We start from the raw sequence: 57,671 nt of genomic DNA on the forward strand, positions 1-57,671 counted from the left end.
TATGTGGGCCATGCCGGTGATGGCATTCAGCGGGGTGCGGATCTCGTGGCTCATGTTGGCCAGGAAGGCGCTCTTGGCGATGTTGGCGGCTTCGGCGGCTTCCTTGGCCAAGGCCAGTTCGGCCGTGCGCGAGACGACCAATTCCTCAAGGTGCTGGCGATAGTGTTCGAGTTCCGCTTCCGCGGCCTTGCGTTGGGTGATGTCTTGAATGACACCAAAGACTATTCCCTTTTCCCGGTCGTATTGGGCAACGGAATGTATATCCTTCATCTCGCCGGTATCTACTGCCTTTATTTTAAATTCGACATCGTAAGGCTCATTATTTTCAATCAGATTCTTCAGAGCAGAATCAAGCAATGGGCGATATTCCGGAAGTGGAATACGCTGAATGCTTGTCAGGTCGAATTCAAGTTTGTCAATACCATAAATTTTGCGGGCGCCTTCTGAACAAAGTCCGTCCCCAATCTCCATGTGGAATTCCCAGTTGCCGGACCTGGATGCAAGTTCAGCGCGAGCGAGACGGGCTTCACTGAATCGGATGGTTTCTTCTGACCGCTTGCGCTCGGTAATGTCTATACCTACTCCGATCAGATAGGCTTCGCCGTCGAGCACCATGCGCATGCCGCTGAAGAGATAGGGTCTCCCTCGCCCGTTCCGATCCTGGAACAAGGCCTCGATGCTGGCCTTGCCATTGCGGAAAACTTCATCCATGGCGGCGACAATCCGTTCCCGATCCCCTCCGGAAAAGAAATCCGGCCCATGCATCGTCGCAAGTTCGTTGTCGCTGTAGCCGGTAACTTCCTTGAAGTGCTGGTTCCAGCGCAGAAATCGGCCGCTGGAATCAAACATGTAAAAGATGCCAGGCAGCGCGTTGATGGTCTCGGTGGAAAAGAGGCGCTCTTTAGCCAGGGCAAGTTCAACTTGCTTGCGCGCATCGATATTGACCGTATATCCAGCCCCCAGCAGCGGGCGGCCTGTCGCATCGCGATGCACGACCCGTCCCACCGTCTGCAGCCAGAGGTAGCCGTCATGAGGGCTCCGGAAGCGGTATTCATAATCGAACCCCCGTTCAGTCCCCGGCTGTAGCGCCTGCTCCACCAACGCCATGAAGCGCGGGCAATCTTCGGGATGCACACGCGCCAGCCAGCCTTCCATAGTCTGCGGGGCATCCGATGCATCCAGGCCCAAGTCAGCAAGGGTGCTGCCGTCATAGCCCAGCTTGCCGGCGGTGAAATCCAGTTCCCATGTCAGGAGCTTGGCCGCTTCCATGGCCATGGCGAGACGTCTTTCTTCCCGCTTCTGCTCGGTAATGTCGTCATACACCCCGAGCACACCGGCGATCTCGCCCTGACCGTCGTACAAAGGCACCTTGGAGGTGCGCAACCAGATCGTCTTGCCGTCCGGTGTGGCCTGGGGTTCTTCAAAATTGAGCCGAGCCTGGCCGGTTTGCATGACGGCCAGGTCGTCGGCGCGATACAGATCGGCCTGCTCCGCCCAGCCCATGGCGTAGTCGTCCAGCCCGATCAATTCGGCGGGCGCGCTCTTGCCGGCATCCCGCGCGAAGGCCGGATTGCAGCCCAGGTAGCGGGAGTCGCGATCTTTCCAGAACACCCGGATCGGCGCGGTGTCGATGATCTGTTGCAGCAAGTCGCGCGATTGGGCGAGTGCTGCTGAAATTTTGGCTAGAGCCAGCGCGGCCTCACGGCGCTCGGTAATGTCGCGGGCGAAGCCGACGGTGCCCACTACTTCGCCCGTATCGTCGAAGACCGGCGCCTTGTAGGTCTCGAACCATTTCCGCGTTCCGTCGGCATCGACGATTTCCTCTTCCACGCTCTTCTGTTTCCCGGAAGCAAGGACAGCCCGATCGTCGGCCCGATAGCCTTCGGCCAAATCGACTGGCGCGATATCGAAGTCGTTCTTGCCGACCAGATCGTCGGTGCCGCGCTGGCCGAACAACTGCACGAAGCCCTGGTTGACGGCGAGGAAACGGCTCTCGGTATCCTTGAGCCAGACGGCGAAGGGGAAGTTGTCGAGCAGGGCCCGCTGGTACTGCTCGCGCTGCTGCAGTTCGCGCTCATTGCGCTTCCGCTCGGTAATGTCTTCTCCGGCTGACAAGCCACCGATGATGTGGCCGTCCTTGTCGCGGATGGCGCTGTTGTGCCAGGCGATCAGGCGCTCCTCGCCATCGCGGGTGCGTACCGGGTTTTCGTGGTATTCCGAACCGGCGAGGTTGCCCGTCAAGGCCATTTTGAACACTTCGCGGATCGTGTTGACATCGATGCCGCGCGGCAGGCAGGTGGCAAACCAGTCCTGGCCGATCAACTCGTCTTCACGGTAACCCAGAATCTCGCAACCCTTGCGGTTGACCAGCGTGATCCGTCCCTGGGGATCAAGGGCGACGATCATGGCCTCCACCGTGGCCAGGATGTTGCGGGTGCTGTCCCGTTCCAGGCGCAGCGCCTGTTCCTGTTTGATTTCCTCGGTGATGTCCAGGCTCAATCCAACCAGCGCCACCGGGCGCTGGTCGGCATCCCGCTTGACCGCCTTGATGACGCGCAAATCATGGATTTGACCATCGACGAAGGGCAGGCGCTGATGCGTGACGCTGACCCCGGCACTCGCCAGCGCCTTGGCATCCGAGGCAAGACATTGCGGCCGGAATTCATCCGGTATCAGCTCGATGTAATGGTCAACCGACAGAAATTGTTCTTCCGGAATGCCCGTTGCCTGACAAAACGCCTTGTTGACGAAAGCGATCCTGCCACTGCCATCCTGCAGCCAGATCCCGATCGGCGCATAGTCAAGAATAAATTGCAGGGTTTCACGCTCCTGCCGCAACGCCTGTTCCGCCAGCACCCGATCAGTGACCACACGGGCTACGCCAAACAAGCCAAGGATCTCGCCCTGATCGTTCCGGATCGGGAATTTACGGTTATCCACCCAACCCTTCCGACCATCCTTGGTCTCATATTCCTGGATCTCCTGCGCAACCGGAATGCCGGCGAACACCTGCTGCTCCAGGCGGTAATAGACATCGGCATATTCCTCGGGGAATACATCGTAATCCGTCTTTCCGATCAGATCAGTCCAGTGTTCCGATGGCTGGGTAACGCTGACCAGGGTTTGGCTGGCACCGGTAAAAACGTGATGACGATCCTTGAAGAACATGAAATCGTCGGTGTTTTCCATCATTGCCCGCATCATCGGATCGGTGGCAGCGTCTGCCAGTGTGCGAGGAAGACTGGCGGCATCCTGCAGGGTCAGATCGTGGAAGAAATCTCCTTGCAAGGATTCCCGCCGACATGACACCCAGACGCAGCGGATGCGGCCGTTGGCCTGACGGACGCGCAGGTTGTCCGAACGCGGGCCTGCCTCAGTCCCGACCTCGAAAAAACCCTTGAAGCGCTCGCGATCCTCGGCATGAATACGGGCTACCAGATCGACCATTCCCGTGAGGAACGCTTGCGCGTCGAATCCCAGCAGTAGCAACGGATTCCCCGATACCGAATCAATGCACACTTCATCGCCGATACGGTAACGGAAACTTGCCTCGAGAGGCGCGGAAGGGATCGGTGTCATAACCTGCGTATCAAAGCGACTCTAGTGTTTCTGGCTGACGCACTGCGGCTAGCTCTCAAGTAAACGAAGGGCCGCCCCGAGTTTACTTGACCCCCTCGGGGGGCGGGCTGGGCGCAGCCCGGCCCTGGGGGCGCTCAGAGAAAGTAGCAATAGGGGTTAGCCATATGGGCCAGACATCGGTTTCACTCATACCTCAAATGCCATCAACTCCAACCCCTGCACGACTCTGAAATGCTTCACGTTGGCCGATGCCAGGGTAAGACCCTGCGCGATGGCGGTGGCGGCGATGAGGGCATCGGCGAGCAACAGGTCGTCACCCAAGGCATGCGCTTCACCAGTGCCGCCGCCCGGTTCGAGATCCCCTCCGACACCGGCAGGATGCGCGCTTTTCGGCGACCCAAGTCCTTCGTCAGCCGTTCCAGTTCCTTCCGATTGCGGCAACCCTGCACCAATTCCATGTAGGTCACCACCGACAGCGTCAGCTCCGGCAGCCCCTCCAGAAAGCGCGCTGCCCCCCTCGTGGCCACGCAGGTACCAGATCAGCACATCGGTGTCGACCAGCATCGCCATGCTCAATCGCGGGTAAAACGCGGCGCACGCAGGCTGCGCACATAACCCGCCACATCGGCCAGGTCCTGCCGGTCACTCCACATCCCGAAGGCTGACTCCGTTTCCACGCCTGCCTCCTCCTCGATGCGCACTGTCACCCATGCATTGCCGGCGTTAGCGAGCTTGGTGCGCCAGGGCTCGGGCAAATCGCTGCCTTTCACATGCTCGAATACGACTTCATTCATGGGTTGCTCCTCTCAAGAAGACGATGGGCCACCCCGAGCCTTGCCGTTCCTCGAAATGGCGTGTTGCGCCATTTTCTTGACCCCCACGGGGGGCGGACCGGGCCCGGCCCTGGGGGCGCTCAAGGATGACTGCAAGGGCTCACACGCCCGGTCCATCAACTCGCGCATGTAGCCCATGTCGGACTCCCATTCGCTTGGCTTCGCGACCAGCTTAGCGCTTGCCCATTCGTGTGTATAGCCAGCGCATTGGGACCGGCTAATCCCCCCGATGCCTTAACTTCAGCACCAGCACCGAGCCCGCCAGGGCCAGGGTCATGGCGTTGGCCAGGATGATGGGCCAGCTTTCCAGGGCGATGCCGTAGAGCATCCACAGCCCCACCCCCAGGGTAAACAGGCTGTACATGGACAGGGAGATGCCGGACAGGTCCCGGGTGGACCAGGAATGCACGGCCTGGGGGATGAAGGACAGGGTGGTGAGGCCGGCGGCGGCGTAGCCCACCAGTTCCATCAAAGGGGAAGGCATTGCCTCAACCCCCGCCGAAGGCCACCAGTTCCGCCAGCTTGGCCCGGGCGGCGCCGGAGGCGATGGCTTCCCGGGCCTTGTCCACCCCTTCCGCCAGGCTGTCGGTCACGCCGGCGGCATAGACGGCGGCGCCGGCGTTGAGGGTGACGATGTCCCGCTCGGGGCCGGGCTGGTTGTCCAGCACCTTCAGCACCCGGGCCCTGGATTCCTCCACGTCGTTCACCCGCAGGGCGGCGATGTCGTGGGTGGCCATGCCGAACTGGGAGGGGTGCAGGGTGTATTCCGTCACCTGGCCGTCCCGCAGCTCCCCCACCAGGGTCTCGCCGGAGATGGAGATTTCGTCCAGGCCTTCCCGGCCGTGGACCGTGAGGGCCCGGTGGGCGCCCAGGCGCTGCAAGACCCGCACCTGGATGCCCACCAGGTCCGGGTGGAACACGCCCATGACCTGGTTGGGGGCCCCGGCGGGGTTGGTGAGGGGGCCCAGGATGTTGAAGATCGTGCGGATGCCCAGTTCCCGGCGCACCGGGGCGGCGTGCTTCATGGCGCCGTGGAAGTTGGGGGCGAACATGAAGCCCAGGCCCACCTGCTCGATGCAGCGGGCCACGTCCTCGGGGGGCAGGTTGATGTTCACCCCCAGGGCCTCCAGCACGTCGGCGCTGCCGGACTTGGAGGACACGGAGCGGCCGCCGTGCTTGGCCACCCGGGCCCCGGCGGCGGCGGCCACGAAGGCGGCGGCGGTGGAGATGTTGAAGGTGTGGCTGGTGTCGCCGCCGGTGCCGCAGGTGTCCACCAGGCGGGCGGTGTCGGCCAGGGGCACCTGGGTGGCGAATTCCCGCATCACCGTGGCTGCGGCGGCGATCTCGCCGATCGTTTCCTTCTTCACCCGCAGGCCGGTGATGAGGGCGGCCATGAGCACCGGGCTCATCTCGCCGGACATGATCTGGCGCATGAGGGACAGCATCTCGTCGTGGAAGATTTCCCGGTGCTCGATGATGCGGGCCAGGGCGTCTTGGGGCTTCATTTGCGTGCTCACTTGCGTGCTCAGTTGCGTGTCTCGTCCAGGAAGTTCTTCAGCAGCTGGTGGCCGTGCTCCGTCAGCACGGATTCCGGATGGAACTGGACGCCCTCCACCGCCAGGGTCTTGTGGCGCACCCCCATGATCTCGCCGTCCTCGGTCCAGGCGGTGATCTCCAGGCAGTCGGGCAGGGTCTCCCGCTCGATGACCAGGGAGTGGTAGCGGGTGGCGGTGAAGGGGTTGGGGAGATTCCGGAACACCCCCACATCGGCGTGGAAGATGGGCGAGGTCTTGCCGTGCATGAGCTGCTTGGCATGCACGATTTTTCCGCCGAAGGCCTGGCCGATGCTCTGGTGGCCCAGGCACACGCCCAAGAGGGGTATCTTGCCGGCGAAGGCCTTGATCACGGGCACGGACACCCCCGCCTCGTTGGGGGTGCAGGGGCCGGGGGAGAGGACGATCTGGTCCGGCTTCATGGCCCCGATCTCCTCCACGGTGATCTCGTCGTTGCGATGCACCCGCACGTCCTCGCCCAGCTCGCCGAAGTACTGCACCAGGTTGTAGGTGAAGGAGTCGTAGTTGTCGATCATCAGGAGCATATAGCGGCTATCCTTTTGTTCTGTAAGGCTACTGTCCCAGATATTCAGCCTTGATACCCGCTTAGATACCCGCTATTTCTTTTGATACCCCCGCGCCGATGGTCTGGAACCGAATGCACGAAAGCCACCATTTTCCCCTATATCGGTCTTGTCTCAAACACTGCCATACATGCGCGCGTCAGTTGCATGATTTTGAGGCGCTTTCACTGGCTGACTCCCGATACACACACCCGAAACCACTGCCATGGCTCAAGAAACTCCGAGGGCGGAAGTCTGCTTCTTTCAGGTTCCCCTTCTTCATCAACCCAACCACAGCAAGGACAAGAACCGCGCTCTCGTTTATGTTGATGAATTGCAGGCGCCGGAGGCTATTACCGGAAGGCTGAACCCTGAAAACGCAAATCCCGCCTTTGCGGGGCGGGATTTCGTGTCGGCCCAGGGAGAGATCAACGCCGTAGAGCCTAGTGCTGTTCTGGCTACTTCTCCGAACTCCGACAAGCCAAGTATAGGCAAATACGGCACACCGGCCAACATCAACGCGGCGGCCCTCAACTATGCAAGACGGGGGAGATGATCCAGGTGGCCGCAAGGCGGGGAGAGCCACCAATGCGCCTACGCACACCGCCGCTTCGCGCACCCGCGACGGAATGGGTGCTGGATCGTTGGCTCCCCGATGCGATTGTCCCATCGCTGGATCAGGCTACGCGCCGGGACTCTACGGAGAGAGGCAGCCCAGCGGGAGCGGGAAGAACCTCAATGGTGCCAGAAAATGCGACGCCAGAATGAATTTACAAGATAGGCGCAAGTCATTATTGGATGAAACCGATACGGTGCTTTGATGGCCCCCTGTTGGTAACCCAGTTCGACAAGTCCTCGGCCCTGATCCGGGTTAGATCGGCTTCGTTCGCAGTTGACATACCAGAGCGCGATACCCGCAGGTTCTGATTTTTTACCGACTTCAGGACCAGCTTCCGCACGTCACGCGCATTCCCGGAATAGCGATCCCGAGATTTCACGTAGCGATCAAAGTAATCCGTCAGTATTCGCTCAGCATTCTCGTCAGGACAAAGACCTTCCTCGGAGAAGAGGCGCTCGGCGATCGAGTGCAGTTCCGTGCTGCTGTAGTCCTCGAAGGTGATGAAGGTATCAAAGCGCGACTTCAGTCCTGGATTGGAGGCGAGGAACTCGTCCATCTCATCGGGATAGCCCGCAACGACCACGACGAAGCGGCCGCGCTCGTCCTCCATCCGCTTGAGCAGTACCTGAACGGCTTCCGGTCCAAAGTCATTTTGCGAACCAGCGGCCAAAGAATAGGCTTCGTCAATGAAGAGCACGCCCCCGATGGCTTGATCAATGAGGGCGCCGGTCTTCACCGCCGTCTGCCCAATGTACTCCGCGACAAGCGCCTGTCGATCGCACTCGACCAGATGTCCACGTTCGAGAAGTCCCAGGGCACGAAGTATCCGCGCAAGAATCCTTGCCACGGTCGTCTTCCCTGTTCCTGGGTTGCCAGTGAAAACGAAGTGAGAAGTCAGAAACCGGGAGGGGTCCTTGCCGACGACTCGATAGTAACGGACCAGATCGACAAGCTCCGTGATCTCCTGCTTCACTGCTGGAATGCCCACTAGGGCGTCCAGTTGCTGCAACGCCTTGCCAAGGGCGTCCTCATCAATGGAAACCGCCAGTTTGCTGGCAGGTTTTGTTTGAAAGACAGCCTCGACATCGGCAAGACTGACCCTCACCAAGTCCTCGTAGCTCGCCTCATGTTTGAGGCCTCTTACCCTCTGCGCCATTGCAGCCTTGATGTCATGGACGAGGCCCTTCACATACCGCGCATTCCCGAAGGCGGCGTCTCTGTCACGGTAGGCAACTTCCAGTTTCTTACCCAAATACTGGAGCGCGTCGACCGCAATCGTGAGTTGCATCCTTTCAATCGTTTCCTTGGCAATGGCCAGAAGTTGGGCCGGCGTGAAGTCTTCAAAGGTCACTTCACGGCCACGAAAACGCGAGCGCAAGCCCGGGTTACTGGCAAGAAACTGTTCCATTGGTTTTGGGTACCCGGCCACGATGACGCCGAAATCCCTAGGCATGTCGCTCATGGCTTTCAGAAGGACTTCCACCGCCTCAATGCCGAAGTCATTGTGGCCCTTACCTGCCAGCGCATAGGCTTCGTCAATGAACAGAAAGCCCCCCTGCGCCCGGGTGATGGCATCCCGCGTTTTCTTCTCCGTGGCGCCAATCACATCGCCCACCAGGTCGGCTCGACTGACCTCAACGACATGGCCTTGCGACAGCAAGCCGAGGTTCTTGTAGATGGCGCCAAGCAGGCGGGCGACTTTGGTCTTGCCGGTTCCCGGATTTCCTTTCAGGACCAGCGAAACGGGAAGATCCTGTGGGGTATCAATGCCAACCTTGCGCAACCGTTGGTTGTGAAGCACCACCCCGATGTCAGCTTCTACGAGTTGCTTCAGTTCATCCAAGCCCGTCAGAGCAAGCAATTTCTGGTAGTGAGACTCGGCCGCCAATCTATCCAGTATCGCGCCTGCGCCGACTCGTGATTCAGTAGCAGCCTGTTCCAGTTCGCCCACAACGCGGTCCAACTCGGCAGCAAGAAGATGAGGCCCCGTTTCCCTGAGGACATTCGCGATCGAGCGGTAGTACCAGAGCGTTCCATCTTTCTTCCCACTGAACCTGTCCCATACTTCGTCCCCGTCTTTGCGCAGTTCAGCCAGGATGCAGCGGGCGTTGTGAAGCTTGTCCGCTGCGATCACCAAGCGGGCACTATCCGAGACGCGGGGTAAGGAACTGACAAAAGCCTTTTTCCGTTCCTGCCACGGCGGCTTGGGTCTTTCCAGGGTATCGGTGCAGGACAACACAATGTCGGCAATCCGTGGCGAGAATTTGGTGCTGATCTCGTCTAACGCCGCCCAACCATCCCCATTGTCGACGGCATCGTGGAGCAGTGCCGCAATGGCTTCGTCCTCGTTCCCACCGTATTCCTGGACGATAGCGGTGACGGCGAGAACGTGAGAGATGTAGGGGATGGTGCCGCCTTTCCGCGTTTGCTCGCGGTGGAAGTTCAACGCGGCCGTTACAGCACGGCGGAACCGCAACGATGCTTGATACTCACCGACCTTTTCTTCTCGCAGCACGTTCAAAGGAACAAGCGCCGAAAACAGGTCTTGCTGTCCACTTGTACTGGAACGCTCGTAATAGATGCCGGTGAATGCATTGCTAGTGAAGGCCGTGAGATGGGGCTTGTACTCCTGCAAGATGCGTGAAGTCGCGTGGTTCAGGCTGATGCATTCCTCGTCCGCTGGAAGTCGGACGGTGCACTTGCATTGCTTGAGTTCAACCCGGTTGGGTTTCCTGATGGCCAGATACAGATCTTCCTTAAGCAATATGGGCACGAAATAGTCCCTATGGTTAGGCCCGCCACCCAACGTTTGGCGCCTTAATGCATCCGGGACCGATCTCGCCGTCTGGACCAAGGCAAAGAGTGTGGTTCCAGAGGGAAAAAGCAGAATGTCATCGGTACCGCTAGTTTTTTCCGTCGCACCAGAAGTCATGGCGCTTCCTCCTGATTGACCTGAACACGCAGTTCGCTCACGGTGGAGGCGAAGCAATCGAGTATTGGGTGACTCCAGCTACATGACAGTGCCTTAAGACACTTTTCGTAATACCAGACCTGCTTGTCGGCGGCGCCGTTCTTGGTCTTGGCCATGCGTGCCTTCCAGGTATCGACACCCTCGATTTGAATGTCCCGGAGGGTGTTACTGAGGTTGTGCAACTTGTCTGCACATGCCACTAATTTGGCCTCGCCCGGCTTGACTGCCATTGCCTTGAGATAGGCCTTCTTGCGCGGCCGCCATTCGGACTTTTCGCCCACTCCAAAGGAATCGGTGCAGGCCGCCACGATGTCTGCGACGGCATCGCCGAACATGACTCGCACAGTTTCTAGCATTGGGCGCCCACCACAATCTTCGGCCGAGTCGTGCAGCAGGGCAGCAATGGCCTGGGTCTCGTTCCCGCCAAATTCCAGGACAAGAGCAGAAACCGCCATCAAGTGGCTGATGTAGGGCGCGCCTAAGCCCTTACGCGCCTGGGTACTGTGGATCTCATTGGCAAACTGGAGTGCGAGTGCGAATTTGGGGGACAGCAGGGGTACGGTGTTTTTTTCAGGCATAGGAGCCTCCATCGTCGAGACGACCAGGCATCGCCAACGAACGACCGTATCCCCTGGCCATGGACCGGCCGGCGGACTTCGGGAATTTCCAACAGAAGGGGTGAGGGCTATGTGAGGCGCGGACGGCCTGAGAACTCAGACCAGATACCGCAACAGCCAAATAAATTATCGGCCAGGTATCGCAAATCCACCACTGAACAGGTTGCATATCGTTATTTCTCCCCGTTTGAGCCGCGATGTACGCAACACCTATGACCTGCTGCACCCGCGTTCAATATTCCCACTATTGTGGGAAGACCAAATCATAGCTATCCGCCGAAATTCCTCCAATCGTGGGAGAACGACGGTTGGACGAGGCGGTCGCATTCGGGAAGGTGCTGCGCAGACTGCGCAAGGAAGCGGGGATGACCCAGGAACAATTGGGCCTGGAGGCAGACCTGCGGCGTACCTATGTCAGCATCCTCGAACTGGGGCAGCAGCAACCGTCCCTAGGAACGATCCTCAAGTTGGCGCGTGCTATGGGCCTACCAGCATCGTCAGTAATTGCAGCGGTCGAAAACGAATTAGGTGCCGCAAAGTCCGCTGACCACCTCAACTGATGCCCAGAATCCATCCTTCCAGGGCGGCAGTCTGTCGCTCCGCCAAGGTCAATGGGGGATTCAGGTAATGATTAAGCGCGTTCTTGCGAACCGTCTCCTCCATCCATCGGGCCACGGCATAGGCGTCTTGCTGGTCCGCCGTTCTCCCCTCTTTGGGGTAGCGATTGCGGAAGATGGAGGGATATATCTCGACGATAACGGACCGCCCCTCTGCTGGTTGCCATCCGTCGAAGGGCCAGAAGAAGAGTTTCTCCCCGGCCTGCTGCCTGAGGACGCGTAACCACGGGATGCCGGTGTGGGTGGATTTCGCGACGGAGCCTTGGACATCAAACAGGAAGACACTCTTAGCCGATGAAGTCCATTGCTCGCAGAGCCGAAACCAGGATGTCTCGCCGGTTCGTTCTCCAGGGGGCTTCGGATGTCTGTCCCACCAGCTCCCTTCCCGGATGAAATCGGCGTAGCAATGGGGTTGGTCCGTGGGCCAGTAACGGCAGAAGTCGTCCAGGAACTGGGGCCAGCTCGTGAGCCCATAGCGCCGGAAATAGGTCTCTGGGAACGAGAAGCCATGGTCGAGGCCGATGAGCAAGCGCTCGCCGGTCTGTAGGCGTTCCAGAAGCCAATGGGCAATGTCCTGACGGCTCCAGTAACGGACTGGCCCTGTCTCCGACTTCGGGCATGCCACCTCTACCGGAAGTTGTCCTGGCGTGGCCGAATAGACACGAAGCCCCTTAAGCCTTGCCTCCGGGGTTTGCGCCCCGGAATAGTCGATGCCGATGAACCGGTCAAAGTCGTAGCCAGGCATCTAAGCCCCCATCCACTCTTCCGACAATGCCTCGGCCTGCTTGAGCACCAACTCGATAGCTCGTGCCTCCAAGTCGGGGGGGTACTTGTGCCGTTTGAGTATCAGCTTGATTTGGGCACGCATCTTGGCGCGCACGGTCTCGCGCACCGACCAATCCACGGACAGGTTCTTGCGCAGGTAGTCGGTGAGCTGGCGGGCAATTTCCTTGAGGGCCGCGTCGCCTAGCTGCCTGACTGATGCCTCGTTGGTTTCTAGGGCATCGTAGAAGGCCAGTTCCTCGGGCGTGAGCCCCAGGCTTTCCCCGCGCCTGGCCGCCTCGTTGAACGACTTGGCCATGGCGATGAGCTCTTCGATGACCTGGGCGGTCTCGATGGCCCGGTTGCGGTAGCGGGTCAGGGAGGCTTGCAGCAGGTCGGAGAACTTGGCGCTTTGCACCACATTGGTGGCGAAGCGGCTCTTGATATCGTCCTTGAGCAGGCGCTCCAGCAGCTCCACCGCCAGGTTGCGGTGTTCCATGTGCTTCACGTCGTCCAGGAACTCCTCGGTGAGGATTCCGATGTTGGGCTTGTTGAGGCCCGCCGTGGCGAAGATGTCGATGACCTCATCGGACACCAGCGCCCCGGAGATGATTTGCCGCAGGGCGTGTTCCTTGGCCTCGTCGGAGAGTTTCTTGTCCTGGATACCGTGCTTGGTCAGGGCCGACTTGATGGCCTGGAAGAAGGCCAGCTCGTCGCGGAACTCCAATGCCGCGTCCAGGGTGCAGCAGAGGGCGAAGGCCTTGCTGGCGGCCAGCACCTGGTCGGCGAAGCGCTTCTTGCCGTCGTCCTGGCCGAGGATGTGGTTGCAGGCTCCGGCCAGCAGCACCAGGGCCTTGGTGCGGAACTGGCCGTAGTCGAAGCCGTGCAGCATGGCGCGCAGGATGCCGACCTTCTCCTCCAGGATTTCCAGGGCCTCTTCCGCCTGGATGGTGGGGCGGCCCTTGCCCTTGGAGTTGGTGTACTCCACCAGGGCATGCTTCAGCTCGGTAGCGATGCCGATGTAGTCCACCACCAGGCCACCCGGCTTGTCCTTGAAGACCCGGTTCACGCGGGCGATGGCCTGCATCAGGTTGTGGCCACGCATGGGCTTGTCCACATACATGGTGTGGGCGCAGGGGGCGTCGAAGCCGGTGAGCCACATATCCCGCACAATGACCAGCTTCAACGGGTCGGCGGGGTCCTTGAACCGTTTCTCCAGACGCTTCTTGGTGTCGCCGCTGTAGATGTGGGGCTTGAGCAGGGCCTTGTCTGAGGCAGAGCCGGTCATCACAACCTTGATGGCGCCCTTCTCCGGGTCTTCGTCGTGCCACTCGGGGCGCAGTGCCACGAGGGCGTTGTAGAGGTGGACGCAAATCTCCCGGCTCATGGCCACCACCATGGCCTTGCCGTCCATGGCCGCGAGGCGGTTCTCGAAGTGGGCCACCAGGTCCTTGGCCACCATCTGGATGCGCGGCGGTGCGCCGACCACCTTCTCCAGAGCCGCCCAGCGGCGCAGGGTCAGGGCCTTGGCGGATTCCTCCTCGTCCTCGGTGAGCTCGTCCACTTCCTCGTCGATGTGGGGCGTCTCTTCGTCCTTGAGCTCCAGCTTGGCGAGCCGGCTTTCGTAGTAGATAGGCACCGTGGCCCCATCTTTCACCGCCTGCTCGATGTCGTAGATGTGGACGTATTCGCCGAACACGGCGCGGGTGTCCTTGTCCTCACTGGAAATCGGCGTGCCGGTGAAGGCCACGAAGGTGGCGTTGGGCAGGGCCTCGCGAAGGTAGTGGGCGTAGCCGTAGCGCACGCCGGTCTTGAGCACTGTGCTCATCATGCCGGCCGCGTCCTCCAGGCCCGGCAGGCGGGCACTGAAGCCGTATTGGGAGCGGTGGGCCTCGTCGCAGATGACGACGATGTTCTCCCGGTCGGAGAGCAGCGGGTAGCCGTCTTCATCTTCAAACGGCGCGAACTTCTGGATGGTGGTGAAGACGATGCCGCCCGAGGGCCGGTTGGCCAGCTTGGCCCGCAGGTCGGGGCGGGTCCCGGCACGGGCCGGGGTTTCCCGCAGCAGTTCAGCGGCCCCGGCAAAGGTCTCAAACAACTGGTTATCCAGGTCGTTGCGGTCGGTCACGACCACGATGGTCGGGTTGTTCATCTCTGGCGCGGTCATCAGATGCCCGGCCAGGCAGGTCATCTCGATGCTCTTGCCGGAACCCTGGGTGTGCCAAACCACCCCGCCCTTTCGATTCCCTCCGGGGCGGCTTGCCTGGATGACGCTCTGCACCACGGCGCGCACGGCGTGGAACTGGTGATAGCCGGCGATTTTCTTGACGTTGCCGTCGTCCTCGAACAGGACGAAGTAGCGCAGGTAGTCGAGGAAGAAATCCTTGCGGAAGAAGCCCCGGATGAGGGTCTCAAGCTGTTGCAACTCGCCCAGGGGGTCCAGGTGCTCGCCGTCGATGGTGCGCCAGGTGGAAAATCGCTCCTGGTCGGCGGAGAGGGAGCCCACGCGGGCCAGGGTGTAGTCGGAAATCGCCAGGACCTCGTTGAACACGAACAGGTCAGCGATGTCCTCCTTGTAGGTCTGCAACTGGTTAAACGCGGCCCAGATGTCGGCGCTCTCGTCGGCCGGGTTCTTCAGTTCGATGACGCCTAGGGGCAGGCCATTCACGAACACCACAACGTCCGGGCGGCGGGTGTGCTTCGGGCCTTCGATGGAATATTGGTTGACCGCCAACCATTCGTTGTTGTCCGGGGTGGCGAAGTCGATGAGGGCCACGAAGTCGCCCAGGGTCTCGCCGTCCTTGTTGATTTCCACCGGCACGCCATCGGTAAGCCAGCGGTGGAACTGGCGATTGGCCTGCATCAGGCCGGCGGCGTTGCCGTGGATGACCTGGCGGGCGGCGTCTTCCAGAATCGAAGCGGGTATATGGGGATTGAGCCGCACCAAGGCCGTCATGAGCCGGTCAGCGAGGACCACTTGCTTGTAACTCTCCCGCTCCTGCTCGGGGCCGTCCGGGGCGATGTCCGGACCGAAAACACGCTCGTAGCCCAACTCCTCGAACCAGTCGAGGGCGGCTTGTTCGGCCATGTTTTCGTCGATGAGGCTCATGCCGGTTAGCTTCCCTTGCTGGAGTTGCCCGTGTTGCTGGTGCCAGTATTTCCACCAGTGCCAGAGCCCTGTCCACCACCACCACCTGACTGGCTTGTATTGCCAGAAGAGCCCTGCTGGGTGGTGCCGGTTTGCATATGGGGAATCGTCAACCCTTTTTGCAACACCTCGGTCTGAGAGGGAATCCGCTTTTCCATGGTGGACCTCCAATAAACGATGTTTGAAACCACGAACGTAACAGTGAGCACCACGCCAAGAATGAAGGCCACCCCGGAGAAAATATTCATGTATCGGATAGCGCGGCTCCAGGGATTGCGCTGGAGCTCGTCCTGATTCGGGTATTCCTTGGGACTTAGGCGCCCCATGTGCCATTGAACAGCACTGTACCCCGCTCCCAAGGAAATCACGGTAAGGATGATGGTCAGGCCAAAGGCAACCCAAGAGAGGTAAAGAACCCATAGCCACTGAGCCGTTTCCAGAGGCACAACGTCCTTGATGAACGTGGCAGAGAGCGCAAGAAAGCCACTGCCCAGGGTGGTGAGAATGGCGTCGTATTTTTCCTCAGCGGCCTTTTGTATGGCCCCAAGCGTCTCCACGTTCTTGTTGTAGATGGCTTGTGGGGTATCACTCATCTGCATCAGCCTTTGTACTTGGTATTCACGCCAACCCCTTAATCAACGGCTTGAACACCTGGGCCATCTTCTCCCCGGTCTCCGCGAGCCATTGGAAGTAGGTCTTCCACTGTGCCTCTGCCTCCAAGCCGGAATCCGCACGATATGCCCGGATACGTGAGGCGTGACTGTCAGGCAATTCCTGCCAGTCGAGGGCAAAGCCGAGTTTCTTCTCAACCTCCTCCCTCTGGCTCAGGAGTTGCTGGAAATATTCCTTGGAGTTTGCGTGTGAGATGTAAATCTCGATGCCAAGTCGACTGTCACGAGTGTTGACTGTTGCGACAAGCCCAAACCCTGCACGGCCCAGGGAGATATTCAGCCAGTGCTGCGGACGGGGAGCCTGAGGCTTGATGGAAGATTTGTGGGCTTCGAGATAGGCCACGAAATCTGTCCAGAATCGTTGCTGGCGCTGCTTGGTTGGCGTGGCGGTAGCCGCCGCCCGTGCGCTTTCCCGGCCGGTCTTGCTCCAATCGTTCGGCTTGACCACCACATTGAAGCTGGGCGCCAGGGGCGAATCGGCAATGCGCCAGAGCTCAATCTCCACCGCGAAGAAGTTCAGGTTGCCCGTGGTGTTTTGATTCAAGAAGTCCAGGGCGGCAATGTGCTCCGGACGGAAGGACTCCGCCACCCAGATGACCTTCTTGGCCCCCACGCCGGCCGCGTATGTGATGATTTGGCCCAGGTGGGTATGGTTGGTTTTCTCCAACTGGTTTTCGATGATGACCTCGCCATCCTCGTCCGAGCAGAGGATGTCCAGCTTGAAGTCCCCCACCAGGTATTCGGCCTGGACCAGTTCCAGTTCGGCCAGGCCCAGGGCATCGGACAGGGCATTGAGGTTTTCTGCCTGGGCCAACCAGGGGGTGAACTCCGTGGCCTCATGCTTCCAGGCCTCGCGCAGGTTGATACGCTGCAAGGTCGACAGGGTGGTTTTCATGCTGTGGCCTCCTCGATGGCTTCCTGTATCTCGGGGATGCGAAACTTGCCGGACATCAGGCGGGGCAAAAGGGTGTCGCGCAGTTCGGTAAGGTTCAGAGCTTGCTGCTCATTCTCGAAAACACGCCTTTGGATTGGTGCAACCAGGTCAACAAACTGACCAAGAACTGCCCTATCCGGCATTGCTACCAGCAGCCGCTTCATATCCGCGATGGTTACGTGCCCTAAGCCAGTCGTCTGCTTGTTACGAGCTATGCCAGAAAAAACGGGGCGGAGATGCCTCAACACTTGGAGGACAAACACTCGCTCTTGGGCATCATTAACAATCACGCGGAAGATGTGCTGGTTTAACCACCCTGCCGAATGAGGCCACACGAATGTGTCGATAGAAGTTTCAGGATTGCCTGACCATGAAAACAAAATGTCGCCAGCCTGAATTCGATATTTTTCTGGCATCTCTTTATCAGAGTATGCCGTCTGCGATGTGACTCCAGCTTTAAGTTCTGCAATCTTGATGATTGGCAAACCTCGGCTCTCTGTGTTCGGGGCAAATGCCTTATAGGCCGCACCATTCACATACTCGGCAAGGTCATACACTGACGTAGTACGCCACCCCTTCGGAATCCCCCCCAACTCCGAATCCTCGAACTCGCTCGGGAACTGGTCGGCGACTTCGGGCGTCACGCCTTCGGGGTCGCGGCCTTCGGCCTTGGCCCGCACAGGGTCGAAATCCACGAACCACGACTTGAACAGGGCCTGGGCGATAGCTTCGAGGGTGGCGTTGGTTTCATGCAGGAGGGCGATTTTGTCGTCTAGGACACCTAGAGTTTGTGCGATTTCCGTTTGAGTTTTTTCGTCCGGAATCTGAACTCGGGCAGTGTGCAAATGGTTCCGGTTAACTCCTGGTACCGCCGCCTTGTCGCTGTATGCAAAGAAATCGACGGTCTTCAGGAAGTAGAAGATGAACTTGGGGTCGTTCCCCTTGAAATCCTCAACAAACAGAGTCGTGTTTAACGGCCAGAAATCTTGTTCACAGAAGAAAACCTGGCCTATCGTTCCATATCGTCCAGTTACAACGCCCGGCGCCTTTACCTTGGCTTCGCAGTGGTAGTCCGACACTCCAGAGGAAGAAACGATAGGGACTCCCCCTTTCGTACGTTGTTTCGCAGGGAGGTCAAATCCACGCTTGAGGTTGACAACCTCTCCAAGCGTGGTTTCGCGCCACTCAGACGGCATACCCCAACCTCCCCAGCCGCTCCCGAATCACTGCGTCCAGCTCCTGCCCCTTCTCCATCTGCTCGGCCAGTTGGGCGGTAAGCCGCTCCATCTTGTCGGTGAAGGCCTCGTCGTCGTCCTCGGCTTCCTCGGCACCCACATAGCGGCCCGGCGTGAGCACGTAGCCATGCTCGGCGATTTCAGCCAGCTTCACGGCACGGCAGAAGCCAGGGACATCGGCATAGGGCTCGCTGGTCTCGCCGTCCTGCCGCCAGGCATGCACGGCGTTGGCAATCTTGGCGATGTCCTCGTCCTCGAAGACCCGCAGCACACGGGTCTGCATGGTGCCCAGCTTGCGGGCGTCGATGAACAGGAACTCGCCGCGCCGGTCTCGGCCGTGCTGGGTCTTGTCCTTGGCCAGGAACCAGAGGCAGGCGGGTATCTGGGTGTTGAAGAAGAGTTGGGGCGGCAGGGCCACCATGACTTCCACCGCGTCGGCTTCCACCATGGCCTTGCGGATGGCGCCTTCGTTATTCTGGTTGGAGGACATGGAGCCGTTGGCCAGTACCACGCCGGCCTGGCCGCCGGGTTTGAGGTGCCAGAGGATGTGTTGCAGCCAGGCATAGTTGGCGTTTCCTGCGGGCGGGGTGCCGTGCACCCAGCGAGGGTCAGAGGCCAGCTTGTCGCCGCCCCAGTCGGAGATGTTGAAGGGCGGATTGGCGAGGACGTAGTCGGCCTTCAGGTCCGGGTGCTGGTTGCGGTGGAAGGTGTCGGCAGGTTCCTTGCCCAGGTTGAAGTCCATGCCCCGGATGGCGAGGTTCATGGCCACCAGCCGCCAGGTGGTGGGGTTGGCCTCCTGGCCGTAGATGGAGAGGTCGCCAAACTTGCCGCCATGGCTTTCCACAAACTTTTCCGACTGGACGAACATGCCGCCGGAGCCACAGCAGGGGTCGTAGACCTTGCCCTTGTGGGGCGAGAGCACTTCCACCAGCACCTTGACCACCGAGGCGGGCGTGTAGAACTGGCCGCCCTTTTTGCCCTCTGCGCTGGCAAACTGGCCGAGGAAGTATTCGTAGACCTCACCCAGGGTGTCCTTGGCTTTGTCCTTGGCGCCGAAGCCGATGGAGGAAATCAGGTCGATGAGCTCGCCCAGGCGACCGGGTTCCAGTTGAGTGCGGGCGAAGCGTTTGTCCAGGATGCCTTTCAGGCGGGCGTTGTCCTGCTCGATGGCGATGAGGGCGTCGTCGATGCGCTTGCCGATGTCCGGTTGCTTGGCCTGGTTGCGGATGGCCTCCCAGCGGGCCGATTCCGGCACCCAGAAGACGTTGGCCATGGTGTAGAAGTCGCGGTCCTCCAGCATGGCGGGAATCTGGGCACGCGTTTCCGTGTCCTCGCCGAGGTAGAGGTCATGGCCGGGGTCGGTGAACGCGGCCTTGAGGTCCAAGCGCCGCTCGTCGAAGGCGTCGGAGATGTATTTCAGGAAGATGAGGCCCAGGACGACGTGCTTGTATTCCGCCGCGTCCATGTTCGAGCGCAGCTTGTCCGCGGCCGCCCAGAGGGTCTTCTGTAAGTCTTGGTTCATTGGGTCTCGCTCAGCTTGTTCTGGTCAGCAAGCGCGAGGCGGGCAAAGTGCGGCCATCCTCCCGGATTCTGCTGTTTTTGGCATTGTACGATGGGGGGAATTGGCGACAAAGGCCGATGAAATGACAAAGGGCCGGTTTCCTGGTCAGAGCCGACTTATCTGTTTTGCGAAACAGATTCAGCGGCCCAGGTCATCCAGCGGATCAAGCCCCAAACCAGTCAGCCGCCGATTCATCAACCCAAGCCGTTCGGCCATGCCTGCCCATGCCGCTTTGGCGAAAGCATCATGCTCGGCTTTCAACCGCTCATAGGTGCGCCAGTGCATCCCCTTGGGCTTGCCGCCTTGTGGGTTCGCTATCCCGGCATTCCACCCAAGCTGCTGCCGGATGGTGTCCGCCCGCCGCATTGCTCGATCATCATCCGTTTCCCGCTGGCACTGATAGGCCAGCTTGTGACAGTGCCGACAGGCGAAGTTGGAGCCCCCATAGAGAATCGCCACTCGCCGCCCACATCCACATGCCGGGCATAGGAACCACGCCCGACGGCCGCCCAGGTGGCAATCCGTCCAGTCCAGATACACCGGGTATTCCATCGGTTGCCACTCGCCATTTCGATCCCTGGTCCGATAGATGAGAACCACGCGGTCGGATTCACTGCGAAGTTGAATGGACGCCACCTCCCTGCCGTTGACCGTCCAATGCCAGCCAAAGGCCTGGCCAGGGGTCAGCAGTCCTTTCCGTTGCAGCCGCCGAACGTCCAACGGCTGCATGTCGCTCGTGGTGTCCTTGCCGCCCTGGTATCGCCGCCCGCTTCCGATGCCACCCATTTATCACGCTCCGATTTTGCCTAAATCATTTGGCAAGTTCGCGGTATCGTTTGGGCCTGTTCTGGCCTGATTCCGCGCCCTGCCTGGGTTTACGCTGGTTTTAATGATGTCCGGTTTCATGCGCCGCGCAGGTCTTTCAGCTTCAAAAGCATGGCCAATGTCCGCTCAAATTTGCGGTCAAGGTGCGTTTCGTAGCGGTTCAGCTTCTCCAATCGGTGCGCTTGCAGCCCTTCGCCCAGGGTTTGCGCCTTGATTGCGGGGGTGTATTGGGCTTCCTGCACCATGCGATAGCAGATCGGTTCCAGCGACTCACGGATGAATTTGGCCAGCCCTTCGGCAGTTGCCGGGTAGGATTCTTCCTCGACATGCTCGTCCCACCAGTTGCGGGACTCCTGGATCAGCGCCCGCCTCGCCTTCTCATAGGCATTCGGCCCGCCCTTGCGAAGTATTGCCGCCGCCTTTTGGGTTGCCGCCAGATCAATTTCCGCGTTCCGCAGGTCCTTGGCTATCTCTTCGGGCGTCCCATCCATGAACTCCCGCAGGTCGGCATTCTCCCCAGTCAGGCCGCGTTGAAAAGGAGCAGCCGACGACACAACCGCCTTGGGGCTATTCACCGCGCTTTTCAATCCCTCGTTGATCTTCGCGCCTTCGGCCAGCAATACCCGCCGCTTCCGCCAAATGATTGTGGCAAGCTCTTCGATCAGGTGCCGTTCCGTCATGCCTGCCGGTCGGTGTTCCTCGATCAGCGCCGCCAACAGGTCGGCAAACTCGGCATGATCTTCATGTGCCAATACCGCCAGCTTGGAAAGAATGCCGTGCTTCAAGGCATTGAACCGCACAGGCTCATAGTTTCCCGCCCGCGCTACGGGTGCCGCTTCCTTGCGGAATATCAGCTCGGCATCGTTGATCGTTTCCGCTTCAATGGTCGCCATCATTGCCCCCTCTCGTCAGTTTCCACCACCCACCGCCAGCCCTCGGGGGCAGATCGCGCGCCATCCAGGGCCAGGGCCAATTCATCGCCGGAGTAATGCCAGCGTTCGGCCATCGCCAGGATGCTCCGCTCCAGGCCGTGGTCAAGCCGCGCCCGCCATGCCTTGCAAGTCTTGCCGTTGTCCGGTGAATAGCGGATCACCCCGGGCACGGCAGACAGGCCAGCGGCCACAGGTTCACCGCAAGGGGCGGGATCGCTGTCCCGGTGCCGTGTTGGGCGATGCTGGCAGGTGTTGCAGGCTGGAACCGGAGTAGGCTTAGGCGGGATCGGTTCAGCCGCTATAGCGTCCGGGTGCCGTTCCAGAATGTCGGTATGGGTCGCGTCCGGGTAGCAGGCCACTTCCAGCGGATCGCGGTCGGGGAAGTGAATCAGCCACCAGCGGGAAGCCGTCGCCGTGTCGCCAGCGCCGACTTTTGCCGGGGGTGCGGTTTTATCTCCCTTGGGGTTTGCTACTGCTACAGTTGCTATTCTTGCTACTGTTGCCGCCTCCCCCTTGGGTTGAGTAGCAGAAATAGCAGGAATAGCAGTAGCAAGGCTCCCGGTTTGCTTTTCCCGAAGTCTGGATAGCAAACTCATGGTGCCACCCCCACCAGCGCTGGGTTAAGGTGAATCGTCAGCCGCTTGCCGTCCTTCACCAGTTGCAAGCGGTCAAGCTCGGCAAGCTCCCGGATCGCCGCATCAAGCCGCGCACCATCCCGCAATGGCCCATGCTGGCGAACATGATTTTTCCCTACCATGTGCGTCCGCTGTTGCCTGCAATGTTCGATCAGCCAGCTATCCAGCCGCGCCGCGTCTGCCAGTTCCGACGGTAGCGCAAGCTCACCAAAGAAGCGCCGGGCTTCGGATAGGTGCCATGCTGTTATCAGGCTTGCCCGCTCGAAACTATCCAGCCCGATTGCGCCGCCCATGCCATGCTCGAATTGCTGGAACAGTGCCGCCAGCCGTGCCGCGTTGTCGGCGGATTTGCTCGCCACGTCCCGCACGTCGTAAAACTCGCCACCGCTCGCAAGTTCGCTTTCAATGGCATCGTGATAATCCACCCATGCCGCTTTCGCGTCCGGTGCCAGTGACAGCATGGCGGGGGTCAGTGCGCCATCTTCATCAATGGGGGCGGGTTGATTCAGGGTCGCGGCAATGCGCCGATGGAATGCGGCCAGGTGCGGCCAGTTTGCAGGGGCTTCGGTGAATGGCCGCTGCCCTTGGGTTGATTCAGGCCATGCCACAAGGAAGCGGGCAAGGAAGCCCGTCCCCCGCGCCAGCCCACCTGACTTGCTGAAATACTCCCGCAGGGTTGTTTCCTGAATCATCAAGCCCATCGTCAGCCGCGCCCCGCGCACGGTGAAGGATTCCGAAGTGCGCCGCCCAATCGAATGTGCCCCGCCATCCCATAGGACATTCAGCAAGGCCAGATTCCGCATGGCGCTATCCTTGCCCATGCCATGCGAACCGAATACCACGCCCGCCTCGCTCGATAGGACGCCCGCCGACGGCCATTGCTTTGCAAGGCTCCAAGCAAGGTTTTCCGGGGTTTCGTCGCCAAGGATTAGCCTCGGTACTCGCGGGGGTTTCGGCTCTTCCTGTTGCAGTTGCGCCAGATCAGTCCGCAGCGTGTCGGTCGGTTTGCCCTTCTTCCCGGCATCCTTCACCGCCGACAGGATGCCGTCGCGTTCCGCTTCCCACGCGGCAATCGCGGCCTGGTATTCCTTGATCGCCGGTTTCATCACCTCGGCTTGCTCTTCCTGATACTGGCGGATGGCCGAAGTGAAGAAGTTGTCGCAAGTGGATTTCCGCTCGCCAGACTCGGCAATGGTCAGCAGGAACAGCCCGACAGGCCCATGCAGTTTTTCCGCTCGCTTCGCGTCAATGTGCGCTTGGCAGGCCAGCGACAGCGCCGCCAGTGCCGACGATGCCACCAGCGGCAAGGGGGCTTTGACGAATCCCGCCACCTCTTCCACCGCCGCCCTGATGGTGTCGGGCAGGGCATCCAGCGGATAGGCTTCCGGCTCGATCTTCGCTGATAGTGGTTGCGGGTCGGGCCATTTCTGACGCTCCAGAACCGCGCTGGTTGCGTCTTCTAAGCTGGGTTGGTCTATTGATATCGCCCGGCCCTTTCGGGCTGCCCTGGCCGCGTCTATGCGTGCAGCGGCCTGGTCGTAGCGGATCAGTGCGTTGTCCATACCACCCCCTCCGCATCTTCGATGCGTTCCACAGCCAGGGCCAGGCGCTCGAAGTCGGCATCCGACAAGGGCTTGCCTTCCAGCGTTTCCAGGGCGGCCAGGTACACGAGCCTGGCCTCGAAGGCGAGACAGCGCAGGGCATCCTCAGCAGAGAATGGACGACGTTCAGGCTTGCGTCCATCCGGTAGGGGTCGGGGCGGGAACAGGTCGGAGAGTTCCATCCCCACGGCGGCCACCACTTCATGCACGGAACAGCCCGCGAAGCAGTGAACCAGAGTTCGGCCATCGTCCAGTTCCCGGATGGCCAGGGATGGGCCACGGTCATCATGGGCAGGACAGCGGGCCAGCCACCTATCCAGGCCGGTGCGCTTCACATGGTCCAGGCGGGAAAGCAGGTCGTTCGTGCTCATCGCCGCCCCCTTGGCCAGCCGCCCTTTTGCTGGCGGATGCGTGAAGGCTTCCCCAGCGACACCCAGCTTTGCAGGTCGACATTGGATTTTTGGGTAAACTCTTGGCTATCAGAAGTCTTTGGGGTCGGGCGGTCGCCACCGTTCCGGCCCTTGTTGTTTTTGGTCATGGCCCGCCCCTTCAAGCCTTAGCAATCAGGGTGCGGATGCTCTCGACTTTCCAGAAGGTGCCGCGTCCGTTTCCTACCTTCACGGGCGCAGGGAATCGCCCGCTCTTCACGCCCTCCCACCAGCAGGATTTCCCTACGGGCACGATTGCAGGTTTTCCGGGACGGGGGCGCTTCGGCCCCTTCCCGCGTTTGCGGTTTTCGGCGGCTTGTTGCTCGGTCACTTCCTCTTGGCCGATGATTTGGGCCAGGGTCAGAAAGCCGGTTTCGGGTAGTTGGTTCATGAGTGCTCCATGAGAAGATCCCGCGAGTCGGCATTTCCTCCGTCCCCGCAGGGGTCTCATCGAGCCTATTGGCGAGCGTTGCGCTCACCATCACCGGACTAGCCCCAGAAGGCGTTCAGGCCGGCAGTAGTCTCACGGCTTAACTTCGCGTGAGGTTCGCCCCTCGTAAGGGCACAGGCGATGCAGTTTTTTAGACCATCCGGTTTCGTCCGTCAAGCTCCAAATAGGCTACGCTGCCCGCTTGATCGGCTTCTCCTTGTCGTCGTTCTTTGCCATGCCATCAACCATGTCCGCCCATTGCTGCATCATGGCCCGCCGCTCTTCGAGATATTCGGCCTGGTTGTAGCTGGCCCTTACCTTGTTGCGCTCGGCATGCGCTAGCTGGCGCTCGATCACGTCAGGCCGAAAGCCGATTTCGTTCAGGATGGTTGAAGCCGTCGCCCGGAAGCCATGCGCCGAGAATGAAAACCCGATGGAACTTGTTTTGCCGTTAAAACCCATTCGCTCCAGCGCTCGATTCAGTGTTGTTGCTGACATGCAAGTTTTTGGGGTTCGATAGTTTGGAAACAGGAAGTCACGTGTTCCGGTGTAGGTGTGCAGTTCCCGAAGCAATTCCACGGCTTGCCGGGATAGGGGAACAATGTGCGGCTCCCGCATTTTCATCCGCTCGGCAGGGACGCGCCATTCCGCTCGGTCAAGGTCAATTTCCATCCAATGCGCTGCACGCAATTCCACGGTTCGGAATGGATTTAGCAACATCAGCCGCAAGGCGATAACAGTAGTCCGATACCCGGCATAGCCTTCCAGCGCCTTCACGAAATTGGCTATCTGGTCGCGGTTCAATGGTTTGGCGTGCTTTACCTTTGGGCGATGAATCGCGCCCTTCAATGCCGCCGCTGGATCGGCATCCGCCCGCAGGGTTGCCACGGCATAGCGGAATACTGCCGAAGCCCATTGCCGCACCAGCAAGGCGACAGTCTCAGCGCCGCGTGTCTCGATTGCTTTCACGATTTCCAGCAGTTGCGCCGCCGTCACGTTCCTAATGGGATGCTTACCGATTTTGGGAAATACATCGGCTTCCATGAATCGCTCAACTTGCCGAAGGTAGTAGGGTGTCCATGTCGGCTTTTTCTTGGCTATCCACTCCCGTGCCACGGCCTCGAAAGTGTTGGTGCTTTCGGTATGGGTTGCTAGCCGTTCGGTTTGTCTCTGGTGCGCCGGGTGAATGCCTTGCTTCACTAGCACCCGAGCCCTGTCTCTTTCCTTCCGGGCATCGTCAAGCGATACATGCCCCTCCCGCTTGTCGCCGAAATACTCACCGATGGCATAGATGTTTTCCTTGCCAGCGATGCGATAGCGGAAGCGCCAGAGCTTCGCGCCGGATGGTCTGACCTCCAAGTAAAGCCAGCCGCCATCAGGCAAGCGTATCGGCTTGTCGCCGGGCTTGGTGTTGCGGATTTTCGCGTCGGTGAGGGGCATGATGCGGGTATCCGGGGGATTGATACCCGCCACGGTACCCGCTATTTCTTCGGATGGCAACGGACAATACCGACTGCCGTAGGATCCTAAAACCGCATGGATACTGGGTTTTGCGTTGTGTTTCGGCCTGCCTCGGGCTTGGTCGGATGCCGATGATGATTTTCGATCATCAGCAGCATGACGTCTGCATCCTGTTGAATTGCCTCAAAAGTCAGGACGGGAAGGTTACCCGTTTTCAGCGCGGGTTGACGATCTCTATGAGTTCGTAGGCCTGGATGAGAGAGATGTCCGCCACTTCCATGAGGTCCTCCTCCCGGATGCCCAGGTCCATCCACACCACGTCATCGAACACCGGCTTGTAGAGCAATTCTCCGGGGCCAAGCTTGATGTCCGGCGACAGGAAGCGGGCCATGTCCGCCGCCACCTGCAGGATGGCCCGTTCCCGGGGATAGTCGGTGAACTTTTCGCTCTGCAGCTGGTTGGCCACCACGTTCTGCAGGATGGGGGGAAGACGCCAGGACTTCAGCAGTTCGCCCCCCAGCTCCGCGTAGCTGAATCCGAACACGTTGCGTTCTGAGGCGATGATGGCGGCCTCGCTGGTGTCCTCCGCCTGGGACAGCACTTCCCTGTAGAGGTTGGGACGGGCCTCGAAGAACACCAGGCGGCCGATCTTGTGCAGCAGGCCGGCCAGGAACATCTGCTCGCTTTCATGGAGCCGGCAGCGCTTGGACAGGTTGCGGGCCACCACGCCGCAGGCCACGCTGTTGTCCCAGAAGCTCTTCATGTTCACGAATTCGCCGGGAATGCCCTGGAAGCGCTTGATGAAAGCGGCCGCCAGCACCAGGTCCCGCAGGGCGCCGTGGCCGATGAGGGTGATGGCCCGGGACAGGGTGTCCACCTTGCTGGGCAGGCCATACCAGGCGCTGTTGGCCAGGCGCAGCACCGTGGCGGCCAGGCCCGCATCCAGCTGAAGCACGTCCACGATCTGCTTGTTGGTGGTATCGGGGGCACCCACCATCTCGTTGAGGCGCAGGGCCACGTCCGGCAGGCTGAAGAGGCTCTGCACTTCCTGCACCAGGAGGTGGGGGGTCAGGGCTTCACGTTCCATGGTAAGCATCATGCACCTCGTTCCAATACAGGTTTCAGGTACTGCCCCGTATGACTCATCGGGTTTGCGGCCACCTGCTCCGGCGTGCCCTGGGCGATGATCCGGCCCCCGCCCTCGCCCCCTTCAGGCCCCAGGTCGATGATCCAGTCGGCGGTCTTCACCACGTCCAGGTTGTGTTCGATGACCACCACCGTGTTTCCGGCCCCTACCAGCCGGTGGAGCACCTTCAGCAGCATGTCGATGTCTGCGAAGTGCAGGCCCGTGGTGGGCTCGTCCAGGATGTAAAGCGTTCGGCCCGTGTCCCGCTTGGAGAGTTCCAGGGCCAGCTTAACGCGCTGGGCCTCGCCACCGGAAAGGGTGGTGGCGGACTGGCCCAGGCGGATGTAGCTGAGGCCCACGTCCATGAGGGTCTGGAGCTTGCGACGCACCACGGGCACGGGGTTGAAGAATTCCAGGGCCTCTTCCACGGTCATCTGCAGGATCTCGTGGATGTTTCTGCCCTTGTACTGCACTTCCAGGGTTTCCCGGTTATACCGGTGGCCGTGGCAAACGTCGCAGGGCACGTAGATGTCCGGCAGGAAGTGCATCTCCACCTTGATCATGCCGTCCCCCTGGCAGGCCTCGCAGCGGCCCCCCTTGACGTTGAAGGAGAAGCGGCCCACCTCGTAGCCCCGCTCCCGGGCTGCGGGGGTGCCGGCGAACAGCTCGCGGATGGGGGTGAACAGGCCGGTGTAGGTGGCGGGGTTGGAACGGGGCGTGCGGCCGATGGGGCTCTGGTCCACGCTGATGACCTTGTCGAAGTACTCCGTGCCCTCGATGGCCTCGAAGGGGGCCGGCTCCTGGGCGGCGCCGTTGAGCATGTTGGCGGTGACGGCGTAGAGGGTGTCGTTGATGAGGGTGGACTTGCCCGAGCCGGATACGCCGGTGACGCACACGAAGATGCCCGTGGGCAACTCCAGGGTGACGTTCTTCAGGTTGTTGCCGTAGGCGTTGATGAGCTTCAGAACACGGCCTTCCCGGGGGCCCTTGCGCGCCTCGGGCATGGGGATGGACCTGGCGCCGGACAGGTACTGGCCCGTGAGGGAATCCGGGTTGGCCAGGATGTCCGCCAGCTTGCCCTGGGCCACGATCTCGCCGCCGTGCTCGCCGGCACCGGGGCCCATGTCGACGATGTGGTCCGCGTGGCGGATGGCGTCCTCGTCGTGCTCCACCACGATGACCGTGTTGCCCAGGTCCCGCAGGTGCTTGAGGGTGCCCAGCAGGCGGTCGTTGTCCCGCTGGTGCAGGCCGATGGAAGGCTCGTCCAGCACATACATGACCCCCGTGAGGCCGGAGCCGATCTGGGAGGCCAGGCGGATGCGCTGGGCCTCGCCGCCGGACAGGGTGTCGGCGGAGCGCTCCAGGGAGAGGTAGTCCAGGCCCACGTTGTTGAGGAAGGTGAGGCGGGCGCTGATCTCCTTGACGATCTTCTCCGCCACCTGGGCGCGATGGCCCGTCAGTTGCAGCTCGTGGAAGAACGCCAGGGTCTGGCGGATGGGCAGATGGGAAAGCTGGTGCAGGGTGGCGCCGCCGATGGTGACGTTGCGGGCCTCGATGCGCAGGCGGGAGCCGCCGCATTCGGGGCAGGGCCGGGTGGCGATGAACTTGGCCAGTTCCTCCCGCATGAGCTGGGATTCGCTCTCCCTGTAGCGCCGCTCCAGGCTGGGGATGACGCCGTCGAACCTGTGCTTCCTTGTCGTCTTTCGCCCCCCCTCGCCCAGGTACTGGAAGGCGATCTCGTCCCGGCCACTGCCGTGCAGGATGATTTGCCGGATGGCCTCCGGCAGTTCCTCCCAGGGGGTGTCGATGTCGAAACCGTAGTGCATCGCCAGGGATTCCAGCATGCGGTAGAAGAAGGCGTTGCGGCGGTCCCAGCCCTTGATGGCGCCGGAGGCCAGGCTCATGTGGGGGAAGGCCACCACCCGTTCCGGGTCGAAGAAGGTGATGCTGCCCAGGCCGTCGCACTTGGGGCAGGCGCCCATGGGGTTGTTGAAGGAGAAGATGCGGGGCTCCAGCTCCGGCAGGGCGTAGTCGCATACAGGGCAGGCGAACTTGGCGGAGAACAGCATCTCCCGTCCGGAGTCCATTTCCACGGCCAGGGCCTTGCCGTCGGAATGGCGCAGGGCGGTCTCGAAGGACTCGGCCAGGCGCTGCTTCATGTCCGGGCGCACCTTGAGCCGGTCCACCACCGCCTCGATGGTGTGCTTCCTGTTTTTCTCCAGGGCGGGAATGGCATCGATGTCGTACACCTCGCCGTCCACCCGCAAACGCACGAAGCCCTGGGCACGCAACTCGTCGAACAGGCCCAGCTGCTCGCCCTTGCGGCCCACCACCAGGGGCGCCAGGATCATCAGCTTGGTGTCCTCCGGCAGTTGCAGGACGGTATCCACCATCTGGGACACCGTCTGGGCCGCCAGCTCGATGCCGTGGTGGGGGCAGCGGGGTGTGCCCGCCCGGGCAAACAGCAGGCGCAGGTAGTCGTGGATCTCGGTGACCGTGCCCACGGTGGAACGGGGGTTGTGGCTGGTGGCCTTCTGCTCGATGGAGATGGCGGGACTCAGACCCTCGATGAGGTCCACGTCCGGTTTTTCCATGAGCTGCAGAAACTGGCGGGCATAGGCGGACAGGGATTCCACATAGCGGCGCTGCCCCTCGGCATAGAGGGTGTCGAAGGCCAGGGAGGACTTGCCGGAACCGGACAGGCCGGTGATGACCACCAGCTCGTGTTGGGGCAGGTCCACGTTGACGTTCTTCAGGTTGTGGGTGCGGGCGCCGCGGACGCGGATCATGGCAGGGCAACTTGGGAGTGCGCAGGAAACGGCTAATATTACGAGCCTTTGCACATCCACCCAAACCACATTTCCCCGTGCCTTCCCATAATAATTCCCTGCTACCCTCCGAGCGCCGCGCCGCCCTGTCCCTGGCCGGTATTTTCGGCCTGCGCATGCTGGGCATGTTTCTCATCCTGCCGGTGTTCGCCCTGTTCGCGAAAACCCTGCCCGGGGGCGAGGACCACACCCTGGTGGGTCTGACCCTGGGTATCTACGGCCTCACCCAGGCCATCCTCATGATCCCCTTCGGCATGGCTTCGGACCGCTTCGGCAGGAAGCCGGTGATCATCGTCGGCCTCTTGATCTTTGCCCTGGGCAGCTTCCTGGCGGCGTCGGCGGATACCCTCATGGGGGTGCTGCTGGGCCGCGCCCTGCAGGGGGCCGGAGCCGTGTCGGCGGCCGTGTCCGCCCTGCTGGCGGACCTGACCCGGGAGGAGAAGCGCACCCAGGCCATGGCCATGATCGGCAGCACCATCGGCCTGTCCTTCGCCTTTTCCCTGGCTGCCGGCCCCGCCATCTACCGCTGGATCGGTGTGCCCGGCATGTTCGCCCTCACCGGGGTGCTGTCCCTCGCGGCCATCCTGGTGCTCAAGTTCGTCACCCCCAACCCGGGCCACAGCGCCTTCCACTCCGATGCCCAGGCCAATCCGGCCCGGCTCAAGGACGTGGTCCGCAACGGCGAGCTGCTGCGCCTGAACTGGGGCATCTTCGCCCTCCACGCGGCCCAGATGGCCATGTTCACCGTGGTGCCCTTCGCCCTGGTGCAGGCTGGAAACCTGGACCTCCAGCACCACTGGCAGGTCTACCTGCCGGTGCTGGTGGGTAGCCTGGTGCTCATGGTGCCGGCCATCATCTATGGCGAAAAGCGGGGCGAACTGAAGCGGGTGTTCGTCGCCGCCATCGCCCTCATGGTGGGCGCCCAGGTGGGCCTGGCCTTGAGCATGGACGCCTTCTGGGGCCTGGTGGGGGCCCTGTTCGCCTATTTCGTGGCCTTCAACGTGCTGGAGGCCACCCTGCCTTCGCTGATTTCCAAGATCGCGCCACCGGAGGCCAAGGGCACGGCCATGGGCGTGTACAACACCTCCCAGGCCCTGGGCCTGTTCTTCGGTGGCGGCGTGGGGGGCTGGCTGGCCCAGCATCAGGGCTTCTTCGCCGTGTTCGTCTTCTGCGGCGTGCTCATGGTGGTGTGGCTGTTGCTGGCCATGTCCATGACGCCCCCTCCCCGGGTGAAGACCCAGATGTTCCACGTGGGCCACCTTACCGCGGCCGAGGCCCGGGCCCTCTCCACCAACCTGGTGGTGTTCTCCGGCGTGGAAGCCGTCACCGTCATGGCCGAGGAAGGGGCCGTGCTGCTGAAAGTGAGCCAGACGGGCTGGGACGAGGAAGGCGTGCGCCAGCTTCTGCTTCACAAGGGCCGACCGGAGGAATGACCCCTGCCGTCCGGGTCAGGCGGCGGACCGGGCGGGGGACATTTCGGTTATCCTTTGCCGCCTTCCCACGAACATCACCTTGCAGCAAAAGGAAAACGCCATGGCATCTGTGAACAAGGTCATTCTCATCGGCAACCTGGGCGCGGACCCGGAGGTGCGTTACCTGCCCAGCGGCGAGGCCGTGGCAAACCTGCGCATCGCCACAACGGAAAACTGGAAGGACCGGGACGGCAACAAGCAGGAAGCCACGGAATGGCACCGGGTGAGCTTCTTCGGCAAGATCGCCGAGGTATGTGGCCAGTACCTGAAGAAGGGCAGCGCCGTCTACGTGGAAGGTTCCATCCGCACCCGCAAGTGGCAGGACAAGGACGGCCAGGACAAGTACACCACCGAAATCCGGGGCGACCGCATGCAGATGCTGGGCAGCCGTGGCGGTGGCGGTGGTGGCGGCGTGGCCGACTACGACAACGAAGGCATGGACGCGCCGCCTTCCCGCGGCGGTGGCGGTGGCAGCAAACCCAGCCGCCCCGGCGACAGCAGCGGCTTCGGCAGCATGCCGGACGACGACATCCCCTTCTGAGCAGTTTGACCAGGACGCCACCCAGGAAATTACCGGCCTCCACGGCCGGTTTTCTTTTTCCAGCCGCCAGACAAGCCATGGAGCGGCAAGACCGAACATGCCCAAGGGCTTCCTGAAACGGCTGCTGGGTCCCGGCAAGGATCCCGGTCTGGCCGAGATCATCGCCTGGTCAATAGACCAGGTGGAACCCCGCCTGCGCCAGGCCGGCGGCTTTCCCCAGCGCTATGCCGACGTGGTCAGCCATGCCTGGGCCTACTGCCGCGACCTGGCTGCCCGGATGCCCGGCCCGATGGAGGTCAGTCCCCTGGCCTTCGCCCGGGACCCTTCGGTCCACGCCCTGTTTGCATCGCCTGAAAGCATCGTCCAGGCCCTGGTCAAGAGCCGGGCCGTGCGCGACTGGCATCTGGACCCGGGGAATGGCCTGGAAGCATTCGCCCTCATGGGGGTCCGCCTCCGGGAGAAGGCCGTGCTGGGCATGGAAGATCACAACGGAATGCTTTGCCGGGACGTGGCCCAGAAGGCCGTCTATTTCTCCGACCACACCTTCAGCAACCTGGGCAACACCCTGGCGAATACCCAGGCCCTGCTGGCACGACAGTTTCTCGCCAGCCTGCTGGGCCGGGTGAAGGAAAAGCTGGAAGCGCTGCGCCAGCATAGGCACCACCTGGAACGCGAGCGCGACGAACTGCGTGCCCGGCTGCGCTCCACCCCAGGCAACGCGGTCCATGAGGCCAACCTGAAACAGACGCTGGCGGCCTTGAGCGACGCTGTGGCGGCCCTGGACCTGCGCAGCTACGCCAATCATTTCGACGCCGTGCTCCGGCATCCGGAGCGATACCTCAGCCTGCGCGGCCTGTCCCTCTCCCTGGATGCCATGGGCATACTCCGCCAGGATGCGGGGGATGCCCAGGCGCGCCCCCTGAATCTGTATGAAATGGCCTGCCGTGACCGTCGGCACTGGATCGTGATGCTGGTGCACTGCCGGCTGGATGAACTCCCGCCTTATCAGGAAAGGCTGGCGACGGAAGAGCGCTGGCTGGCGATCTGATCTACCCGTTGCCCCGGCCGGACACTAAACTCCGGCTCAGGCGCCATCGACACAATGAAAAAGGGGATTTGAATGAAGCCTATGCAGTTCAGCTGGGGCCTGGCCGGCCTTTTGGGTGCGACCATGGCCCAGGCCGCGGGTTTTGCCCTCATCGAACAGAACGCCAGCGGTCTTGGCAACGCCTACGCCGGCCAGGCGGCGGTGGCCCAGGATGCCAGCACGGTGTTTTTCAACCCGGCTGGCATGTCGCGGCTCGATGGCCGGCAACTGGTGGCCGCTGCCCACGCCATCCTGCCGTCGGCGGAATTCGCCGATACCGGCAGCACCCTGAGCCTCAACCAGGCCACGCTAGGTGGCAACGGGGGTGACGCAGGCACCCTGGCTCTGGCGCCCAACCTTTTTTACGTCATGCCCCTCGGCGAGCGCATGAGATTCGGCCTGGGCATCAGCGCGCCCTTCGGCCTGGTCACCGAATACGACCCCAACTGGGCGGGACGGTTTCACGCGGTGAAATCCGATCTTCAGACAATCAATGTCAATCCCTCCCTGGCCTACAAGATCAACGATACCTGGTCGGCGGGCCTTGGCATCAACGCCCAGCAGGCCAAGGCCGAGTTAAGCAAGATGGCCAACTACGGCGCAGCCGGCGCTCCGTTCGCAAACCTGGAAGGCCTGGCGACGGTGAAGGGCGACGACTGGGGCTGGGGCTACAACCTGGGCATCCTCTACGAGCCCAGTGCGGATCTGCGCATTGGTTTCAGCTACCGGTCCAAGATCGACTACATCCTGGAAGGGACCGTGACCTACGGAAACCGTCCCATTGCACTGGCCGGCGTGCCCAGCCTGCAAGACGGTCCCGTGACCGCGAAGACCGCCATGCCGGCCAGCGCCTCCCTGAGCCTCTACAAGGTCCTTTCGCCGGGGTGGGACCTGCTGGCGGATGCCAGCTGGACTCAATGGAACGTCTTCGATCGGCTCACCGTGCGCCGCACCAGCGGGCTCCTGGTGGACGACACCATCGAAAACTGGCACAACTCTTGGCGTTTTTCCTTGGGTGCAAACCGCCACGTCAGCGAACGCATGACCTGGCGCTTCGGCCTGGCCTTCGATGAAAGTCCGGTTCCCGATGCCACCCGCACTCCGCGCATCCCGGATGCCGACCGCTTCTGGCTGGCCCTCGGCCTGCAGTACCGCATGGACAAGAAGCGCGCGCTGGACGTAGGTTATACCCACATCTTCGTGGACAACTCCCGGATCAATATCTCCCCCACTGCCACCGTGGGCGCCCTCGTGGGAAATTACGAAAACAAGATCGACATTCTGAGCGCCCAGTACACCCACAGCTTCTGACCACCCATGACCGGAACCCTCTTCTCGGCCCTGGTGGCCGCCAGCCGCGAATTCGGCCGCTCCTCGCCCGGGCGCTGGGAGGACATGAAGCCCGGCAGCTATGCCTACGGCGACCTGCTGAAGATGACCCTGGCCCTGGGGCGTCTGGCTGCCAAGGTCACGGCGCCGGGGGAGCACGTGGGAGTGCTGATGCCCAACCTGGCGGCCACCGTGGGTCTCATGGTGGGCCTCTCAGCCTTCCGCCGCGTGCCCTGCATGCTCAACTTCACGGCAGGCACCGAAGGCATGCAGAAAGCCTGCCACGCCGCCAACGTGGGCACGGTCATCACCTCCCGCGAGTTCCTGCGCAAGGCGGGACTGGTGGAAACGGTCCAGGGCCTGAGGCGGGTACGCATCCTCTACCTGGAAGACCTGCGCAAGGACTTCGGTTTGGCGGACAAGCTCTGGCTCATGGGCTTCGCCCTGTGGTTTCCCCTGGCCGCCGTACCCCGGGGCGATGCCGAGGCCCCCGCCGTGGTGATCTTCACCTCCGGCTCGGAAGGCAAGCCCAAGGGGGTGGTGCTGTCCCACCGGGCCCTGCTGGCCAACGTGGAGCAGATCATGAACTTCCTGCCCATCGGCCCGGAGGACAAGGTTTTCAACTGCCTGCCCATCTTCCATTCCTTCGGCCTCACGGCGGGCACCCTGCTGCCCATGCTGAGCGGCGCCCGCCTGGTGCTCTACCCCACGCCCCTGCACTTCAAGGAAATCCCCAAGCTCATCGGCGAGAAGCAGGCCACGGCCCTGTTCGGCAGCAGCACCTTCCTCAGCCACTATGCCCGCCACGCCGAGCCGGACGACCTGAAATCCCTGCGCTACGTGGTGGCGGGGGCGGAAAAGCTGGCGGAACCGGTGCGCCGCGTGTGGAAGGACAGGTTCGGCGTGGACGTGCTGGAGGGCTACGGCGCCACGGAGACCGCGCCGGTGCTGTCCGTGAACCGGCCCCAGGACAACCGGCCGGGCACCGTGGGCCGCCTGCTGCCGGGCATCGAGGCCCGCATCGTGCCGGTGGAGGGCATCGAGCGGGGTGGCGAACTCCACGTGCGGGCCCCCAACCTGCTGTCCGGCTACTACCGCTATGAGAATCCGGGCGTCCTGGCGCCGCCCTGGTCCGAGCTGGGGACAGGCTGGTACAACCTGGGGGACGTGGTGGAGCTGGACGCCAACGGCTACCTCACCATCCTGGGCCGCCTCAAGCGCTTCGCCAAGGTGGCGGGGGAGATGATCTCCCTGGAGGTGGTGGAGGCCCTGGCCCGGGCCGCCTCTCCGGAGGCCCTCCACGCCGCCACCTGCGTGCCGGACCCGGGACGGGGCGAGTCCATCATCCTGTTCACCACGGACGGCAACCTGGCGCGGGAACCCCTGGCCCAGGCCGCCAAGGCCCATGGCCTGCCGGAAATCGCCCTGCCCCGACGCATCCGCGTGGTGGACGCCCTCCCCGTGCTGGGCACCGGCAAGGTGGATTACGTGGGGCTGAAGGCCATGGCCGAGGAAGCGGCATGACGCATGGCGCCTGGACCCTTGAAAGCGTCGGACGCGGCTAAATATAAGAAATCGTTGATATAATTCGCGCAATTTCGCCTTTGGAGGTCACCATGCCCATCTACGCCTACAAGTGCTCCGACTGTGGTTTCGAACAGGACGTCATGCAGAAGGTCAGCGACACTCCCCTCACCATGTGCCCCCAGTGCGGCAAGGCCAGCTTCAGCAAGCAGATCACCGCAGCCGGCTTCCAGCTGAAGGGCAACGGCTACTACGCCACCGACTTCAAGAACGGTTCCAAGCCCGCCGACAAGCCCTCCCCGGCCTGCGGCACCGGAGCCTGCCCCGCTTGTACCAGCTGACGCGCCTCCAACCCGCTCATCGGGCAAACGCATCCGGCGTTTGCCCGATTTGTTTATAAGCCGCCATGGCCGCGCTCAAACGCTACTTCCTCACGGGCCTTCTGGTCCTCGTGCCCCTGGGCATCACCTTCTGGGTGATGACGGCCCTGCTGGACATGATGGACCAGACCCTGCTGCTGCTGCCGGAACCCTGGCGGCCGGAGGCCTGGCTGGGCTTCCGCATCCCTGGCCTGGGGGTCATCCTCACGGCGGCGGTGGTCCTGGTCACGGGCCTGGCGGCCACCAACCTGCTGGGCCAGCGCCTGGTGGCCCTGTGGGAGGGCCTGATGAACCGCATCCCCGTGGTGAAGTCCATCTACGGCAGCGTCAAGCAGGTGTCCGACAGCCTCTTCTCCGGCACGGGCATGGCCTTCAAGAAGGTGCTGCTGGTGCACTACCCCCACCCCCAGGCCTGGTCCCTGGCCTTCCAGACCAATGTGCCGGAAGAGGTGAACGATAAGTTGCCGGCGGATCATGTGGCGGTGTTCATCCCCACCACCCCCAGCCCGGTGAACGGCTTCTATTTCTACGTGAGGCGGGACGAGATCATCGAGCTGGACATGAGCGTGGACGCCGCCCTCAAGGCCATCGTCTCCATGGGCGTGGTCACCGCCAACATCAAACCCTCCGCCAACAACTACCCCGGCGATTAAGTTCGACAGAAACCAGGAACAAGAACATGCGTGATCTCTACTGCGGCGCCGTGAACGCCGACCACATTGGCCAGACTGTCACCCTCTGCGGCTGGGCACATCGCCGGCGCGACCACGGCGGCGTCATCTTCGTCGACCTGCGGGACCGGGAAGGCATGGTGCAGGTGGTCATCGACCCGGATACCCCCGAGGCCTTCAAGGTGGCGGAAGACACCCGATCCGAATTCGTGCTGAAGGTGGTGGGCAAGGTGCGCGCCCGTCCCGCCGGCACCGAGAACCCCAACATGCCCACGGGCATGATCGAGGTGCTCACCCAGAACCTGGAAGTGCTGAACCCCTCCCTGACGCCCCCGTTCCAGATGGACGAGGACAACATCAACGAGAACATCCGCCTGCAGTACCGCTACCTGGACCTGCGCCGGGAACCCATGCAGCACAACATGCGCCTGCGCTACCGGGTGGCGAAGCTGATGCGGGACTACCTGGACCAGCACGGCTTCATGGACATCGAGACCCCCATGCTCACCCGCTCCACGCCGGAAGGGGCCCGGGACTACCTGGTGCCCTCCCGCGTGCACGACGGCATGTTCTACGCCCTGCCCCAGTCGCCCCAGCTGTTCAAGCAGCTCCTGATGGTGTCCGGCTTCGACCGCTACTTCCAGATCGTCAAGTGCTTCCGGGACGAGGACCTGCGGGCCGACCGCCAGCCCGAGTTCACCCAGGTGGACCTGGAGATGTCCTTCGTGGAAGAGAACGACGTCATGGGCCTGGTGGAAGGCATGATCCGGGACATGTTCAAGCAGGCCCAGGACATCGACCTGCCCAACCCCTTCCCCCGCATGACCTACGCCGAGGCCATGGGCCGCTACGGCTCCGACAAGCCGGACATGCGCGTCACCCTGGAGATCACCGAACTCACCGACGTCATGAAGGACGTGGACTTCAAGGTCTTCTCCGGCCCCGCCAACGCCGGCAACGGCCGGGTGGCCGCCATCCGCGTGCCCCGGGGCGGCGAGTTCAGCCGGGGCGAGATCGATGCCTGGACCGAGTTCGTGAAGATCTACGGCGCCAAGGGCCTGGCCTACATCAAGGTCAACGAGAAGGCCAAGGGCCGGGACGGCCTGCAATCCCCCATCGTCAAGAACCTCCACGACGCCGCCCTGGCGGAGATCATCGCCCGCACCGGCGCGGAGGACGGCGACATCCTGTTCTTCGGCGCCGACAAGGCCAAGATCGTCAACGATGCCCTGGGCGCCCTGCGCGCCAGGATCGGCCACGAGAAAGGCTACGTGGACGGCCGGGCCTGGGCCCCGTTGTGGGTGGTGGACTTCCCCATGTTCGAGTTCAACGAAGACGAGAGCCGGTGGGACGCCCTGCATCACCCCTTCACCGGCCCCAAGGACGGCCACGAGGAACTCCTCTCCACCGATCCCGGCAAGGCCCTGTCCAAGGCCTACGACATGGTGCTGAACGGCTGGGAGGTGGGGGGCGGCTCCATCCGTATCCACCGGGAGGAGGTGCAGGAGAAGGTCTTCGGCGCCCTGAACATCGGCGAGACCGAGCGCCAGGAGAAGTTCGGCTTCCTGCTGGATGCCCTGAAGTATGGCGCCCCACCCCACGGCGGCCTGGCCTTTGGCCTGGACCGTCTGGTGACCTTGATGACCGGCGCCGAATCCATCCGCGACGTGATCGCCTTCCCCAAGACCCAGCGGGCTTCCTGCCTGATGACCAGCGCGCCCAATGCGGTGGACGAGAAGCAGCTGCGGGAACTGCATATCCGTCTGCGGAATACGGCGGGGACGGGCACGCCGGCGGCGTAAGGCTGGTTTGCTCCCCTCGCCCGCAAGCGGGAGAGGGGGCTGGGGAGAGGGAAAGCTTTTGCTCTGAAATACCTCTAGCGGTATGCAAAGGGTGATTGGCCGGGGGTGCCCGGCGGCACGTTCCTTTTCTTGATCGGCCAAGAAAAGGAACCAAAAGAAGGCCGCCCCGCTTCCGTCGAAACCCCGAGAATTTCAGACTCGCCTGGGGCAGCGAAAGAACTCGCTTCGCTCAGACACCTTTCGCTGGCCTGCGGCAACCCCAGTCAAGTCCGAAATTCTCGGCGCCGGCAGAGGGGCAGTAAACCGGCAAATGCCGCTGCGTATATCCCGCAGGCTTTATAGCTAACTTTCCTCAAGTTCCTTCAGGGTCTTTCCATCAGCGTTTTTCCAGGCGGTAAGGCCATTGGCCCCTCCCCCGTGAATCACTGCTGCTGCGGCGCTTGGACTAGCAAATTCAGAATCTTTGGTGAACAAGAAGAAGCCATCCTTTTCCACAAGGATTCCGTCTTTGACCAACTTTTTCCGCAGCGCAACAACGAATGGATGCTGTGCTTCGGCTGAAGGACGCTCCGCAACTACCGCTGTGGAATCTTTGAAAATAACGAACCCAGCCTCAGTACGCTGACCATGAGCAATGGCACCTTTATTCTTACAAACAAGCTGATGCTGGGGTGTCACGCTTTTCTTCGAACCTGCAATGGGAGTAAGGAGATCAGACCCTAAAACAGGCAATACCTGCTGAATTCGTGAAAGGAAAACCTCCATATCCTCCCGGTCTGACTCGGGAAGCTTGGGATTCGAGCTGTTTGAATTTTCTAGGCGGTATCGGCCTGCGTTCTTTGCTTCGATCAGAAGACGGTTTTCGAGGTATCGGATGTGCGCCTTTGTTAAGTTTTCGTCTTTGCTCACAAACACCACAACGGCATTCCAGAAATCCTTGGCCTTATGTTGTTTTAGGCGGTCACGGATTACCTCTGCCTCACCGATGTAAGCCAAGGCGTCGCCACTTTCCGGGTCTTCGCCAAAAAGGAAATAGACGCCCGCACTTTCAGATTCTTCCCGAAGAAGGAGATCCTCAAGTTCTGTGCGCGGAGTAGCAAGTGCTTTGCCAGTCCAATTTGAGACCTCTCCGACACGAAGACGCTTTGCGTCACCATACGGAAGAAAGAGTTTGATGGTCGCTGATGTCATAACAAACCTGGTGTCATGCCTGATCTGTGCCTTGATAGTCATGCTACCTCATGCCAAGCACAGGCACCCCATTCCCCTCTGAGTCGCCAATTTTTCCCAGCCCGTCTGGGGGTAGTCGGCGAGTATGTTTGAGCCCCGCAGGGGCGAGTTACGCAGCCGCCCGGTCGGGCTGGGAAAAATTGGGTACCCGAAGGGCGACGAAGCGGGGCGCGGCTTCTTTGGTTACTTTCTTCATCGCGTAATGAAGAAAGTGACGTGCTGCCGGGCACCCCCGGCCAAACGCCCTGGGCTTACGTGAGGCTGGCTGCCAAACGCCATGACGCGACACCGGGACATCAACCGCCACTCAAATCCCCCCTGCCCCTCTTTTCCCAAGGGGGGTGATTACCGGCCCCGTGCCAATACCGCCGTTCAGACCGCCGCGCGGTCTCCACCACCAATTCCCCCTCCCCCATCTCCACCGACACTGCCCCCTCCCGATCCGTCCTCAGCACGGGAATCCCCATGCCCCGATACCGCGCCAGCACCTCCCCATGGGGATGTCCATAACGGTTGCGATGCCCCACCGGCATCACCGCCAGCCGTGGCCGTACTGCCGCCAGGAACTCCGCCGTCGAGGATGTCTTGCTGCCGTGATGGGGTACCACCAGCAGGTCGACCGGCTCCAGCACGCCCCGCTCCGCCAGGTTCATCTCCGACAGCCGCTCGATGTCCGCCGCCAGCAGGGCGCTGTGCCTGCCGGCTTCCACCCGAATCACACAGCCCCGGTCGTTGTCGCCGTAGCCCGCCAGGGCGTAGTGGTGGGCCGGTGGGTGCAGCACGCTGAAACGCACCCCGTCCCAGGTCCAGGCCTGGCCGGCGCTGCAGGTCATGGCATCAGGCCTGGCTGCCATGATGGTGCGGCCGTCATCCCCCAAGGCGGCCCGATCAACACCAGCCAGGGGCGTGAGGAACCACCCGGGACGGTGGCTGGCCAGCAGGGCGGCCACGCCACCGCTGTGGTCCAGGTCGTCGTGGGTGAGCACCAGCCCGTCCAGCCGGTTGATGCCCTGGGACCACAGGTAGGGCGCCACCACCCGGGCGCCGGCGTCCTCGCCGGAGGCGAAGCGGGGACCGGCGTCCACCAGTAGCGAACGGGTGGCGGTACGCACCAGGATGGCTTCCCCCTGGCCCACGTCCAGCACCGTGAGCCAGGCCTGCCCCGGGGCCGGTGCGGGCAGGCGGGGAAAAATCAGGGGCAGGCACATCACCAGGCCCAGCCAGCGGGCTGGAAAGCCCCGGGGCAGCAGCAGTACCGCCGCGCCCAGCAGTCCCAGCACCAGGGCGGCCGGGCCGGGGGCGGCGGCATGCAACACGGGCTGGGGCAGGGCCGACAGCCACTTCAGGCAGGCCATGACGGCCCACACCGCGCCGTGGGCCAGGAGGGCCAGGGCATCCCAGGGCAAGGCGGCGGCCAGCAGGGACAGGGGGACGGCTACCAGGCTGATGACGGGGATGGCCACGGCATTGGCCAGGGGCGAAACCAGCGAAACCTCGTGGAACAGGGCCAGCAGCAGGGGCGCGAGGCCCAGGGTGACGGCCCACTGGGCCTGGACCCAGGTGCGCCATGCGGGCTGGGGTCCCACGCGCCCGGCCCCGGACCAGAGCAGCGTCGCCACGGCGCCGAAGGACAGCCAGAAGCCGGGGGCAAGGGCCGCCCAGGGGTCCAGGAGCATCACCGCCAGGAGGGCTGCCGCCAGCAGGCGGGTGGGGCTGGGGCGCCGGTCCAGCCAGGCCAGGGTGGCGGCCCCCGCCAGCATGTAGAGGGTGCGCTGGGCAGGAATGCCGAAGCCAGCCAGCAGAGTGTAGCCCCCGGCGGCCACCAGGCCCAGGGCGATGCCGGCCCGCTGGGCGGGGAGCCAGAGATTGAGGCGAGGCGCCCGACGCCAGGCAATCCGCACCAAGGCATAGACCAGGGCCGAGAACAGGGTGATGTGGAGCCCGGATACGGAAAAAAGGTGACTCGTGCCCGTCTGGCGGAACAGGGTCCATTGCCCTGCGGGAATGGCGTCCTGGTCCCCCACGGCCAGGGCGGTGACCACGCCGGCATAGGCCGCATCGCCCAGGGACCCGGCCAGGTGGGCGCGCACCCACTCCCGGGACCGGTCCACGAAAGCCATGGCCGTGCCACCGCATTTCGAGGAAGTAGTGGGTGGTGTCCTTACCGAGCCCGTGGCGCGAATGCCCCGCTCCAGCAGCCAGGCCTCGTAGTCGAAGCCCCCGGGGTTGAGGTTGCCGTGGGGCCGATTGAGTCGTGCGGTCAGGGTGACGCAATCCCCTCCGGCCAGCCTGGGTGGCGGATCGTCGCCGTAGACATACCAGCCCAGGCGTACCCGGTCCGGCGGACGGGCGCCCGGGGAAGAGACGGCGTCCACATCCAGCACGAAGTTCAGGCCCCTGGGATGGGTTTCCGGCAGGCCCGCCACCCGGCCAGTGAGCACCACGTCGCGGCCATCCCACTGGGGGTCCAGCTCCTGGCCCAGGCGCAGGTCGGCACGCCAGGCGGCGTAAAGAAAGCCCGTCATGCAAGCCAGGGACAGGACGGCGGCCCGCTTCACCCAGACAATGCGAACCCCGGGCGCCCATCCCAGCAGCAGCAAGCCGGGAAAGGGCAGGGCCAGGGCCCAGGCCAGGGGCGGCAGTTCAACCCGGGTCTGAAGCCAGGCGCCGCCCGCGGCAAAGGCGATAATGGCGAGGCGCAGCATTTATCCCGTCGCCGGGTGATGAAGGCTGGCCATGCCGACCCGACGCGGGCCTGAACGACTGGTCATACTGTTTTTTTGCCGGATCAATACAATCCCCCCATGCCACGCAAGCATTTCCGTAAATATCTGCCGGACCACGCCACGGTGCGGGAACACCGCCACCTGCGCTGGGCCCAGCCTTTGCTGAAGCATCCCAACCTGTGGCACCTGAACCGGCAATCCGTGGCGGGAGGCGTGGCGGCCGGCATGATCGGCGGCCTCATCCCCGGCCCCATCCAGATGCTCACGGCAGCCATTCTGGCCATCGTTTTCCGCGTGAACCTCCCCGTGGCGGTGGCCACCACCTTCCTCACCAACCCCTTCACCTGGCCATTTATTTTTGTCGCGGCCTATGAGATCGGCCGCCTGGTCATGGGCGGCAACGGTGGCCGCATGACGGAATTCAACTTCGACTGGGGACAACAGCCCCTGTCGGAATTCTTACCGGAATTCTGGCGCTGGATGCTGAGTCTGGGAGAGACATTCCTCATCGGCAACGTCATCCTTGCCACGGTCCTGGCGGTACTGGGCTATTTCGCCGTGCATTTGGGCTGGCGCTTGTACCTGCTGGCCTACCTCAAGCGGCGCAAGGCCCGGCCCAGGTCGCCACTGCCCTAGTGCCGCTCGCTGGGCACGCTGACCGGATAGCCATTGGACAATGCGGTGAGGAATACCTCCAGATCGGTATAGGCACTGCTGCCGGGCTTCAGCGGCTGGGTGCGGCTGTCCAGGTTGCATTCCACGAAGCGCAGGTGCAGGGACTGGAGCACGTACTGGGTACGGTAGACGGGGAAGTGCCCCACGTCGCCATAGGGCGTGGTGATGGTGTCGCCCCGCAGGCGCTTGCCCACGTAGTGGGTATGGCAGGAGGAACAGGCGAAGTTGAAGGCGCCCGCCTTAAGGTGGAACAGCTTGCGGCCCCGCTCGAAGGCAGCCAGGAGAGGCCCCTTGGACACGTCGATGCGGATGGGCTGGCCGTTGCTGAAGTTGGCGACAAACAGGGACACGGCGCTGTTGTCGTAGCTGCCGTTCTCCAGCACCCGGCCCTGGCGGGCGGCGCAGGCCTCGATGACCTCAGCCAGGCCGGCCACGTGGCCCAGGTCTCCCCGCCACATGGGAAACCGCGTCCTGAGCCCCTTAAGGTCCCCTTGCCGGGCTCCCAGGCAGGCGGCGAAGCGGCCATCGCCGTTGAGTTCCCGGTACACGTCCTCGCCCCGGTCCAGGGCGAAATGGCCGCCATGGACTGCCTGGTTGAAGGGCGGATCCATGAATTTCCAGTTCAGCTTCCAGTTGTCATCGGGGTTGCCGGCCTTGCGGAAATCCAGGTTCCCCGGGTCTTTCCAGAAACGGTAAGTGTTGGAAAGGCTGCGGTCCCCGGACACGTGGGGCGGGTAGTTCTCCAGGGCGTCATGTTCCCGGTAGGCCCAGGCCTGGAAGGACAGGGCCAGGGCTGAAAGCACGGCAAGCAGTGAGGCAAGGCGTGGCATGGGCTCCCCTCAGCGCAAGGATTGGAGGTAGGCCACCAGGTCCCGGATGTCCTGTTGCGGCAACAGGCCATGGGTACCGAAGGGGGGCATGATGGTGCTGGGGTTGTAGACCCGGGCGTCGAATATCTGCTGGAAGACCTTGGCGTCCTCGTAGCGGAAGCGGCCGTAGTGGGTCAGGGGCGTGCCCGGGGAGCCGGGCCAGTCGTCCCCTGGAAACACATGGCATACAGCGCACCACTCGCCGGCCAGGTGTTTTCCCCGGGTGGGGTCGCCGTTCAGGGGAGCGTGGTATTTCACCTTCCTGGCCCGGGAAGCGGAACGGTCGTCCAGTGGGCTGAGGGTCACCCAGGGGGTCAGGTCCCGCGGGTGGGCAACCCAGTCCAGGCGGCCGCTGTTGACCACCACCCTGGGCTCCAGGGTGCGATGGGTTGCCCTGGGACTGAAACTGGCATCGGCAGGGGGATCGGCCGCCAGTCCGGCCCCGGCATGCATCGCCAGGAAGATGGCAAGCCCGCCGGGCATCAAGGTCGTGCGCATATGCGATGGTCTCCTCATCGGGCCAGTTCCCCAGGCCTTTCTGGCACGAATGTACCAGCTGGACGAGGTCTAAACCAAGTATCCGTCTTCCAGGCGCAGGGTGCGCCCCAGGCGGCCGGCCAGGTCGGGGTCGTGGGTCACCACCAGGAATGCGGTGCGGTGGCGTTCGGAAAGGTCCATGAGCAGTTCCTGGATGCGGGCGGCGGTATGCCGGTCCAGGTTGCCCGTGGGCTCGTCCATGAGCACGCAGGCGGGTTGTGTCACCAGAGCCCGGGCGATGGCGGCCCGCTGGCGCTCGCCGCCGGACAACTCGCCGGGGCGGTGGTGCAGGCGGTGACCCAGGCCCACTTCCTCCAGCCACTTGCCGGCCTCGGCCAGGGCGATGTCCCGGTCCTGGCGGCGGATGAACAGGGGCATGGCCACGTTCTCCAGGGCACTGAACTCCGGCAGCAGGTGGTGGAACTGGTAGACGAAGCCCAGGGCCCGGTTGCGCAGGCGACCCCGGGCGGTTTCCGACAGGCTCCAGAGGGCTTCCCCCGCCACCCGCACTTCGCCGCCATCCGGCTTGTCCAGGCCGCCCAGGACATGCAGCAGGGTGCTCTTGCCGGCGCCGGAGGCGCCCATGACGGCGATGTGCTCGCCGGGGGTGACGGCCAGGTCGATGCCCGCCAGCACGGGCACTTCCGTGTTGCCCTGCCAGTAGCTTTTCTTCAGGCCGGTGCAGGCCAGCACCGCATTTCCCATTCCCCGTTCCCCATCACTCATAGCGCAGGGCCTCCGCAGGCTGCACGTTGGCCGCGCGCCAGCTGGGGTAGAGGGTAGCCAGGAAGGCCAGCACCAGGGCCACGCCGCCGATGGTCCATACGTCGCCCCAGTTGAGCCTGGAGGGCAGTTCGGAGATGTAGTAGACGTCGGCGGGGAACAGGTCCATGCCCACGGCCCGCTCGATCCAGGGCACCACGGTCTCCACGTTGAGGGCCAGCAGCACGCCGGCAACCACGCCCAGGATGGTGCCGATGACGCCGATGAGGCTGCCCTGGACCATGAACACGGCCATGATGCTTTTCGGGCTGGCCCCCAGGGTGCGCAGGATGGCGATGTCCGCCTGCTTGTCGGTGACCGCCATGACCAGGGTGGAGACGATGTTGAAGGCGGCCACGGCGACGATGAGGGTGAGGATGATGAACATCATGCGTTTCTCGATCTGCACCGCCTGGAAGAAGTTCTGGTGGCTCATGGTCCAGTCGGACAGATAGTAGTCGCCCTGGATGGTCCTGGCCATTTCCCGGGTCACCCACGGGGCCCGTTCCATATCGGCCAGCTTCACCCGCAGGCCGGACACGTTTTCCCCCATGCGGTAGAGCTTCTGGGCATCGCTCAGGTGCATGAGTGCCAGGCCGGCGTCGTACTCGTACATGCCCATGCGGAAAATGCCCACCACGTTGAACTGCTTGATGCGGGGGATCATGCCGGCGGGGGTCACCACCCCCTGGGGCGCAATGACCGCCACCTTGTCGCCCAGGTTGACGCCCAGGGCCATGGCCAGGTCGGCCCCCAGGACCAGGCCCCATTCGCCGGACTTGAGATCGCTGAGTTGCCCCACCAGCATCTTCTGGCCGAACTCCGCCACCTTGCCCTCCTCCTCCGGCAAGAGGCCCCGCACCAGGGCACCCTTGGTTTCGCTTCCGGCGGACAGCAGGGCCTGGGCATTGATGTAGGGGGCCATGCCCCGCACTTCGGGGTGATGCGACACCTCCGCTGCCAGCCCGGGCCAGTCGGCCAGCCGGCCGTCGCCCCCGGTGATCTCCATGTGGGCGGCCACCCCGAGGATGCGGGTGCGCAATTCCTCCTGGAAGCCGTTCATGACCGAGAGCACGACGATGAGGGCCATGATGCCCAGGGCGATGCCCGCCATGGAGGTCATGGAGATGAAGGAGATGAAGTGGTTTCGACGCTTGGCGCGGGTGTAGCGCAGGCCGATGAGGAGTTCGTAGGGCAGCACGCGATTCCGGTATGAGGTTATTCGCCAAGCAGATGGGCAGCCACCTGGCGCCGGTGGCCGGCGCGGCGGTGTTCGAACAGATAGATGCCCTGCCAGGTGCCCAGCACCATGGCGCCGGCGTGGACGGGGATGGACAACTGGGTCTGGGTCAAGGCAGCGCGCACGTGGGCGGGCATGTCGTCCGGGCCTTCCATGGTGTGGCGGAAGATGGGATCGTCCTCTGGCACCAGGCGGGTGAAAAAACGCTCCAGGTCTGACTGCACGTCCGGGTCCGCGTTCTCCTGGACCACCAGGCTGGCGGAGGTATGGCGCACGAACAGGGTCAGCAATCCATCCCGCACGCCCTGGGTACCCACCCAGCGAATGGCCTCGGCGGTGAAGTCGTACAGGCCCTTGCCCTGGGTAGGGATCTGGAAGGTGGTCAGGAATTGCCGCATGGCGGAATTTTAAGCGCCCCCAGGACCGGGCGGTACCCGGCCTGCCCGAAGGGGACAAGGAATACCGGGACGCCCCCTCTATTCCCGGGAAGAAAAAAATGGCCGGCCAGAAAGTTGCCTTTCAAGGCCGGCCCAACTGATCGCTACTGCTGATCGCTGCTAGGAGACAATGCTGTGATTCAGTTTTTTTGCACAAGTTCCCGATACGCATGCCAGGTGGCATGCCCCAGCACCGGGAACAGGATGACCAGGCCCGCGAACCAGGTGGCGAAGCCCACCGCCATGAGGCCGGCGATGAGCCCGGCCCAGATGATCATGGCCCCGGGATTGGCGCGGGCCGCCTTCAGGCTGGTCATCATGGCGGTGACCGTGTCCACTCTTCGATCCAGCATCATGGGTAGGGACACCACGCTGAGGGCAAATACCAGGGCAGCCAGTACCCCCCCCGTGACCACATAGGCGGTGACGAAACCCCACTGTGCGCTGGTGAACAGGTTCATGAGGCTGAAATAGTCGCCGCCGATGAAATCTCCTTGCAGGAACAGGGCCACCAGGATGGCGGAAAGACGTTCCCATACGCTGAGGCTGAACATCAGGAATACGGCGTAGATGCCTATGGAAGCCCCGTTGCGTCCCAGCATGTGGAAAAAGCGGGAACCTTCCCCCGGCCGGTGATGCTGGTCCAGACGACGGGAAAGGTAATAGAAGACCAGGGCCAGGAAAGGCGACACCAGCATGAAACCCGTGGTCAGGGTGAGGCTCAGGTGGTTCAGTTCCCAGGCCCAGTTCACCAGGCCCCAGCCCAGCAGGGCGAACAGCAAGCCAAAGCCCAGGGAGGTATACCAGGTGCGGGCAAAATCGTGCCACCCCATGCGCAACCAGGTGAAGGGGCGCAGTGCGTCCACCTGGCATACGGCCGGCAGGTGGATATCATGGGCTTCCGGTTTCACAACTTCCGGTTTAATGCTCACCGAGTCCATCTCTCTCTCCTTTGCCAGTAGTTGTTGGGTGTACCTGTGCTGGTGGGACACGAACCCTCTGGAAAAATTCCCGACCATTTTTATTGGGTATAGTCTTCGAAGCCGCTAATGAATAGCCCATGCGCCATCTGCACCTGATCCTTTCCCCGCCCCGGGGCGTCGACCCGGACACCCTGGAACGACTTCCCGGCCTGGGCTCCCTGCTGCGCCGGGGGCAACCCCTGCCCGCCCCGGAGTGCATCAGCGCCGCCTGCTGCCTGGCACTGGGCATCGGCCGGCAGCGGGATTGGCCCGTCGCTCCCTTCACCGCCCGGTCGGCAGGCCTGGAAGTTGGGGAAGACTATTGGCTACGGCTGGAGCCGGTATGCCTGGATGTGAGCATGCGCGGACCATTCCTTCGGGCCGGGCAGACCCTGGAGGAGAAGGAAGCCCGGGTGCTCCATGGTCTGGTGGCCCCCATCCTGTCCCCGGCCGGATATGAAATCCTGGCCGGCCAGGGCGGCGTGCCGCATATGCGCTGCAGTACCGCGCCCCTGCTGGACACTACGCCTCTGGACCAGGTGGACGGCCGGCAGCCCACGCCCTTCCTGCCCCGGGGGGATGAAGCCCCGGCCTGGGTCCGCCTGCTGCACGAGGTCCAGATGGCCCTACACGAACACCCCTTCAACCAGGCCCGGGCAGCGGCCGGGCGGCTGCCGGTCAACAGCCTGTGGCCCTGGGGCGGCGGCCGATACATCCCGCCCGCCAAGCTGCCGGATGGGGTCTGGAGCGACCTGCCCCTGTTGGACCAACTGGCCGCAGCCCTGGAAATGACCGCCTCCACCCCGCCAGGCAGCCTGGCCCAGTTCCTTGCTGCACCAGGCAACAGGGGGGTTGTGGCCCTGGCCGGCGACCAGCACCCGGCCTACGCCATGGATATCCTGGGGGACTGGGACGAAACCTGGCTGCGGCCCCTGCAGGGCGCCTTGCGCCGGGGCCGCCTGGCCTCTGCCCGCGTGGAGCTGCTTGGCCCGTGCGCTGTATCCAGGCGAATCACCCCCCTGGACGCCTGGCACCTCTGGGCTTGAGCAGGACGGGGCCGGGGATGCCGCATAACACCGGCGTGCCAGTCAAGTTTTTCACGCCCGTGCCGTAATCCAGGTTGCACGGCCCTGTCCGTACCAGTTCAACCAACCAGGAATTCGCCATGCGCACCAACATGCCGGTAACCGGTAACGAGCGGTCCGTGAAGGAGGGCTCGGTCCTCATATCCAAGACGGATGCGAAGGGCATCATCCGCTACGCGAACGATGATTTCGTGGCCATCAGCGGCTTCAGCCGGGAGGAGTTGATGGGCCAGCCCCACAACATCGTGCGCCATCCTGACATGCCCCCCGCCGCCTTCCAGGACCTGTGGACCACTCTCAAGGCCGGCAAGGCCTGGACCGGGCTGGTGAAGAACCGCTGCAAGAACGGCGACCACTACTGGGTGGAGGCCACGGTACGCCCCAACCTTGAAGGCGGCTACACCTCGGTGCGCGTCCGGGCAGACAAGGCCCGGACCGCTGCGGTGGAAGACATCTACAAACGCATGCGGGATGGCCGCTGCAACCGCATCCTTCGCCATGGTCAGCTCATCAGGACCAGCCTTTACTGGAAAGTGACGGAATTGATGCGAGGCACGGACATACGCCTTCGCCTCTGGCTGGCCATCACGGTCTCCGCCGCCCTGTTCCTTGCCCTGCTGCTGGTGCAGTGGACGGGGGCCGGCGATGCCACGGCCCACATGGTGGGACTTTCCCTGGCGGGCCTGGGCATCATTACCGCCCTGGCCACGGGGGCCTGGCTGCACAAGGATCTCATCGCGCCACTGCAAAAGGCGGCGAACCAGGCCCGTGAACTTGCCTCGGGTGACCTGTCCCGGTCCATACCCTCCGCCGGCAACAACGAGGTCGCCCGCCTGCTGGAGGCCCTGGGCGCCATCCGCAACAACTTCCAGGAGACCCTCTATTACATGCGGGTTGGGGTGGAAACCCTCAACGATGCCACTCTGGAGCTGGCCGGCAACGCAGACAGGACGTCCAAGGCCGCGGACATCCAGGCGGAATCCGCCACGGACGCAGCCTCCTCCATGGAGGAAATGTCCGCCTCCATCGACCTGGTCGGCCAGCACGCGCGAGATGCGGACACCCTGTCCCAGGAGTCCGGCCAGCGTTCGGAGGAAGGGGGGCGTGTCATCCACGAGGCGGCGGAATCCATGCGCGCCATCGCCGGTCTGGTGCAGGATTCCTCCAACATCATTCAGGAACTGGAAGCAGCCTCCCGGGAGATTTCCGCCGTGGTGACCGTGATCAAGGAGATCGCCGACCAGACCAACCTGCTGGCCCTGAACGCCGCCATCGAGGCGGCACGGGCCGGGGAACAGGGCCGGGGCTTCGCCGTGGTGGCCGACGAGGTGCGCAAGCTGGCCGAGCGCACGGGCAACTCCACCCAGGAGATCGCCACCATGGTGGACAAGATCCAGGCCGACGCACGCCGCGCCGTGGCCAGCATGGACGCGGGGGTGCACCGTGTGTCGGGCGGCGTGGAACTGGCCCACCAGGCGGGGGATTCCATCACCACCATCCGTTCCAGCGCCAACCAGGTTGCCCGGGCCGTGGATGACATCACCATGGCCCTGGGTCAGCAGGGTCGCGCCGCCCAGCTCATCGCAGGCAACATCGAACGCATCGCCCAGATGTCGGAGGAAAACAGCGCCGCCGCCTCCAGCACCGCCCAGTCCGCCAAACGCTTGCGGGACATGGCCACCCAGCTCCAGTCCACCGTGACGCAGTTCAAGGTCTGAACAAGCATGGCAGGCAAGCCCCGCATTCTGGTGGTGGATGACGACCGGCTCATGCTGACCCTGCTCATCGGCGTGCTGCGGCAGGAAGGTTTCCACGATTTGGACAAGGCCTCCAGCGGTGCGGAAGCCCTGGAGAAATGCCTGGCATCACCTCCGGACATCGTCTTCCTGGACATCGAAATGCCGGGCATGAATGGCATCGAGACCCTGGATGCCCTGAAGAAACAGGGGGTTCAAACCCAGGTCGTGCTGGTGAGCGCCACCCCCAGGACGCAGTACGTCATGGAGGCCAAGGAACTCAATGCCGCAGGCTTCGTGGTCAAGCCCATGTCCGCCAAGGTGGTTAGCGATGCCATCGCCAAGTGCCTGAAGCTGGCACATCCGGGCAGCGTGGGCGTGAAGGTCTAGCCGGAAACCAGGCCCGGTCCTCGCGGACAATGAAAGCGCGCCTCAAGTCATGGGCGCGTGCATCCTATTTCAAGGAAATATTCCGCCAGCGCCTATCTCGGCACCCTCACCATGCCCATGCGGGCTGCAATGATGGCCTGGCGACGCAGCAGGCCGCGGCTGGAACGGTGGGTTTCGTAATAGCGGGGATTGGGGATCATGGCCGCCAGGAAAGCTGCCTGACCGGGCCCCAGGGCAGCGGCGGAGGACTTGAAGTAGCGCCTTGACGCCGCTTCGGCGCCGTAGATGCCGTTGCCCCATTCGATGACGTTCAGATACACCTCCAGGATTCGGCGCTTGCTCCACAACTGTTCGATCATCACCGTGATGACGGCTTCCTGGGCCTTGCGCAGTGGATTCTTCGAGGGTGAGAGGAACAGGTTCTTCGCCAGTTGCTGGCTGATGGTGGAACCGCCGGCGGCGAAACGCCCCTTGCGGATGTTCTTCTCCACGGCCATTTCCAGGGCCTCCCAGTCGAAACCCTCATGGGCCAGGAACTTGCTGTCCTCGGCGGCCACCACCGCACGCTTGAGGTGGATGGAGATGCGCCGGTACTCCACCCATTGGTGGCGCAATTCCGCCTCGGGGCCTTTCTTGTCCTGCAGACGCTCCAGACCGGCCTCCATGAAAGCAGTATTGGAGGGATTGAACCAGGTCCACCACAACACCCCGGCCAGATAGCCGACCTGCAGGTACAGGAGCAGCACCACGCCCGCCAGGGCCAGGCGCCAGGGGCTGCGCCAGGTCGGCCGGGACTTCCCGCGCGCCATCAGGCGCTCCTGAGGGTCTGGATGACGGGCCCAGTGTCAGGGCGCACGCCACGCCAGAGGAAAAACGCCTCGGCGGCCTGCTCCACAAGCATGCCCAGGCCGTCCGCCACCCGGGCGCCCCGGGCGCGGGCGAAAGCCATGAAAGGCGTTTCCCGGCCGTACATCATGTCGTAGGCCCAGGCCCCCGACGCGAACACCCCCTCCCGCAGGGGCGGCAGTTCACCGCCCAGGCTGGCGGCGGTGGCGTTGATCACCAGGTCGAAGCCATGTCCATCCAAGCGGTCATAGCCGCCGCCGTCCAGCATGGCGAATTGTGGAAAGCGGCGTGCAAGTTCCTCCGCCTTGGCCGCAGTGCGGTTGACGATGAACAGTTCCGCAGGGCCTTGCTCCAGCAAGGGCAGCACCACCCCCCGGGCGGCGCCCCCCGCACCCATGAGGAGGATGCGCTTGCCCTTCAGCTCCACGCCCAGGTTGTGGGTCAGGTCCCTGGCCAGCCCCACGCCATCGGTGTTGTCCCCCAGGACCTCGCCGCCGCGAAAATCCAGGGTGTTCACCGCCCCGGCCGCCTCCGCCCGGTCCGTGAGCCGGTCAGATAATGCAAAGGCCTGCTCCTTGAAGGGCACCGTGACATTGGCCCCCGCCCCGCCGGAGGCACGGAACGTCTGTATGGCTTCCTGGAATCCGTCCAGGGGGGCCAGCAGGGCCTTGTAATCCATGTCCTGGACAGTCTGGCGGGCAAAGGCGGCGTGAATCAGGGGGGACTTGGAATGGGCGATGGGATTGCCGAAGACGGCGTAGTGTTCTGTCATGTTTTGCGATGAGGCCAGGGCGGCGGAATTGTAGGGGTCAGCCCCCCTTGGTGACGAGGGTGTTTACCGCACCATTTCGGTGCATTTGGCACCAAAATAATGCAAACAAATGCATGCACCCGGCCTAATGCCCTTGTGGCACAATGGCTTGCTCATATTTCGGGCATGGCATGGAAGCTGCTAATAGCCACGCCATGGATAAATACGCCTCCTCGTAGCATCCAATTTTTCTGCGTTCAATGTGTCCAATAAGGAGTTTGTAAAATGTCGGTCGCCGATGTAATGAAGATGGTCCAGGAAAACGATGTCAAGTTCGTCGATTTCCGCTTTACCGATACCCGTGGCAAGGAGCAGCACGTCTCCGTTCCCGTCTCTCATTTCGACGAGGAAAAGTTCTCCGAAGGCCATGCCTTTGACGGTTCATCCATTGCCGGCTGGAAGGGTATCCAGGCCTCCGACATGCTGCTGATGCCAGACCCCGCCACCGCCAACATTGATCCCTTCTTCGATGAAGCCACCCTGATCCTGACTTGCGACGTCATTGAACCGGATACCGGCAAGGGCTATGACCGGGATCCCCGCTCCATCGCCAAGCGCGCAGAAGCCTACCTGCAGTCCACCGGCATCGGCGACACCGCCTACTTCGGCCCCGAGCCCGAGTTCTTCATCTTCGATTCCGTGACCTGGGGCGACGACATGTCCGGCAGCCACGTGAAGATCAAGTCCGAGGAAGCCGCCTGGTCCTCCGGCGAGCAGACCGAGGTGGGCAACATCGGCCACCGTCCCAAGGTGAAGGGCGGCTACTTCCCCGTCCCCCCCATCGACTCCCTGCAGGACATCCGTTCCGCCATGTGCCTGGCCCTGGAAGAGATGGGCGTGCCCGTGGAAGTACATCACCATGAAGTGGCCACCGCCGGCCAGTGCGAGATCGGTACCAAGTTCAGCACCCTGACCCAGCGCGCTGACTGGACCCAGGTCCTGAAGTACGTGGTCCACAACGTGGCCCACCAGTACGGCAAGACCGCCACCTTCATGCCCAAGCCCATCGTCGGCGACAACGGTTCCGGCATGCACTGCCACCAGTCCATCTGGAAAGATGGCAAGAACCTGTTCGCTGGCAACGGCTACGCCGGCCTGTCCGAGACCGCCCTGTACTACATCGGCGGCATCATCAAGCACGCCAAGGCCCTGAACGCCATCACCAACCCCGGCACCAACTCCTACAAGCGCCTGGTGCCCGGCTTCGAGGCCCCCGTGATGCTGGCCTACTCCGCCCGCAACCGTTCCGCTTCCATCCGCATCCCCCACGTGGCGTCCGACAAGGCCCGCCGCATCGAGGTGCGCTTCCCCGACCCCATCGCCAACCCTTATCTGGCCTTCGCCGCCATGATGATGGCCGGCCTGGACGGCATCCAGAACAAGATCCACCCCGGCGATCCCGCCACCAAGAACCTGTACGACCTGGAGCCGGAAGAAGAAGCCGCCATCCCCACCGTGTGCCACAGTCTGGACATGGCCCTGGAGCACCTGGACAAGGATCGCGAGTTCCTGACCAAGGGTGGCGTGTTCAGCGACGAATTCATCGATGCCTACATCGATCTCAAGATGGAAGAAGTCACCCGCCTGCGGATGACCACCCATCCCGTCGAATTCGACCTGTACTACAGCGTCTGATCGGCATCGACATGGTTCGGTAAAGTTTCCTGGGAAACTGCCGAAAAGAGGGCGGGGACACCCCCGCCCTCTTTTTTTTGCGGAGGGCAAATTACACAGCAGGAGACACCTAATGCGGTTCTTGAACAATCTGAAGATTGGCACTCGCCTCATCGCCCTGACCGTGATCACCACCGCACTTCTGCTGATCATCGGCCTGAGCGGCATTTGGGGCATGCACCAAAGCAGCAAGGCGCTGAGCCAGGTCTATGACCGCCATCTGCTGTCCATCAACCAGTTGCAGAAGGTTCGGGTCACCCAATACCAGATCCGCAACGACATCTTCCAGGCCCGACTTTCCGGCGACAGCTTCGCCGCCCAGGAAATCTTCGACCAGGTGGACAAGCGCATCCGCACCATCGCCGAATCCCTGGAGGCATATCAACAGCAGAACCTGTCGCCGGAAGAAAAAGTCCTGCTGGATGCCTATCTGGCGGCTCGGCTCAAGTTCGGCATAGAGGGCATCAACAAGATGCGCGACCTCCTCAATGCCGAGGACTTCGAAGGCGCAGACCAGCACAGCAAGGACGTGATGGAGACCACCTTCAGCGGTGCCCAGGCCGCCACCGATGCCCTTATCGACCACCTGACCCAGGAGGCCGGAGCCTATCGCACCAAGACCGAACACCTGGCCAGGATCGTGGAAACCGTCGCCATCGCCATGGTGGTCGTGGGCCTGGTACTGGCCATCGCACTGGGCCTGGTGATCCGCCTTTCCATCGTGCATGGAGCGATGCATCTGGAACGCGCCGTCACCCTGATGGCCCAGGGCGACCTCACCAGCCATGCCCAGCTGGACGGCAAGGACGAACTGGCCCAGGTGGCCAGTGCCTTCAACCGCATGTCCCGTGAATTCGCCCAGATCGTGGGCGACATTCGCAGCGCCGCGGAGGAAGTCAGCAGTGCCGCGCTCCATACCAGCCACAACAACCAGCATGTGGCCTCTGCCTCCACCCACCAGGAACAGTGCGCCCAGAACGCCAGCGACGCCGCCGGGGCCCTGAGCCATACCCTGGCCGAGGTAGGCAGCAACATCGCCCGCATGGTGGAACTGGCCGACCAAGCCAGCGAACTGGCGCGTACCGGCCAAAAAGTCATCGGCGAGGCTGCCACGGACATCGATGCCATATCCAACTCGGTAAACCATACCTCCGGCGTCATTTCATCCCTGGGCAACCACTCCGACGTGATCGGCAACATCGTCGGCGTCATCAAGGACATCGCCGACCAGACCAACCTGCTGGCCCTGAACGCCGCCATCGAGGCGGCACGGGCCGGGGAACAGGGCCGGGGCTTCGCCGTGGTGGCCGACGAGGTGCGCAAGCTGGCCGAGCGCACCACCCGGGCCACGGACGAGATCTCCACCACCATCCAGACCATCCAGGGCGAAACCGCCCAGGCGGTAAAGACCATGGAAAACGCCCAGGAGGAAGTCAGCAAGGGCGTGGCAAAGGCCAGGCAGGGCGACCAGGCCATCGCCGCCATCTATCAGGCCGTGGCCACCCTGACCCAGCAGATCCACGCCATAGACGGCATCCGCGTCCGCCAGGACGAAGCCAGCCGCGAGATATCCCAACGGGTGCAGGAAATCCTTTCCATGGCCGCGGACAACCGGGAGACGGCGGACAATTCCGCCACGGCCGCATCCTCCCTCACCAACCTGGCCGAGCGACTGACCACCGCAGTCAGCCGTTTCCGCCTGGGAACCTGATACCGTGCACCGGGTCGGACTGTTCGTGTGCCTATAATCTCCTTCTATGGACACGACCACCGTCCCCCGCCCACTTGATGGACCCGCGGCCCCCCTGAGAGCTCTGCCGTTGGTCGGCCTGATGGGCGTGGCCGTGTTCTGCCTGGCGTGGCCTGGCCACAGCCAGGCGGAGATCTACAAGTTCGTGGACGACAATGGTTTCGTCACCTACACCAACATGCCCCGGCCCGGCACCAAGCCCGAACTCGTCATCCCCGAGGCCGGCCAGGCACCGAAAACAGCAACTTCAAAACCTGCCGCAGTCAAGCGCAAGTCCAGCACACGTACCAGCACCCCCGCGTATTTTCCCCGGGTCGACACCGGCACCCAGCGCAAGCGGGACGACATGCGCCGCCAGCTCCTGGAAGAGGAACTGGGCAGCGAGCAGCGCAACCTGTCCGCGGCGAAATCCGCCGTGGCCGCCGGCAGCCGCCAACCCGGCGCCGACCTGAGGAAGTTGCTGGACGCCGTGCGCCTGCATGAGAAAAACATCGAGATGCTCAACAAGGAGCTTTCCCACATCCGCTAGCCATGCGGGCTGCCGAGAGGGCTGCGCCTGCTAAAATCCGCATCCCGTTCAAATACTTGCCCCATCATGCGGATCTCCCAATTCTTTCTCTCCACCAGCAAGGAAGCCCCCGCCGAGGCGGAACTGATCAGCCATAGGCTGATGCTGCGGGCCGGCCTCATCAAGCGCCTGGGCTCCGGCCTCTACACCTGGATGCCCCTGGGCCTGCGCATCCTGCGCAAGGTGGAAGCCATCGTGCGGGAGGAGATGAACCGGGCCGGGGCGGTGGAACTGCTCATGCCCGCCGTACAGCCCGCCGAACTCTGGCAGGAGTCCGGCCGCTGGGCGGTCTTCGGACCCCAGATGCTGAAGATCAAGGACCGCCACGACCGGGACTTCTGCTTCGGCCCCACCCACGAGGAAGTCATCACTGACCTGGCCCGCAAGGAAATCCGTTCCTACCGCCAGATGCCGGTGAACTTCTACCAGATCCAGACCAAATTCCGGGACGAGATCCGACCTCGCTTCGGCGTCATGCGAGCGCGGGAATTCCTCATGAAGGACGCCTATTCCTTTCACACCTCGGCGGAGAGCCTGGACGAGACCTACCAGGTCATGTACGCCTGCTATTCCCGCATCTTCACCCGCCTGGGACTCAAGTTTCGCGCCGTGGCGGCGGATACCGGCGCCATCGGCGG

The 57,671-nt window shown here is 62.7% G+C and carries 51 protein-coding genes and 1 pseudogene (1 of these 52 running past the window's edge); 18 read left to right on the plus strand and 34 right to left on the minus strand.

The features are described from left to right. The 6 genes and pseudogenes from H6935_14015 to pabA all read right to left on the minus strand — a co-directional run. A partial coding sequence (locus H6935_14015; protein ID MCP5279452.1) for a PAS domain S-box protein occupies positions 1–3,579 on the minus strand: 3,579 nt, incomplete at its 3' end. 186 nt (positions 3,580–3,765) lie between these two features. Further along, a pseudogene (locus H6935_14020) lies at positions 3,766–4,143 on the minus strand (PIN domain-containing protein). 8 nt (positions 4,144–4,151) lie between these two features. Beyond that, complete coding sequence (locus tag H6935_14025; GenBank protein MCP5279453.1) at positions 4,152–4,373, minus strand: hypothetical protein; 222 nt, start codon at positions 4,371–4,373, stop codon at positions 4,152–4,154. 256 nt (positions 4,374–4,629) lie between these two features. Next, entirely contained in the window at positions 4,630–4,896 is a 267-nt protein-coding gene (locus H6935_14030; protein ID MCP5279454.1) for a SemiSWEET transporter, read from the minus strand. Positions 4,897–4,900: 4 nt separating this feature from the next. Continuing rightward, positions 4,901–5,917: an anthranilate phosphoribosyltransferase gene (gene trpD / locus H6935_14035; protein ID MCP5279455.1), complete on the minus strand. Its 1,017-nt coding sequence runs from the start codon at positions 5,915–5,917 to the stop codon at positions 4,901–4,903. 20 nt (positions 5,918–5,937) lie between these two features. Next, complete coding sequence (gene pabA / locus H6935_14040) at positions 5,938–6,510, minus strand: aminodeoxychorismate/anthranilate synthase component II (protein MCP5279456.1); 573 nt, start codon at positions 6,508–6,510, stop codon at positions 5,938–5,940. Positions 6,511–6,754: 244 nt separating this feature from the next. Here pabA and H6935_14045 point away from each other — a divergent pair, with 244 nt between their 5' ends. After that, positions 6,755–7,084: a hypothetical protein gene (locus H6935_14045; GenBank protein MCP5279457.1), complete on the plus strand. Its 330-nt coding sequence runs from the start codon at positions 6,755–6,757 to the stop codon at positions 7,082–7,084. Positions 7,085–7,319: 235 nt separating this feature from the next. Here the strand turns inward: H6935_14045 and H6935_14050 are convergent, their stop codons facing one another. Both H6935_14050 and H6935_14055 read right to left on the minus strand, forming a co-directional pair. Beyond that, entirely contained in the window at positions 7,320–10,079 is a 2,760-nt protein-coding gene (locus tag H6935_14050) for an AAA family ATPase (protein ID MCP5279458.1), read from the minus strand. Beyond that, positions 10,076–10,696 (minus strand): HD domain-containing protein, encoded by a 621-nt coding sequence (locus H6935_14055; GenBank protein ID MCP5279459.1) that lies wholly within the window; start codon positions 10,694–10,696, stop codon positions 10,076–10,078. Before H6935_14055 ends, H6935_14050 begins: the two co-directional genes overlap by 4 nt. 347 nt (positions 10,697–11,043) lie before the next feature. Here H6935_14055 and H6935_14060 point away from each other — a divergent pair, with 347 nt between their 5' ends. Then, positions 11,044–11,295 (plus strand): helix-turn-helix transcriptional regulator, encoded by a 252-nt coding sequence (locus tag H6935_14060; GenBank protein MCP5279460.1) that lies wholly within the window; start codon positions 11,044–11,046, stop codon positions 11,293–11,295. Here H6935_14060 and H6935_14065 read toward each other — a convergent pair. The 16 genes from H6935_14065 to uvrA form a co-directional block, all read right to left on the minus strand. Continuing rightward, entirely contained in the window at positions 11,288–12,097 is an 810-nt protein-coding gene (locus H6935_14065; GenBank protein MCP5279461.1) for a hypothetical protein, read from the minus strand. The genes H6935_14060 and H6935_14065 overlap by 8 nt on opposite strands. Then, complete coding sequence (locus H6935_14070) at positions 12,098–15,223, minus strand: type I restriction endonuclease subunit R (GenBank protein MCP5279462.1); 3,126 nt, start codon at positions 15,221–15,223, stop codon at positions 12,098–12,100. 5 nt (positions 15,224–15,228) lie between these two features. After that, a complete protein-coding gene (locus tag H6935_14075; protein ID MCP5279463.1) occupies positions 15,229–15,855 on the minus strand; it encodes a hypothetical protein in 627 nt (208 codons plus the stop codon). Between the two features lie 25 nt (positions 15,856–15,880). Continuing rightward, positions 15,881–16,828, minus strand: coding sequence for a DUF4268 domain-containing protein (locus tag H6935_14080; protein MCP5279464.1), 948 nt, complete (start codon positions 16,826–16,828; stop codon positions 15,881–15,883). Then, positions 16,825–18,063 (minus strand): restriction endonuclease subunit S, encoded by a 1,239-nt coding sequence (locus tag H6935_14085; protein MCP5279465.1) that lies wholly within the window; start codon positions 18,061–18,063, stop codon positions 16,825–16,827. Before H6935_14085 ends, H6935_14080 begins: the two co-directional genes overlap by 4 nt. Then, positions 18,053–19,624, minus strand: coding sequence for an SAM-dependent DNA methyltransferase (locus H6935_14090; protein MCP5279466.1), 1,572 nt, complete (start codon positions 19,622–19,624; stop codon positions 18,053–18,055). The genes H6935_14085 and H6935_14090 overlap by 11 nt, the downstream gene beginning before the upstream one ends. Positions 19,625–19,801: 177 nt before the next feature. Continuing rightward, positions 19,802–20,449 carry a hypothetical protein gene (locus H6935_14095; GenBank protein ID MCP5279467.1) on the minus strand — a complete coding sequence of 216 codons (648 nt, stop codon included), beginning with the start codon at positions 20,447–20,449 and terminating at the stop codon, positions 19,802–19,804. 116 nt (positions 20,450–20,565) lie between these two features. Continuing rightward, positions 20,566–21,342 carry a hypothetical protein gene (locus H6935_14100; protein MCP5279468.1) on the minus strand — a complete coding sequence of 259 codons (777 nt, stop codon included), beginning with the start codon at positions 21,340–21,342 and terminating at the stop codon, positions 20,566–20,568. A gap of 38 nt (positions 21,343–21,380) precedes the next feature. Then, the gene (locus tag H6935_14105; GenBank protein MCP5279469.1) at positions 21,381–21,611 is read right to left on the minus strand and encodes a hypothetical protein; all 231 of its coding nucleotides are present in this window, start codon (positions 21,609–21,611) and stop codon (positions 21,381–21,383) included. 401 nt (positions 21,612–22,012) lie between these two features. Next, on the minus strand, positions 22,013–23,617 hold the full coding sequence (locus H6935_14110; GenBank protein ID MCP5279470.1) for a DUF3987 domain-containing protein: 1,605 nt from the start codon (positions 23,615–23,617) through the stop codon (positions 22,013–22,015). Continuing rightward, the gene (locus H6935_14115) at positions 23,602–24,027 is read right to left on the minus strand and encodes a DNA primase (GenBank protein MCP5279471.1); all 426 of its coding nucleotides are present in this window, start codon (positions 24,025–24,027) and stop codon (positions 23,602–23,604) included. Before H6935_14115 ends, H6935_14110 begins: the two co-directional genes overlap by 16 nt. Then, complete coding sequence (locus H6935_14120) at positions 24,024–24,194, minus strand: hypothetical protein (GenBank protein ID MCP5279472.1); 171 nt, start codon at positions 24,192–24,194, stop codon at positions 24,024–24,026. Before H6935_14120 ends, H6935_14115 begins: the two co-directional genes overlap by 4 nt. A gap of 11 nt (positions 24,195–24,205) precedes the next feature. Next, positions 24,206–24,475 (minus strand): transcriptional regulator, encoded by a 270-nt coding sequence (locus H6935_14125; GenBank protein MCP5279473.1) that lies wholly within the window; start codon positions 24,473–24,475, stop codon positions 24,206–24,208. Positions 24,476–24,703: 228 nt separating this feature from the next. Continuing rightward, positions 24,704–25,954, minus strand: coding sequence for a tyrosine-type recombinase/integrase (locus H6935_14130; GenBank protein ID MCP5279474.1), 1,251 nt, complete (start codon positions 25,952–25,954; stop codon positions 24,704–24,706). A 235-nt stretch (positions 25,955–26,189) separates the two neighbouring features. Further along, a complete protein-coding gene (locus H6935_14135; GenBank protein MCP5279475.1) occupies positions 26,190–27,062 on the minus strand; it encodes an HDOD domain-containing protein in 873 nt (290 codons plus the stop codon). An 8-nt stretch (positions 27,063–27,070) separates the two neighbouring features. Then, on the minus strand, positions 27,071–29,890 hold the full coding sequence (uvrA, locus tag H6935_14140; protein MCP5279476.1) for an excinuclease ABC subunit UvrA: 2,820 nt from the start codon (positions 29,888–29,890) through the stop codon (positions 27,071–27,073). 98 nt (positions 29,891–29,988) lie between these two features. Between uvrA and H6935_14145 the strand changes: the two genes are divergently transcribed. The 8 genes from H6935_14145 to aspS all read left to right on the plus strand — a co-directional run bounded on the left by H6935_14145 (position 29,989) and on the right by aspS (position 38,735). After that, the gene (locus tag H6935_14145; GenBank protein MCP5279477.1) at positions 29,989–31,362 is read left to right on the plus strand and encodes an MFS transporter; all 1,374 of its coding nucleotides are present in this window, start codon (positions 29,989–29,991) and stop codon (positions 31,360–31,362) included. Between the two features lie 100 nt (positions 31,363–31,462). Further along, on the plus strand, positions 31,463–31,942 hold the full coding sequence (gene ssb / locus H6935_14150) for a single-stranded DNA-binding protein (protein MCP5279478.1): 480 nt from the start codon (positions 31,463–31,465) through the stop codon (positions 31,940–31,942). A 97-nt stretch (positions 31,943–32,039) separates the two neighbouring features. After that, positions 32,040–32,990 (plus strand): hypothetical protein, encoded by a 951-nt coding sequence (locus H6935_14155; protein ID MCP5279479.1) that lies wholly within the window; start codon positions 32,040–32,042, stop codon positions 32,988–32,990. 81 nt (positions 32,991–33,071) lie between these two features. Then, positions 33,072–34,340, plus strand: coding sequence for an outer membrane protein transport protein (locus tag H6935_14160; protein MCP5279480.1), 1,269 nt, complete (start codon positions 33,072–33,074; stop codon positions 34,338–34,340). Between the two features lie 6 nt (positions 34,341–34,346). After that, the gene (locus H6935_14165) at positions 34,347–35,882 is read left to right on the plus strand and encodes an AMP-binding protein (protein MCP5279481.1); all 1,536 of its coding nucleotides are present in this window, start codon (positions 34,347–34,349) and stop codon (positions 35,880–35,882) included. A 92-nt stretch (positions 35,883–35,974) separates the two neighbouring features. After that, complete coding sequence (locus tag H6935_14170) at positions 35,975–36,223, plus strand: zinc ribbon domain-containing protein (protein MCP5279482.1); 249 nt, start codon at positions 35,975–35,977, stop codon at positions 36,221–36,223. 65 nt (positions 36,224–36,288) lie between these two features. Continuing rightward, positions 36,289–36,915 carry a DUF502 domain-containing protein gene (locus H6935_14175; protein ID MCP5279483.1) on the plus strand — a complete coding sequence of 209 codons (627 nt, stop codon included), beginning with the start codon at positions 36,289–36,291 and terminating at the stop codon, positions 36,913–36,915. Between the two features lie 26 nt (positions 36,916–36,941). Next, positions 36,942–38,735, plus strand: a complete 1,794-nt coding sequence (gene aspS / locus H6935_14180; GenBank protein MCP5279484.1) for an aspartate--tRNA ligase — start codon at positions 36,942–36,944, stop codon at positions 38,733–38,735. Between the two features lie 342 nt (positions 38,736–39,077). On the opposite strand, the gene H6935_14185 is transcribed toward aspS, so the two are convergent. Beyond that, entirely contained in the window at positions 39,078–39,926 is an 849-nt protein-coding gene (locus H6935_14185) for a GIY-YIG nuclease family protein (GenBank protein MCP5279485.1), read from the minus strand. A 335-nt stretch (positions 39,927–40,261) separates the two neighbouring features. Continuing rightward, the gene (locus H6935_14190; protein MCP5279486.1) at positions 40,262–42,670 is read right to left on the minus strand and encodes a DNA internalization-related competence protein ComEC/Rec2; all 2,409 of its coding nucleotides are present in this window, start codon (positions 42,668–42,670) and stop codon (positions 40,262–40,264) included. Positions 42,671–42,769: 99 nt separating this feature from the next. Between H6935_14190 and H6935_14195 the strand changes: the two genes are divergently transcribed. After that, positions 42,770–43,327, plus strand: coding sequence for a DUF2062 domain-containing protein (locus H6935_14195; protein ID MCP5279487.1), 558 nt, complete (start codon positions 42,770–42,772; stop codon positions 43,325–43,327). Here the strand turns inward: H6935_14195 and soxA are convergent. The 6 genes from soxA to H6935_14225 form a co-directional block, all read right to left on the minus strand. Beyond that, entirely contained in the window at positions 43,324–44,196 is an 873-nt protein-coding gene (soxA, locus tag H6935_14200; GenBank protein MCP5279488.1) for a sulfur oxidation c-type cytochrome SoxA, read from the minus strand. The two genes, H6935_14195 and soxA, sit on opposite strands and share 4 nt — an antisense overlap. Before the next feature lie 9 nt (positions 44,197–44,205). Further along, entirely contained in the window at positions 44,206–44,733 is a 528-nt protein-coding gene (gene soxX / locus H6935_14205; GenBank protein ID MCP5279489.1) for a sulfur oxidation c-type cytochrome SoxX, read from the minus strand. Between the two features lie 69 nt (positions 44,734–44,802). Then, the gene (locus tag H6935_14210; protein ID MCP5279490.1) at positions 44,803–45,477 is read right to left on the minus strand and encodes an ATP-binding cassette domain-containing protein; all 675 of its coding nucleotides are present in this window, start codon (positions 45,475–45,477) and stop codon (positions 44,803–44,805) included. Positions 45,478–45,490: 13 nt separating this feature from the next. Further along, the gene (locus H6935_14215) at positions 45,491–46,735 is read right to left on the minus strand and encodes a lipoprotein-releasing ABC transporter permease subunit (GenBank protein ID MCP5279491.1); all 1,245 of its coding nucleotides are present in this window, start codon (positions 46,733–46,735) and stop codon (positions 45,491–45,493) included. 17 nt (positions 46,736–46,752) lie between these two features. Next, a complete protein-coding gene (locus tag H6935_14220) occupies positions 46,753–47,172 on the minus strand; it encodes a YjbQ family protein (protein ID MCP5279492.1) in 420 nt (139 codons plus the stop codon). 179 nt (positions 47,173–47,351) lie between these two features. Further along, the gene (locus tag H6935_14225; GenBank protein ID MCP5279493.1) at positions 47,352–48,152 is read right to left on the minus strand and encodes a DUF2189 domain-containing protein; all 801 of its coding nucleotides are present in this window, start codon (positions 48,150–48,152) and stop codon (positions 47,352–47,354) included. Between the two features lie 119 nt (positions 48,153–48,271). On the opposite strand from H6935_14225, the gene H6935_14230 reads away from it, so the two are divergent. The 3 genes from H6935_14230 to H6935_14240 all read left to right on the plus strand — a co-directional run bounded on the left by H6935_14230 (position 48,272) and on the right by H6935_14240 (position 51,384). Then, positions 48,272–49,219 (plus strand): hypothetical protein, encoded by a 948-nt coding sequence (locus tag H6935_14230; GenBank protein ID MCP5279494.1) that lies wholly within the window; start codon positions 48,272–48,274, stop codon positions 49,217–49,219. Positions 49,220–49,338: 119 nt separating this feature from the next. After that, positions 49,339–50,976, plus strand: a complete 1,638-nt coding sequence (locus tag H6935_14235) for a methyl-accepting chemotaxis protein (protein MCP5279495.1) — start codon at positions 49,339–49,341, stop codon at positions 50,974–50,976. A gap of 6 nt (positions 50,977–50,982) precedes the next feature. After that, the gene (locus H6935_14240) at positions 50,983–51,384 is read left to right on the plus strand and encodes a response regulator (protein ID MCP5279496.1); all 402 of its coding nucleotides are present in this window, start codon (positions 50,983–50,985) and stop codon (positions 51,382–51,384) included. Between the two features lie 92 nt (positions 51,385–51,476). Here the strand turns inward: H6935_14240 and mtgA are convergent, their stop codons facing one another. Together mtgA and aroE are read right to left on the minus strand one after the other, a co-directional pair. Then, positions 51,477–52,193: a monofunctional biosynthetic peptidoglycan transglycosylase gene (gene mtgA / locus H6935_14245; GenBank protein ID MCP5279497.1), complete on the minus strand. Its 717-nt coding sequence runs from the start codon at positions 52,191–52,193 to the stop codon at positions 51,477–51,479. Further along, complete coding sequence (aroE, locus tag H6935_14250) at positions 52,193–53,002, minus strand: shikimate dehydrogenase (GenBank protein MCP5279498.1); 810 nt, start codon at positions 53,000–53,002, stop codon at positions 52,193–52,195. The genes mtgA and aroE overlap by 1 nt, the downstream gene beginning before the upstream one ends. 264 nt (positions 53,003–53,266) lie before the next feature. Between aroE and glnA the strand changes: the two genes are divergently transcribed. From glnA to H6935_14270, 4 genes are all read left to right on the plus strand, one after another. Then, positions 53,267–54,676, plus strand: coding sequence for a glutamate--ammonia ligase (gene glnA, locus H6935_14255; protein ID MCP5279499.1), 1,410 nt, complete (start codon positions 53,267–53,269; stop codon positions 54,674–54,676). A gap of 112 nt (positions 54,677–54,788) precedes the next feature. Next, on the plus strand, positions 54,789–56,426 hold the full coding sequence (locus H6935_14260; protein ID MCP5279500.1) for a methyl-accepting chemotaxis protein: 1,638 nt from the start codon (positions 54,789–54,791) through the stop codon (positions 56,424–56,426). Positions 56,427–56,535: 109 nt separating this feature from the next. Next, complete coding sequence (locus tag H6935_14265) at positions 56,536–56,994, plus strand: DUF4124 domain-containing protein (GenBank protein MCP5279501.1); 459 nt, start codon at positions 56,536–56,538, stop codon at positions 56,992–56,994. A 66-nt stretch (positions 56,995–57,060) separates the two neighbouring features. Beyond that, a protein-coding gene (locus H6935_14270; GenBank protein ID MCP5279502.1) for a proline--tRNA ligase crosses the window boundary here: on the plus strand, positions 57,061–57,671 show its 5' portion. It continues 1,120 nt past the right edge of the window; 611 of the gene's 1,731 nt are visible here — the first part of the coding sequence; the start codon lies at positions 57,061–57,063; its stop codon lies beyond the right edge, outside the window.

The sequence above is a fragment of the Thiobacillus sp. genome (assembly GCA_024235835.1).
Lineage (GTDB): Bacteria > Pseudomonadota > Gammaproteobacteria > Burkholderiales > Thiobacillaceae > PFJX01.

What these genes read in the sequence shown, in the direction of transcription:
- H6935_14025 (MCP5279453.1), bottom strand. Translation starts at nt 4,373, where the DNA reads ATGAATGAAGTCGTATTCGAGCATGTGAAAGGCAGCGATTTGCCCGAG.
- H6935_14030 (MCP5279454.1), bottom strand. Translation starts at nt 4,896, where the DNA reads ATGCCTTCCCCTTTGATGGAACTGGTGGGCTACGCCGCCGCCGGCCTC.
- trpD (MCP5279455.1), bottom strand. Translation starts at nt 5,917, where the DNA reads ATGAAGCCCCAAGACGCCCTGGCCCGCATCATCGAGCACCGGGAAATC.
- pabA (MCP5279456.1), bottom strand. Translation starts at nt 6,510, where the DNA reads ATGCTCCTGATGATCGACAACTACGACTCCTTCACCTACAACCTGGTG.
- H6935_14045 (MCP5279457.1), top strand. Translation starts at nt 6,755, where the DNA reads ATGGCTCAAGAAACTCCGAGGGCGGAAGTCTGCTTCTTTCAGGTTCCC.
- H6935_14050 (MCP5279458.1), bottom strand. Translation starts at nt 10,079, where the DNA reads ATGACTTCTGGTGCGACGGAAAAAACTAGCGGTACCGATGACATTCTG.
- H6935_14055 (MCP5279459.1), bottom strand. Translation starts at nt 10,696, where the DNA reads ATGCCTGAAAAAAACACCGTACCCCTGCTGTCCCCCAAATTCGCACTC.
- H6935_14065 (MCP5279461.1), bottom strand. Translation starts at nt 12,097, where the DNA reads ATGCCTGGCTACGACTTTGACCGGTTCATCGGCATCGACTATTCCGGG.
- H6935_14070 (MCP5279462.1), bottom strand. Translation starts at nt 15,223, where the DNA reads ATGAGCCTCATCGACGAAAACATGGCCGAACAAGCCGCCCTCGACTGG.
- H6935_14075 (MCP5279463.1), bottom strand. Translation starts at nt 15,855, where the DNA reads ATGAGTGATACCCCACAAGCCATCTACAACAAGAACGTGGAGACGCTT.
- H6935_14080 (MCP5279464.1), bottom strand. Translation starts at nt 16,828, where the DNA reads ATGAAAACCACCCTGTCGACCTTGCAGCGTATCAACCTGCGCGAGGCC.
- H6935_14085 (MCP5279465.1), bottom strand. Translation starts at nt 18,063, where the DNA reads ATGCCGTCTGAGTGGCGCGAAACCACGCTTGGAGAGGTTGTCAACCTC.
- H6935_14090 (MCP5279466.1), bottom strand. Translation starts at nt 19,624, where the DNA reads ATGAACCAAGACTTACAGAAGACCCTCTGGGCGGCCGCGGACAAGCTG.
- H6935_14095 (MCP5279467.1), bottom strand. Translation starts at nt 20,449, where the DNA reads ATGGGTGGCATCGGAAGCGGGCGGCGATACCAGGGCGGCAAGGACACC.
- H6935_14110 (MCP5279470.1), bottom strand. Translation starts at nt 23,617, where the DNA reads ATGGACAACGCACTGATCCGCTACGACCAGGCCGCTGCACGCATAGAC.
- H6935_14115 (MCP5279471.1), bottom strand. Translation starts at nt 24,027, where the DNA reads ATGAGCACGAACGACCTGCTTTCCCGCCTGGACCATGTGAAGCGCACC.
- H6935_14120 (MCP5279472.1), bottom strand. Translation starts at nt 24,194, where the DNA reads ATGACCAAAAACAACAAGGGCCGGAACGGTGGCGACCGCCCGACCCCA.
- H6935_14125 (MCP5279473.1), bottom strand. Translation starts at nt 24,475, where the DNA reads ATGAACCAACTACCCGAAACCGGCTTTCTGACCCTGGCCCAAATCATC.
- H6935_14130 (MCP5279474.1), bottom strand. Translation starts at nt 25,954, where the DNA reads ATGCCCCTCACCGACGCGAAAATCCGCAACACCAAGCCCGGCGACAAG.
- H6935_14135 (MCP5279475.1), bottom strand. Translation starts at nt 27,062, where the DNA reads ATGGAACGTGAAGCCCTGACCCCCCACCTCCTGGTGCAGGAAGTGCAG.
- uvrA (MCP5279476.1), bottom strand. Translation starts at nt 29,890, where the DNA reads ATGATCCGCGTCCGCGGCGCCCGCACCCACAACCTGAAGAACGTCAAC.
- ssb (MCP5279478.1), top strand. Translation starts at nt 31,463, where the DNA reads ATGGCATCTGTGAACAAGGTCATTCTCATCGGCAACCTGGGCGCGGAC.
- H6935_14155 (MCP5279479.1), top strand. Translation starts at nt 32,040, where the DNA reads ATGCCCAAGGGCTTCCTGAAACGGCTGCTGGGTCCCGGCAAGGATCCC.
- H6935_14160 (MCP5279480.1), top strand. Translation starts at nt 33,072, where the DNA reads ATGCAGTTCAGCTGGGGCCTGGCCGGCCTTTTGGGTGCGACCATGGCC.
- H6935_14165 (MCP5279481.1), top strand. Translation starts at nt 34,347, where the DNA reads ATGACCGGAACCCTCTTCTCGGCCCTGGTGGCCGCCAGCCGCGAATTC.
- H6935_14170 (MCP5279482.1), top strand. Translation starts at nt 35,975, where the DNA reads ATGCCCATCTACGCCTACAAGTGCTCCGACTGTGGTTTCGAACAGGAC.
- H6935_14175 (MCP5279483.1), top strand. Translation starts at nt 36,289, where the DNA reads ATGGCCGCGCTCAAACGCTACTTCCTCACGGGCCTTCTGGTCCTCGTG.
- aspS (MCP5279484.1), top strand. Translation starts at nt 36,942, where the DNA reads ATGCGTGATCTCTACTGCGGCGCCGTGAACGCCGACCACATTGGCCAG.
- H6935_14185 (MCP5279485.1), bottom strand. Translation starts at nt 39,926, where the DNA reads ATGACATCAGCGACCATCAAACTCTTTCTTCCGTATGGTGACGCAAAG.
- H6935_14190 (MCP5279486.1), bottom strand. Translation starts at nt 42,670, where the DNA reads ATGCTGCGCCTCGCCATTATCGCCTTTGCCGCGGGCGGCGCCTGGCTT.
- H6935_14195 (MCP5279487.1), top strand. Translation starts at nt 42,770, where the DNA reads ATGCCACGCAAGCATTTCCGTAAATATCTGCCGGACCACGCCACGGTG.
- soxA (MCP5279488.1), bottom strand. Translation starts at nt 44,196, where the DNA reads ATGCCACGCCTTGCCTCACTGCTTGCCGTGCTTTCAGCCCTGGCCCTG.
- soxX (MCP5279489.1), bottom strand. Translation starts at nt 44,733, where the DNA reads ATGCGCACGACCTTGATGCCCGGCGGGCTTGCCATCTTCCTGGCGATG.
- H6935_14210 (MCP5279490.1), bottom strand. Translation starts at nt 45,477, where the DNA reads ATGGGAAATGCGGTGCTGGCCTGCACCGGCCTGAAGAAAAGCTACTGG.
- H6935_14220 (MCP5279492.1), bottom strand. Translation starts at nt 47,172, where the DNA reads ATGCGGCAATTCCTGACCACCTTCCAGATCCCTACCCAGGGCAAGGGC.
- H6935_14225 (MCP5279493.1), bottom strand. Translation starts at nt 48,152, where the DNA reads ATGGACTCGGTGAGCATTAAACCGGAAGTTGTGAAACCGGAAGCCCAT.
- H6935_14230 (MCP5279494.1), top strand. Translation starts at nt 48,272, where the DNA reads ATGCGCCATCTGCACCTGATCCTTTCCCCGCCCCGGGGCGTCGACCCG.
- H6935_14235 (MCP5279495.1), top strand. Translation starts at nt 49,339, where the DNA reads ATGCGCACCAACATGCCGGTAACCGGTAACGAGCGGTCCGTGAAGGAG.
- H6935_14240 (MCP5279496.1), top strand. Translation starts at nt 50,983, where the DNA reads ATGGCAGGCAAGCCCCGCATTCTGGTGGTGGATGACGACCGGCTCATG.
- mtgA (MCP5279497.1), bottom strand. Translation starts at nt 52,193, where the DNA reads ATGGCGCGCGGGAAGTCCCGGCCGACCTGGCGCAGCCCCTGGCGCCTG.
- aroE (MCP5279498.1), bottom strand. Translation starts at nt 53,002, where the DNA reads ATGACAGAACACTACGCCGTCTTCGGCAATCCCATCGCCCATTCCAAG.
- glnA (MCP5279499.1), top strand. Translation starts at nt 53,267, where the DNA reads ATGTCGGTCGCCGATGTAATGAAGATGGTCCAGGAAAACGATGTCAAG.
- H6935_14260 (MCP5279500.1), top strand. Translation starts at nt 54,789, where the DNA reads ATGCGGTTCTTGAACAATCTGAAGATTGGCACTCGCCTCATCGCCCTG.